Genomic DNA, 57671 nt, shown 5'->3' with positions numbered 1-57671 from the left:
CGGAACAAGCGCAGAGACTTTGGCGAGACAAAGTGTGAGCAAGATTCTTTCGCAACAATTAAATGATTTTGCTGGCGAACTGATCAGTGGTGTCCAACTAGAATTTGATTTGGAATCTACAGAAGATTACACCACTGGAACGATGGAAAACAGAACCGATTTGAATGTCGGGGTTTCTAAAAAACTTCTAGACGATCGTTTGAAAGTTACCGTTGGAAGCAGTTTTGCAGTCGAAGGTCAAGAACGCGCTAACGAGCAAAGTACCAATATTGCGGGCGATGTTGCTTTGGATTATCAGTTAACAAAAGATGGTCGTTATATGCTTCGTGCGTATCGAAAAAATGAATATCAAGTTGCGGTTGAAGGTCAAGTTATCGAAACCGGAGTTGCCTTTATTATCACGATGAGCTATAATAAATTCCGCGAACTTTTTCATCGTACTGAGGCAGAAAAAGAAATGATTAGAGAAGAGAAACTGCGCAAAGAACGACAAAAACAAAAAGAAAAGGAGAACAAGGAAAAGGGAATCAAAGAAGAGGATAATCAAATTAAAGGCACTGAGATAAAAACATAATAATATGAAAAACAGATATATAAAATATTTTATTACGCTGTCCTTATTTTTTGTTTTTGGATGTAGCAACACCAAGTATTTGCCCGAAGGCGATTTGCTTTATACGGGAGCATCTGTAAAAATAAAAGATTCCATTATAAAAAAGAAAGACCGAAAAGCATTAGAAAATGAATTGGAAGGATTACTTCGGCCAAAACCTAACAAACAGTTTTTGGGTCTTCGCCCGAAATTATGGATTTATAATATTGCCGGACAACCGAAAAAAGATAAAGGATTTCGATATTGGCTTCGAACAAAAGTAGGTGAGGAACCTGTGCTTTTTAGCAAAGTTGATTTGGATTATAATGCCTCAGTTTTAAGAAATTTTACCGAAAATAAAGGCTATTTCAAAACAAGAGTTAGTGCCGATTCAACAGTTAGAAATAGACGAGCAACAGCAGAATATATTGTTGTTCCGAAAAAACAATACATTATTAAAAGTGTGACTTTTCCGGATGATTCATTGGCAATGTCAAGAATTATTGGAAGATCAAGCCGAAGAAGTTTGTTGAAAGTTGGAAATCCGTATGATTTGGATGTTATAAAAGCCGAAAGAGAACGAATCGATGCCCGATTAAAAGAAAAAGGTTATTACTATTTCAATCCCGATTATATTTTAGCAAAAGTAGATAGCAGTAAAGGTGATCATGAAGTAAAAATCAGATTGGTAATAAAAGATGATGCGCCACCAAAAGCACTTACAGCTTATAAAATCGACAAAATTTTCGTTTATCCGAATTTCTCGATTTCAAAGGACAGCGTAAAATACAAACCAGAAGATATTGTCCAGTACAAGGATTTTACGATTCTCGATACCGCAGATACTTTTAAACCAAGGGTTTTTGATAGAACCATTTATTTTAAAAAAGGAGATTTATACAATCGAAAAGATCATAATTTGACCTTAAACCGATTTGTAAATCTAGGAACTTTTAGTTTTGTGAAAAATGAATTTCGAACTTCTGATAGCATAAAAAATGCGTTGGATTCGTATTATTATTTGACGCTTTTGCCCAAGAAATTTATACGAGTTGAGGTTTTGGGAAAAACAAATTCGGCTAGTTATACAGGAACAGAACTTAATGTGAATTGGAACAATCGAAATTTATTCCGCGGTGCTGAACTGCTGACAGTTTCTGTTTTTGGTGGTGCCGATTTTCAGCTTGCAGGTGTAAACAAAGGCAAGAATATCTACAAATTAGGAACGGAAACCAGTTTGACTTGGCCGAGATTTATTACGCCATTTCATATTGAAGGTTCAAGCGAATATGTGCCAAGAACCAAAGCAACACTTCGTTATGAATTTCAGAATAGAACACAATTGTATGCTTTGAATTCGTTTAAAACTTCATTTGGTTATTTGTGGAAAGAAAACGTTCGTAAAGAACATCAATTGAACGTATTTGATATTACTTATGTAAGTCCGAATCACGTAACACAGGAATATCGTGATGATATTTTAGAAGATCCTTCTTTAGGAAAAATAATTGAGAAACAATTAATTTTTGGGCCGACATATAACTACACGTACACAAATACGATGCAAAAACGTAAAAAAAATACGTTTTACTTTAATGGAGAATTGGATTTGGCAGGAAACGTAACCGGTTTGATTACAGGTGCAAACGTGAAGAAAAATGATACCATTAAAATTTTCGATGTTCCGTTTAGCCAATATGCGAAAATAAGAGGTGATTTCAGGCATTATTTAAAATTGGGAAAAGAAAGTGAATTGGCGAGCCGAATTATTGTTGGAGCCGGAATTCCGTATGGAAATTCGAGTGTTTTACCCACTTCGAAACAATTTGTTGTTGGAGGAACAAACAGTATTAGAGCTTTTAGGGCAAGATCAATCGGGCCGGGAAGTTATTATAATGCACCAACGACAAATGATTATCTGCCAGATCAATCAGGAGATTTGAAATTGGAATTCAGTACCGAATATCGCGCTAAACTTTTTAGTATTGTGCGAGGCGCTGCGTTTATCGATGCCGGAAATATTTGGCTTATGAATGCCGATCCAAATAAACCTGGAGCAGAATTTTCTAAAGATTTTATGAAAGAAATTGCAGTCGGAGCCGGAGTCGGATTGCGTTTTGATGTTTCGTTTTTTATTCTCAGAACCGATTTGGCTTTTCCTCTAAGAAAACCCTATTTGCCCGAAGGAGAAAGGTGGGTGATTAAAGACATCGATTTTGGAAACGGTCCATGGCGAAAAGAAAACCTAATTCTGAATATTGCTATTGGTTATCCTTTTTAAAAGTTTTTGCCGCGAATTACACGAATTGGCACGAATTTTATTTTGTAGTTATTTTCAATTCACAAATTAAATCGAATTCAGATTTTAGTATTACAATAATTAGTGTAATTAGTGAAATTAGTGAAATTCGTGGCAAAAGAAAATTTTCGTGGCGAAAAAAAGCAAAAAAAGAAGTAAATTCGTCTAAACATTTTATTAGAATGCAAAACTTAGTCAAAAGAATTATCGGTGTTGGAGTTATTGTTTTAGTCATTGTTCTGGCTTTCAAATATTGCGAATTCAAAAAAGACGATGATTCTACTATTGATTATAATACCAATTTGATTCAGCAACAGATTCTTAATGTTGGAAAATTGGTGGTCACCGAAGGACATTTTTCAGAAGTCATTACGTATAAAAATCAGCAGAAATATTTCATGGACATGATTTCTTTCGAAAAGAAAGCGCTTGTGGTCGTAAATGCAAATGTGACAGTGGCGTACGATTTGCACAAAATGAAATATGATATTGACGAAAAAAACAAAACCATCACGATTTTAAATATTCCAAAAGAAGAGATTACGATCAATCCTGATATTCAATTTTACGACGTTGAACAAAGTAAACTGAATCCGTTTACGGGTGATGATTATAATAAAATCAACAAATCAGTAAAAGCAAATCTGGCGAAAAAAATCGAAAAATCTACCTTAAAAACCAATGCTGAAAACCGATTAATTAGTGAATTGTCTAAGATTTTAATCATGACAAATTCAATGGGTTGGAAATTACAGTATGATGGAAAAACGATTGAATCGGATAAAGATTTTAGTGAAGACTTGAAACTTTGATTTTAGTCAAAGCTACAAAGCTACAAAGTAACAAAATTTCAGTGGTTTTTCTCATTTCAATTAATAGCCTCCTGCTTTAGCTGGAGGTATTTATCAATAAAAAGAAAAAGGCTTTAGCCAAACATATTTTTTGGCTAAAGCCTCAACTTAGCTTTATATTTTTCCTCCAGCTAAAGCAGGAGGCAACTAACTTAGTAACTAAAACAAAAAAACTTTGTGTCTTAGTGTCTTTGTGGCAGAGAGCTATCAAAAATCAAATCCAATCCACCAGAAATCAAATGTGCCACTTCTGGGCGTTTTTCTTTCAATTGATCCAAGTAAACTAATACTTCTTGTAAAAGCTGTTTTTCATTTGAATCTTTCAAAAGCTCAGTAATTTCAACGGCTAAAAGCCAATCGTTTGGATGATTGTTTTTTAATGTATTAAATATAGACTGAAGTTCAGATTTTGATTCTTTATTATTTCTTATGTTTCGAACTGTAGCGTACAAAATTTCCAATTCATCACGTTCGTCCGTATGTTTTGCTTTAATTGTTTTTGTTGAAGGAACAATATTGATCAAATCAAAACTATTCACATCGGCTGGGCCAGAAAAAGCAGAAACCACTTTTTTACCAATTGCCATATCGTAATTTCCCCATTCTGGCTGAAACAAAATAGTTTCGCCATGCGTTACCGTGCAATTTTTGAAACTGATTAAAATGATTTCTCCGTGTAAATTTCTAGAACCTGTAATGATTTCGCCTTCAACAATAATATTGCCTTCAAACTCTAATTTTACCGTCTCATTTTCAACAATACTATAAGCCTGCAAGTCCTTCGGACTCATATCTTCAATCGCTAAATTGAAGCCTTTTAATTTTCCAATCGGACTTCCAAATCCATGTGGATGTGTTAAAGTTCCGTGGCCAACTAATTCTTTTTCTCGGTACGATAAAGCCGTTTTTCCAGTGGTTTGAATGTAAACAGGTTTTCCTTCCTCTTCAATTACATTTGTAAAAACGCCAGAGATCTGCAACCCTGTACTCAATTCAATTGTTCCTAAAGCATTTGACTGAATCAATTTTTGAATTCCAGATAAACCGCCCGTACGCAAAGCCATTTTGTTTGCAAATTCTTCCAAAATCAAACTTAGATAGGAGAAAGTTGGTGTTACATACAATTGAGGTTGTAATTGCGTAATATCAAAATTTTGATTCGCTGCCGAAATATCATAAGGGATTTTCTTCACATTATCGGTCATACAATGTGCACTTTCACCAATTGAAGAAAGCAATCCTGCACCGTAAATTTTTGGATTTTCGACTGTTCCAATCAAACCGTATTCTACTGTCCACCAATGTAAATTACGAATTTGAGCCATTTCAGATAATTCGCCCATATTGTTTTGCAAATCTGCAACGGCTTTTTCGGCTTCGTCGATTTTTTCTTGAGGTGTATCTTCGGCTTCTTTCAAAATCGAAAGCAATCGAATCGCTTCATACATTTGATAATCTTTATGCGAAGAAATTGCTTTACAGCCAATTTCACCAAAACGTCTTAAATATTCAGCATATTCTGGATTGGCAATAATAGGAGCGTGGCCGGCACCTTCGTGAATAATATCTGGAGCTGGAGTATATTCAATATGTTCTAATTGTCGGATATCCGAAGCGATAACCAAAACATTGTAAGCTTGGAATTCCATAAAAGCATTTGGCGGAATAAATCCGTCAACGGCAACCGCAGCCCAACCAATTTCAGTCAGAATTCGGTTCATTCCATACATACTCGGAATAGAGTCGATTTCGATTCCTGTTTTGCGTAAACCATCTAAATAAGAGTGATGTGCAACTTTTGAAAGATAATCTACATTTTTACGCATCACATAGCGCCAAACCGCTTGATTAATAGGTGTGTAATCGCTATAATCCTGAGGCTTAATAAATTGCTTTAAATGTTTAGGCAATCGATCCAATAACGGATTTGTTTCTATAGATGCATTCATTTCGAAAACGTTGTAGATTAGAATGTAAAATTACGAATTTCGACCGCTATTTTCTGCTATTCATCACAAAATTTTTATTCGAAAGTGTATTTTATTGCGTTTTTATAGATTTTTTGACTTGATTGAAAAATGAATTTTAGCAGTCATTATTCTCATAATTGACTTTTTCCATTGTTTTTTCAAAGTTATCCAGTTCTTTTTTGGTCATTGTTGCTTCTTTCAAATCCACTTTTAATTGTTTTTTAGCATCGGGGCTGATCCATAATCCTGAAAAAGTATTTCCGGTTTTCTTTAAAATTAGGACACCGCTAAAATCCTGTTCTACCATGATAAATTCATTTTCAGCTTTTCTATTTTGTGTAATGTTGAGCTGAATCCAGTTTTTAGATTTATTGTAGCGGTACATCGACGTGAAAATTAAGTCAGCAGTACATGGATTTTCTTCTGTTTTGATGTAAACAGTTATTGGAGTTTTTCCATCGACAGTTCCTTTGTATAAATTTGATATTGGAGCTGTTTGAGCTTGAACGGTATTGAAAAATGAGAAGCAAATTATAAAAAGCAGTATTATTTTTTTCATAATAAAACATTAAGTAGGTTTTTGATTCAGTTAAGGGGACTTTACTCAATCAAATTTATTTAAAAAATAATAACCTCATCAATTTCTAAAATTTACTTTTAGGATTTTTTGATTAAATTTCTCAATTCATTCTCCGCATTTCTGAAGTATTCAATTTTATGATTGAACATAAAAGCCATATTGGTGGCACGCATTTTTGCTTCTTCAGTTATTGGGCCTGCAAATTGCGCATCAATTGAAGTGTTGAAAAGTTCAATCCAACGGTCAAAATGAGTTTTGTCGACAGGTAATTGTTTGTGTGGAGGAAACGGAGTTCCAGAATAAGCGCGAACATCAAATAAGATGGTTTGCCAGAAACCGTACATTTTTTGTAAATGCGGTTCCCATCGATCTTGAAGTTTCTCGTTGAAAATGGGGCCTATAAGCTCATCTTTACGAACACTTTCGTAAAAGCTGTTAACCATTTGTTTTATATCTTCTAAAGTTGAAATATCTTTAAGAGGTTCCATGTTTTTGTTTCTGAAATATATATGCAAAAATACGATTTAACTTCATCATATTTCTATGATATTTATCATTTAAACCCAATTTCTGATTGAGAATTTTTGATAATTATGGGAATTTTCACCATTTAATTTATAGGTAATTAATGCATTATTTGTAAGATTTTTTGAAAAGTAAGATTTTGCTTCTTCTGTATGTTTTAAAATACTGTAAATCAATTAATTGTAAAAAATATAGATAAGTTTTTGTTAAGGCAAATTTTTAATTTGATGTGTATTTGTAAAGTTAAAATAATATGAAATTCTTTAAAATTAACATAATATTGATTTGATTTAATAAAATTATGCTTAATAAATAAGAAAAATTTAATTAACAAAAAACCAAAAAAAATGCACAAAACTACTCAAAAACCTACAAATCGAGTACTAACAAAAGCATTATGTATTATGATGCTGTTTTTACTTATTACAAAAATTAACGCTCAGACGGTTACGCCTTATATAACATCAGGCGATCAAACGAAATTACTGCAACAACAAGCAACAGTAAGCTTTGGAACAAACTCAGGAACAAATCCTTCTACAGTTACAGTAAATACAGGAACAACCTATCAAACCATGGACGGTTTTGGTTATACGCTTACTGAAGGTAGTGCCGAAGTGATAAGCGGCATGGCAGCAACACAACAAAACCAATTGTTGAATGATTTGTATAATCCAACTACAGGTTTAAACGCCAGTGTAATTCGTATTAGTATTGCAGCTTCAGATTTAAGCAGTTCTTCTTATAGTTACAACGAGACTTCAGGAGATACTAATATGAATAATTTTAGCTTAAACGGACCAGATTTAACGTATTTGATTCCGATTATCAAAAAGATTCAGTTGATTAATCCAAACATTAAGATATTGGCGACACCATGGACTGCACCGCGATGGATGAAAACCAATGGTTCTTGGGTTGGTGGAAGTTTACAGACACAATATTATGCGGCTTACGCCAAATATTTTGTAAAATACCTTCAGGCTATGCAAGCTCAAGGAATTTCGATTTGGGCAATCACGCCACAAAACGAACCTGAAAATCCAAACAACGAGCCAAGTATGCTAATGAATTCTACGGAGCAAAAGAATTTCATTAATCAACAACTTGGCCCTCAACTGGCTGCTGCTGGATATGGAGGCGTTAAAATTATTGCTTTTGATCACAATTGTGACAATACAGCCTATCCAATTGATGTTTTGAACAATAGCAGTTATGTTGATGGCGCTGCATTTCACTTGTATTTAGGAAATATTTCTGCAATGTCAACGGTAAAAACGCAAACCAATAAAAACGTCTATTTTACAGAACAATACACAGGTTCTGGAGGAAGTTTCAGTGGTGATTTTGGCTGGCACATGCAAAATGTAGTAATTGGAAGTACAACGAATTGGTCGAAAACAGTTTTAGAATGGAATGCAGCAAATAATTCAAGCATGGGGCCGCACACTCCAGGCGGTTGCAATAGTTGTTTAGGAGCTATTACTGTAAATAATAGTACAAGTTACACCAAAAATGTTGCATACTATATTATTGGCCAAATCTCTAAATATGTAAAACCAGGTGCAGTACGAATTAGTTCTTCAAGCACAAGCGGAAGTATTGTATCAGCTGGATTTAAAAATCCTGATGGTTCTATCGCCTTAGTTCTTTACAATACTTCGGGATCGTCAAATACGATAAAAGTGGTTTCTGGATCATCAGCATTTAATTACGCAGTTCCTGGATCATCAGCAGTTACTTTTACTTGGGGAACAGGAGGTTCGGTTGCTGTAACAGGAGTAAGCGTTAGCCCGACTTCGGCAACAATTACTGCAGGACAAACACAGCAGTTAACGGCAACAGTTTCGCCAAGTAATGCAACAAATACTGCAGTAAATTGGAGTTCAAGCAACACTTCAGTAGCATCGGTAAACTCAAGCGGATTAGTTACTGGCGTTGCTGCAGGAACAGCTACAATTACCGTTACAACAGTTGATGGAGCTAAAACGGCGACAAGTGCTATTACAGTAAATGCGTCAACTACTGGATTTCCGGGATATTACAATATTATTTCAAGAAATAGCAACAAAGGTTTAGATGTTGCCGATAATTCGACAAGTAGCGGCGGAAGAATTCAGCAATACGATGTTACGAATGGCGGTGGAAGCAACCAAAGATGGAAATTTGTTTCTGACGGAAGCGGCAATTATTACATTATTGTAAAATCAACTGGAATGTATTTGGCTGTTGAAAATAACGGAACAGCAAACGGATTAAAAGTGCAACAAAGAACTTTTGCTAATTCTAATGAATTTAAGTGGACAGTTGCCAGTTTGAGTGGTGGATATTATAAAATTACCAATGTCAATACGGGCAAATCTCTTGATGTTGAAAATGTTTCTACAGCAAATGGAGCTAATATTCAAGTATGGGATTATACAGGCGGATTAAATCAGCAATGGCAATTTGTTCAGGTTGAATCTACAGCTAAAAAAGCTTTGGTGCAAACCGTTCCAGCAGAAGAAGAAAATCCAAATGATATGGTGATTTTTATTAATTCGTCAAATGATTATTTAAAAATTGATACAAATCATACCGGAAGTGCCGATGTCGAAATATTCTCGCTTGAAGGACAAAGTGTTTTAAAGAAAAATATGAATTTCGAAGGAAGACAAGCTGAAATTGAAATTTCAAGATTGCCAAAAGGAATTTATGTGGTGAGAGTAAACGATAGTAAAGGCGCTTATTCTAAAAAAGTATTGAAGCAATAAATTACAAATCTAGAATTCAATTAGTAATTTTATATTTGATTTTAAGAGGCTGTCTACGGTTAATAGACAGCCTTTTTGTTTTATCCAATCAATTGTGTGAACAAATCTTGATTGTCGTTTAAATATTGAAATTCAAATCCGTTTTGAGTCATTTTCAGTTTAATAGGCATGATATCATTTTTGTTTTTTAATTCCAAACCAACTACTACAGAACCTACTTCACGGCTGTTTTTCTTCGCAAATTGAAAATAAGTAATGTCGTCATCTGGACCAAGAATATTATTTACAAATTCTTTTAAAGCTCCGGGACGTTGCGGAAACTGAATCATGAAATAATGCATCAAACCTTCGTAAAGCAAAGAACGTTCCTTGATTTCGGCAGTTCTTTCAATGTCGTTATTGCTTCCGCTGACAATGCAAACTACAGTTTTGTTTTTTATTTTATCGGCATAAAAATCCAAAGCTGCAATTGTCAAAGCTCCTGCAGGTTCCACAACCATTGCTTCTTCATTGTACAAACGCAAAATTGTCGTGCAAACTTTTCCTTCGGGAACTAAGATAATGTCTTCTAAATTATAGCGACAGATATCAAAGGTTTTGTCGCCAACTTGTTTTACTGCGGCACCATCCACAAATTTGTCGATTGTTTTTAATGCTGTATTTTTATTTTCTTCAATAGAAGTTTTCATCGAAGGCGCACCTTTTGGCTCAACGCCAATGATTTTTGTATTCGGACTTAAATGTTTAAAGACTTCTGATAAGCCCGAAGCCAATCCGCCGCCGCCAATTGGAACAAAAACATAATCAATAGGTTCTTTAAAACTTTCTAAAATTTCCAAACCAACAGTTCCTTGTCCGGCAATTACTTTTTCATCGTCAAAAGGATGTATGAAAGTTTTGTGGTTTTTAATAGCATCTGCAGTTGCTGAAGCATAAGCATCATCAAAAGTATCTCCAGTCAGAACAATCTCCACAAATGATTTTCCGAATAATTGAACTTGTTTTACTTTTTGTTTTGGAGTCGTTTTCGGCATATAAATCTTGCCTTGAATCTTTAAAAGATTGCAGGAATAGGCAACACCTTGCGCATGATTTCCAGCACTGGCGCATACAATTCCGTTTGCTTTTTCTTTTTCATTTAATGAAGAAATCTTGTTGTAAGCACCTCTGATTTTGTACGACCGCACAATTTGCAAATCTTCTCTTTTTAATAAAATAGTCGATTTGAATTCATCTGAAAGATTTAAATTTTGCGTTAAAGGTGTTGCCGCAACTACAGTTTCAAGTTGCTTTTTTGCGTTAAGTACTTCGTTAAATAGATCCATTGTTTTAGTTTTTTTGCCATTAATTGTGCGAATTTGCACTAATTTTTTAAAGAAATTAATTCGTGCGAATTTGTGTAATTTGTGGCGATTTTAAAATAAAAAACCTCCCAATTGGGAGGTTTTCATAAATTATATTTTGCAAATTTATATAACACCTCGCCATTACTGCTGAATTGCAATAATGCTAATAATAGCGATACTAATGTTATTAAAGTTTGTCATTTTTTAGCTGATTGAATAGCAAATGTACTTAATTATTTTTTTACAGGCGGATACTGTGCCATAATTTTGGTTACAAATTCAGTAATTCTAGCATCTTTTTTATCAATGCCTTTGTATAAAGTACCAATTCCTTGGCCTTGCCAAATCATTTCTTTTTTCTTAGCATCAATTAAATCGATAAACAATGTTCCTTCAGTGTATCTTGTAACTGAGGTTCCTCCGTACATATAAGGATTCCATCCGTAACCCCATCCGTATCCGTAACCGTAGCCCCATCCAGCGTAATATTGATTAACATCAACTTGTTCTTTGGATTTGGTAAAAATGTTAACTAGCAAATCAGGGTTTTCACTTTTGGTAAACCCTTTGGCCTCCATTTGAACTTCTATTGCTTTTAGAATTCGTTTTTTATCCAAATCAGAAATTTCGACCTTATCAATTCCGGGCTTAAAAAAAGCGTACGTTTTATAAGGCGTAAAGTCGACCGTTTTGTCATAGTCAGAATAAGCGCTTACCGAATCGCATGAGGCAAGTACTAAAAGTAAAAGAATCGGAATTAATTTTAATGCTTTCATATGTTTAATATTTAATGTTCTTATTTTGCTGTATAAGAATGCTTTGGCTTAAAGTAAGCTTTCGTCAACTATGTTTGGCAAAGTTACTTTTAGTAAAGGCTCGACTTGCATTGCTCTTTTTATGGCAAAAATAGCTTCGTCGTTTCGGGCCCAGCTTCTTCTTGAAATTCCGTTGTTGACATCCCAAAAAAGCATTGATGCTAAACGCTTTGAGGCCTCTTTAGAACCATCAAGAACCATACCAAATCCGCCGTTTATAACCTCTCCCCAGCCAACGCCACCGCCATTGTGAATTGATACCCAAGTTGCGCCTCTAAAGCTGTCTCCAATTACGTTATGAATTGCCATATCGGCCGTAAAACGAGATCCGTCATAAATGTTTGACGTTTCTCTATAAGGCGAATCAGTTCCAGAAACGTCGTGATGATCGCGCCCTAAAACCACAGCGCCAATTTCGCCTTTTGCTATCGCTTGGTTAAACGCTTCGGCAATTTTGATTCTTCCTTCTGCGTCAGCATATAAAATACGAGCTTGGGAACCAACTACAAGTTTGTTTTCCTTCGCACCTTTAATCCATTTGATGTTATCCTGCATTTGTTGCTGAATTTCATTTGGAGCTGTTTTTGCCATTTCTTCTAAAATTTGAGAAGCAATCGCATCCGTTTTCTGCAAATCTTCAGGTTTTCCAGAAGTGCAAACCCATCTGAAAGGTCCAAAACCGTAATCAAAACACATTGGTCCCATAATATCCTGAACATAACTTGGATATCTGAAATCAATATTATTTTCAGCCATAACATCTGCACCTGCGCGTGAAGCTTCTAATAAAAAGGCATTTCCGTAATCAAAAAAGTATGTTCCTTTTGCGGTATGTTTGTTGATTGCCAAAGCTTGTCTGCGCAACGATTCCTGAACTTTTTCTTTGAATAATTCCGGATTGTTTGCCATCATTTCGTTTGCCTCTTCAAAAGAAATTCCGACTGGATAATAACCTCCAGCCCAAGGATTGTGAAGCGAAGTTTGGTCTGAACCTAAATCAATTTTGATGTTTTCTTTGTCGAAACATTCCCAAACGTCAACTACATTTCCTAAATAAGCAATCGAAACCGTTTCTTTATTGGCTTTCGCCAAAGCGACTCTTTTAACCAATTCCTCAGTCGAAGTGACTATTTCATTAATCCAACCTTGTTCGTGGCGGATTTTAGTGATTTTCGGATTTACTTCGGCACAAACCGTAATACAACCCGCAATATTTCCGGCTTTTGGCTGTGCGCCCGACATGCCACCCAATCCAGAAGTTACGAATAAACTTCCTTCAGGATTTTGTTTTATTTTTCTGAAACCATTCAAAACGGTAATTGTAGTTCCATGTACAATTCCTTGCGGACCAATATACATATAACTTCCAGCGGTCATTTGGCCGTATTGCGAAACGCCTAAAGCATTCATTTTTTCCCAATCATCCGGTTTTGAATAATTCGGGATTACCATTCCGTTTGTCACGACTACTCTTGGTGCTTCAGAATGCGAAGGGAATAATCCCATCGGGTGTCCAGAATACATCGTTAAAGTTTGCTCATCTGTCATTTCAGACAAATATTGCATTGTCAATAAATATTGTGCCCAGTTTTGGAAAACAGCTCCATTTCCGCCATATGTAATCAATTCATGCGGATGTTGCGCCACAGCATAATCCAAATTATTCTGAATCATGTGCATAATGGCTTTTGCCTGCAAAGATTTTCCTGGATATTCCTCAATTGGACGCGCGTACATTCTGTAATCTGGACGAAAACGGTACATGTAAATACGACCGTACGTTTCTAATTCTTCTGAAAATTCTTGAATTAATTCGGCGTGATGTTTTGACTCGAAATAACGCAAAGCATTTTTTAAAGCCAATTTTTTTTCTTCTGCCGAAAGAATCTCTTTTCGTTTCGGAGCATGATTAATTGCTGGATCGTAAATCGCCTTTGGAGGTAATATTGAAGGAATTCCTTGTTGTATTTGTTCTTTGAAAGTCATTTTTTTAAGTTGCTGAGTTGCTGAGATTCTAAGCTACTAAGTTGCTAAAGTAGCCTTGTTAGATTAACAACAGATTAATTTTTGTTTTTTTAACTATGTCGTCCCGATGGGACGTAAATAGGAAGGGCGTTGAATAATTCTACCAATATTTTGCTCCAAACGGAGCATTTTCAAATCTTTGGAAAAGATGAAATGTTGGTCAAACATTAATCAAATAAGATTGACAATTGTCTAATTTTCAAATTGCCAAATTATCACATTGCCTTATTGCCACATTTTCTAATTAAAAAACTAGGGATAGCGGATATCCGACCTGTGATAGGATTTGTGGATTTTAATCCTAAATTTTCTTGAGTGAATATCCATTTTATAATTTTAGATTGTTGATTTTAGATTTTAGATTGGGATTTGGAATTTTAAATTTGGGATTTAATTTTACCTAAATTTTCTAATTTTCAAATTGACACATTTCCTAATTAGAGCGTTTGCGTATTTCTCCTGTTCTTTTGTCGAAACCATACGGACAATGACGGCAACCACTTTTACAGCAATAACCACGTTTTAGGTGGTGTTTTTCGGTAAAGCATTTATAACCTTCGGGCGTATAGTAAAAATCTTCGCCTTCGATTAATTTATTTTCATTACTTTGCTCGTTCATAAATCTGCTTTGGGTTCTTGCTTTGTTTCTTTAAAAAAATCAAAAATAACTATTTGATTGAGATTTTAATGAAATCAAATAATTTTATAGCTACAAATTTATAAATTTTACAACCAATGTTTTTGATTGTTGCTAAATATTTAATTCCGAAAGGGTATCGTGGAATGGCTTTATTCCCGTTTATCTTGGTTAAATATGATTTTGATAGAACCAATGCAACATTTGTCAATCACGAAAAAATACATTTGAGACAACAATTAGAAATGCTGGTTTTGCCTTTTTTTATTTGGTATTTTTTAGAATTTTTGATTCGCTTGATCCACTACAAAAATAAAGATTTGGCCTATCGAAATATTAGTTTCGAAAGAGAAGCTTATCAAAATGAAACCAATACTAATTATTTAAAAAACCGATCTTTTTTTCAGTTTTTAAATTATTTAAAAGCTTTAAGCTTTAAGCAGTAAGCAATAGGCTTTAGGCTTAAACAATATTTAAAATATGATTGTCACTTTTGACATTCGACTTTTCAACTTATAAAAATGAATACAGTTTTCAATCAGCTCATAAATATTCAATTTCCGAATGACATTTCGTTGACCATTAAGCGCGAAGATCTCATTCATCCTTTTGTTTCGGGGAATAAATTTAGAAAACTGAAATATAATTTGCTTCAGGCGAAAGCCGAAAATAAAACGACTTTATTGACTTTTGGCGGTGCGTTTTCGAATCATATTGCGGCAGTAGCTTTTGCAGGGAAAGAGCAAGGATTTAAAACTATTGGAATTATTCGCGGGGATGAACTTTTTGATAAAATTGAGGAAAATCCGACGCTGAAATTTGCTAAAGAAAACGGAATGGAATTTGAGTTTGTTTCTCGAGAAGAGTATCGTTTGAAAAGCGAAATTCCATTTATTGAAAAACTGAAAGCGAAATTTGGTGACTTTTATTTAGTTCCTGAAGGCGGTACGAATGACCTCGCTGTAAAGGGGTGTGAAGAAATTTTAACAGATGAAGATTCGGTTTTTGATTATGTTTGTTGCGCTGTTGGAACCGGCGGTACGATTTCTGGATTAATAAATAGCGCATTGCCAAATCAGAAAATTTTAGGTTTTCCAGCCTTAAAAGGTGACTTTCTAAAGGATGAAATTCGTATTTTTGCAAAAAAAGATAACTGGAATTTAATTTCTGACTATCATTTTGGAGGATATGGCAAGATAAATTTAGAATTAATTGAATTTATTAATGCTTTTTTTGAAGAAAACAAAGTGCCTTTAGATCCAATTTATACAGGAAAAATGGTTTTTGGCGTTATAGATTTAATAGGCAAAAATTATTTTCCTGCACATTCAAAAATTTTACTCATTCACACCGGCGGATTACAGGGAATTAGCGGAATGAATATAAAGTTGAAGCAGAAAAAATTACCAATACTCAAAATCAATGATTAAAAAAATTGTATTACTTCTCGTAATATTAGCTTTAGCAAGTTGCTCTTCTAGCAAGCCTGTTATCGCGACGACTAAAAAAGCGGCAGCGACTCAAGCCAGAACGGCTTCGGTTAAAAAAAGTCCGTCAGCTAAACCAGTTGGTAAAAATTATCCTTCTACAAATAATACCACTGAAGTTATTCAGTCGACTTCAAAAACAGTTGTAACCAGTGATTTAATCAATAATTATATTTTGCAATTTAAGGATATTGCAATGGGAAATATGAAAACCTATGGAATTCCTGCCAGTATTATTTTGGCGCAAGGAATTTTGGAATCTGGTGCCGGAAAAGGAGATTTGGCGCTTGAAGCGAATAACCATTTCGGAATAAAATGCCATAAAGATTGGTTGGGTGAAAGTGTTCGCCATGACGATGATTCGGCTCAGGAATGTTTTAGGAAATATCCGCAAGCTTCAGAATCGTATAGAGATCACGCATTGTTTTTAGTTGGAAAAAAGAGATATGAAACATTATTTACTTACGAAAAAGACGATTATAAAGCTTGGGCAAAAGGATTAAGAGCCTGCGGTTATGCAACAGATCCTAATTATCCGGATAAATTGATAAGTTATATTGAGCGCTACAATTTGCATCAATATGATTGTCAGGTTACGGGTCGAAATTATGTGCCAATCAGTAAAACGACTCCAGCAAAAAGTCCGTCTGCAGTTGCAAGTTCTGATCCGAAAATCAATTTGAATTCAAACGATCCTAATTTGTATGAAGTTCAAAAAGGAGATACTTTATATTCGATTTCAAAGAAATTCAATTTACTAGTTGATGATTTAAAGCAAAAAAATAACTTGACGGATAATGCCATTTCGATTGGGCAAAAATTGAAAGTGAAATAATTTACAATTTATAATTGATAATTAACAATTATCAAGAAATCTAAAATAAAAATGTTATATAAAAGAAGTAGTCAGCTTTTTGCTGAAGCAGAAAAAGTAATTCCGGGAGGAGTAAATTCACCAGTTAGAGCGTTTAAAGCAGTTGGCGGAACTCCGATTTTTGTAAAAAGTGCTAAAGGCGCTTATTTGTATGATGAAGATGGAAATAAATTAATTGATTACATCAACTCTTGGGGGCCAATGGTTTTAGGTCATGCGTATCAGCCAGTAGTTGAAGCGGTAGTTGAAAAAGCAAAATTGGGAACTTCATTTGGAATGCCGACAGAATTGGAAACAGAAATTGCGGCTTTGGCGGTTTCTATGGTTCCGAATATTGATAAAATTCGTTTTGTAAATTCAGGTACAGAGGCTTGTATGAGTGCGATTCGTCTAGCTCGTGGCTTTACAAAGAGAGACAAAATTGTAAAATTTGCAGGTTGCTACCACGGACATTCTGATTCATTTTTGATTCAAGCAGGAAGTGGGGCAGTAACTTTTGGTTCTCCAAATAGCCCTGGTGTAACAGAAGGAACTGCAAAAGATACTTTGTTGGCAAAATACAATGATTTAGAAAATGTAAAAACACTTGTTGAAGCTAATAAAGGCGAAATCGCAGCCATTATTATTGAAGCTGTTGCAGGAAATATGGGATGTATTGTTCCTAAAGAAGGCTTTTTGCAAGGTTTAAGAGATTTGTGTACAGCAAACGGAATTTTATTGATTTTTGATGAGGTAATGACAGGTTTCCGCTTAGCTCGCGGTGGTGTTCAGGAATTATATGGTATTGATGCTGATATCGTAACTTTCGGAAAAGTCATTGGTGGTGGATTGCCAGTTGGTGCCTTTGCAGCGCGCGAGGAAATCATGAATTATTTGGCACCACTTGGACCAGTTTATCAAGCAGGAACATTATCTGGAAATCCGTTGGCAATGGCGGCTGGATTGGCAATGTTGAAAGCGTTGGATTCAGATCGAGAAATTTTCACTCGTTTAGAAGAAAAAACAGCTTATTTGGAAGCAGGAATTGACAGAGTTTTAAAAGCAAATAATGTTGTTTTTACTATCAATAGAGTAGGTTCGATGATTTCAGTTCACTTTGATGCAAATCCAGTTACGGATTTTCAAACTGCAGCAAAAGGTGATAATGAAACTTTCAAGAAATTCTTCCACGGATTATTGCAGGAAGGTGTTTACATTGCACCATCAGCATATGAAACATGGTTTATTACAGATGCCTTGACTTACGAAGATTTAGATTTTACAATTAACGCAATTGATAAAGTTTCAAAAACATTTTAATTTTGGAAATTAAAATAAAATAAATTGAAAGTCCGCCTTTTACAAAGAGCGGACTTTTTTATGATTATTATCCTTATTTTGTAGTTAATAAAAAGTTAATGAAGGGTTGTTTTCTTGTGTTTTTGTAATCAAAAATTATTTTTGTTTATCAAATAACCATTAAACCTGCAATAATGAAGAAATTTTTGATTTTATCTGCAATGGCTACATTTATGCTATTGCCAGCAAATCAATTTGCCCAGTCAAAAAAGAAAAAGGATGAAACTCCGGTTGCTCCTCCAGAAAAAAAATCAGAATCTACGATTAAGGAATACAGCAAAGTAGTCACAAAAGATGCTGTTTCTGATGAAGGACTTTTCACCGTTCACAAAGTGGACAAAAAATATTATTTCGAAATCCCAAACAAATATTTAAATAAAGATATGCTACTTGTAAGCAGATTGGCAAAACTACCTTCAAACTTAGGTGGAGGTTATGTGAATGCTGGATCTGAAACGAATGAGCAATTGGTTGTTTGGCAACGTTTTCAAGATAAAATCTTAATCAAATCAAAATCGTACAATTCGGTTGCAAATGATACTTTGCCAATCAGCATTTCGGTTAAATCAAACAATTACGAACCAACATTGTTTGCTTTTGATATCGTTGCTTTCAGTAAAGATTCTGCAAATACGGTGATCGACGTAACGAAGTTTTACAGCACGGATGTCAAGGCAATCAGCGGAATTTCTGCGGAAATGCGTGACACATACAAAGTAAAAGGATTGGATGATTCTAGAAGTTTCATCAATAAAATTAAAAGTTTTCCGATGAATATTGAAGTCATTCAAGACATGACTTACAATGCTTCAAAACCATCAATGTTAGAAGAATCGGAATCAATCAGCATTCAGATGAATCAATCGATGATTTTATTGCCAGAAGTGCCAATGAAACCAAGATTAGCCGATCCTCGCGTGGGTTGGTTTACGGTTAGTCAATACGATTATGGCAGCAACGAATTAAAATCAGATTTAAAAACATACATCCGTCGTTGGAGATTGGAGCCAAAAGATCCAGAAGCTTATGCGAGAGGAGAATTGGTTGAGCCAATAAAGCCAATTGTGTATTACTTAGATCCAGCAACTCCTGAAAAACTGAAAAAATACATCAAACAAGGAATCGAAGAATGGCAAAAACCTTTTGAAACTGCCGGATTTAAAAATGCCATTATTGCAAAAGATGCGCCAACGAAAGAAGAAGATCCTGATTTTAGTCCAGAAGATATCCGTTACTCTGTGATCCGTTATGTAGCAAGTACAACTCGAAATGCAGTTGGGCCAAGCGTTTCTGACCCTAGAACGGGCGAAATTATCGAGAGTGATGTTATTTGGTATCACAATCATTTGCGTTCGTACAGAAACAGATATTTGCTTGAAACAGGTGCAGCGAATCCGTCAGCGAGAACATTACAGACAAGCGACGAAGAAATGGGCGAAATGATGCGAATGGTAATTGCGCACGAAGTTGGGCATGCATTAGGTTTTCCGCATAATATGGGAGCAAGTTCTTCATACGATGTTGAAAGTTATAGAAACGGCCCTTTTACACAAGAAAATGGTATTTCTCCAAGTATAATGGATTACGCGCGTTATAATTACATCGCACAACCTGGCGATCAAAATATTCGTTTTATTCGTAAAATGGGAGCTTACGATCATTATGCGTTGAACTGGGGATACAGAGTGATTCCGAATGCAAAATCTCCTGAGGCTGAAAAAGCAACTTTAGATAAATGGATTTTGGACAAAGCTGGAAACCCGATTTATAAATTTGGAAAACAAAGCAGTACGTTTGATCCTTCTTCACAAACAGAAGATGTCGGAAATAATTCAATGAAAGCAAGTACTTACGGAATGAAAAATCTGGAGTATGTGGCTAATCATTTAAGCGAATGGACAAGCAAAGTCACGAATGATTATGACGATTTAAGCGAATTATACAAAGAAATGTTGGATGTTTGGGGAAGATATGTTGGTCACGTTGTAACCAATGTTGGAGGTGTTTATGAAAACACAAAAAATCCAAATCAACCTGGAAATGTTTATGAAGTAGTTCCAAAAGCAAAACAAATCGATGCAATGAATTGGCTTCAAGCAAATGCTTTTGCATCGCCAACATGGATTGTCAACATCAATACTTTGAAAAACACAGATTATGCTGGTTATACGGAAACGTTCAGAAATATTCAGGTGAGACATTTGAATAATTTGTTGAGTATTCCTCGTATTGGAAGATTGATGGATAACGAAATTCTAGGCGCCGATACTTACAAAGCTTTAGACTTCTTTAAAGATTTAAGAAAAGGAATTTGGAAAGAAGCTGCTGCAGCATCAAATGTGACGATTTACCGCAGAAATCTGCAAAGAGCCTACATTGACAGAATGGGGTATTTGATGACCGAAGAAATGAAGCCGACAGAAAGGGGAGGTGTGTATTACAATGTTGGGCAATCTGATCTTAGAGCTTTGGTTCGCGGTGAATTGAGTGCTTTGAAAAAATCGCTTGTAGCGGCAAAAGCAACGGGAGTAAACACAGAAACAAAATACCATTATGAAGATTGTATCAAGCGAATTGATTTGATTTTAAATCCGATTAAATAATTGAGTTATAAAAACAAAAAAGAGGCTTTAAAAAGCCTCTTTTTTTATGAAAACAAATTAGTTGCTGTCATTTCTGTATTCTCTCATTTTTTCTCTTGCTTTGTCTTTGTTTTCTTCCTGAATTTTTTTCCATTTCGTGTATTGGTCAGCATTCAAGATCGATTTCATTTTAGCATCATTTGCATCTCTTTCTGCAATCATTTCTTTTTTGAAAGCTTCTCTTTCAGCTGCAGTTGGTTTTGTGCCACTGTCTTTACTTGCTTGACGGGCTTCTCTCATTTTTTCTGCTTTAGCGCTTCTGTCAGCTAAAAGCTGTTTTACTTGCGCTTGCTGATTGGCATCTAAAGTCAATTCAGAAGTCAGTTTTTGTAGTTGTTTTTCATTACGCTGTTCAGGCGTCATTCTTTCTTTTTGGTCACGAGCTGGTTTTTGAGCCATGTCTTGCGCAAAAGTTGCTACTCCAACAAATAACATAGCGGCGATAAATAGTTTTTTCATGATTAAGTTTTTTTAATTGTTATACCGATTAGACTTTTTGAAATTAATTAGGTTTAATTTCTTCAAAAGAATTATGTTTTATTTAACAAATTGATATATAATCTATTAAAACGTTTCTTATAAGAGTTATAGTATAGAAATAATTGCGTATTTTTAATGAATCAACCCTTAGGATAAAATCTCATGGACACAAATACTAAATCAAATAAAATCGCTTTTTTTTCAACGCAGCCTTACGACAAGTCTTTTTTCAATAAATACAATGCTGATTTTGGTTTTCAATTGGATTTTTTTGAAACACAATTAAATCCACAAACGGCTGTATTGATTGAAGAATGCGAAATTGTTTGTGTGTTTGTCAATGACATTGTAAACGAAACCGTGATTAAGCAATTAGCAGAGAAAAAAGTGAAAATAATTGCGTTGCGATGTGCCGGATTTAATAATGTCGATTTAGAAGCGGCTAAAAATTACAACCTAAAAGTTTGTCGAGTTCCTGCTTATTCGCCACAAGCAGTTGCCGAACATGCGATGGCAATGATTTTGACTTTAAACCGAAAAACTCATAAAGCGTATAACAGAGTTCGTGAGCAAAATTTCTCTTTAAACGGATTATTAGGTTTCGATTTATTTGGAAAAACAATCGGAATTATCGGGACGGGAAATATTGGAAAAGCATTTTCTAAAATTGCTTTAGGATTTGGCTGTAAAGTTTTGGCTTATGATATTGTCGAAAATGAAGAAATGAAAAATGAAGGCGTCTCTTTTGTGAGTTTGGAGGAGATCTTCAAATCAAGCGATATTATTTCGCTTCATTGTCCCTTAAATGAGCAGACAAAGCATGTCATTAATTCGACTTCGATTTCTTTTATGAAAGATAGCGTAATGATTATCAATACCAGTCGAGGCGGATTAATCGAGACAGCTTCGGCAATTGAAGGTTTGAAAGATGGAAAAATTGGTTATTTAGGGATTGATGTTTATGAGCAAGAGGAAAAGCTTTTCTTTAGAGATCTTTCTGCAGATATCATTCAAGACGATGCAATCCAGCGCTTGATGAGTTTTCCGAATGTTTTGGTTACAGCGCATCAAGCCTTTTTTACCAACGAAGCTTTAACGCAGATTGCCTTGGTAACATTCAATAATATTAAATCATTATTGACACAGAATGATATTGAAAATAAGGCAGCTTTACTTGTATAGCTTTTGCTTTTTAAACCCGACAGGTTTTTAAAACCTGTCGGGTTTCGAATTAATTCAATTACGAATTTAAATTATCAGGTTATGAAAAATAAAATTCTAATTCTAGTAACGATTTTGGCATTTTACTCTTGTCAAAATAAAGACAATTCGAAAAATATTGTAAAAACCATTGTTCAGGATACGCTTTCAAAAACTATGGGAGGAACGGCAAATTTGAGTGAAGCGCCGCCAAAACCAGACAAAGCCGTTGAGCTGATTCGGAAACAATTGCAGGTTTTATTAAAGAAAGATTTACCTGTAATGACTAAAGAGCAACGATTCTTTTATTATGAAGCTTTTGACTTAAATAAAGATGGAAAAAATGAATATTTCGTTGGTTTCTCTAATTCCTATTTCTGCGGAAGCGGAGGCTGTTCAGGCTATATTTTAAATAATGATGGAAGCGTAATTAATCCTTTTACTGTAACTGTTTTTCCAATTATAGTAACAACAGTGCCAACAGAAAATTATTATGGTCTTGTAATGAGAAGTGGAGAAAAATTTCATCTCATAGACATGAAAAATGGAAAATACCCGTCAAACCCATCCGTTACAGAAGTATTTAGAGGGACTTTTCCTGTGCCAAACACTAAGGTTTTAGATATTGAAGGAAAGAAATTGGAGCGGTATTCGTTTTAATGTTTAGTTGCTTTTTTATCTCTTTCTGATCTTTTTTCTGTGATATAACTGTCAGTTTCTAGAATTATTTTACGAACGGTTTTTTCTGAATTTTTTGCTAAATTATTTAGAGAATCGAAGAATACTTCGACTGGCATTCTAACCCAGTCCCGATTGTCAATAGTATTGCAATAGAAATGAATTTTGCAGCATTTTTTAATGTCTTCTTCAATCTTTGAGATGTCGTAATAAACGCTAAGATTATTCGAAAAACTGTTTTTGGATCTAACAGTAATAAATTTGAATAAGATATTTTTATTGTTTGTCTGATATTCAAAAAAGCCATTGTTGTCTTCTTTTAATCCGTTAAATCTATTTTTTAATAGACTGAAAATTTTTTGTTTTCTTTTTAAAGGAATTCTTTTCGCAATAACTTTTTCAAAATAAATTTGAAAACAAATGAGCGCTATTGTTATAAGTGCTATTAACAAGTAAGGCATTAAAATCTATTTCTTTTAAATTAATAATTTCATTTACGAATTTAAATAAAAAACCCGACAGGTTTTTAAAAACCTGTCGGGTTTGAAATATCATAAAATCCGATTGGAATTTGGAATTTTAAAACTTTGGAGTTTAACCAACTAGTTCCACAAATTTAAACTCACCATCCACAACAACTTTAGTCAAACCGTGTTTAGATAAATTTTTCATAGAAGCATCCCATTTTTTACCGCTTAAGTTAGCAGTAATTTTAAGTTGCCCTAAGTCCATTCTATTTTCATTTCCTTTCAATAAATCAACAATAAATTTTTCTTCATCAGAAAGTTCAATTGTTTGTTTTTTCTCAGGACGCATTTGAGGGAACAATAAAACCTCTTGAATAGAAGCATTATTTGTCAAATACATAATCAAACGATCCATTCCAATTCCCATTCCAGAAGTAGGAGGCATACCGTACTCAAGCGCTCTTAAGAAATCTTCGTCGATAATTCCGTTTGCTTCGTCATCACCCTTTGCTGCCAAACGCATTTGATCTTCAAAACGCTCTCTTTGGTCAATTGGGTCATTCAATTCAGAATAAGCATTTGCGATTTCTTTTCCGCAAACCATTAATTCAAAACGCTCCGTCAAATCTGGATTATCACGGTGCTCTTTACAAAGGGGCGACATTTCTTTAGGATAATCAGTAATGAAAGTTGGCTGAATATAATTTCCTTCACATTTTGCTCCAAAAATTTCATCAATCAATTTTCCTTTACCCATTGTTTCATCAACCTCGATTCCCATTCCGCGTGCCGCTTCAAACAATTCTTGTTCAGTTTTACCAGAAATATCAAAACCAGTAAAATGTTTGATAGAATCAGTCATTGTAACACGAGCGTAAGGCGCTTTAAAGTTGATTTTGTGCTCGCCAAAAGTAACTTCACTAGTTCCATTAACAGCAATTGCACAATGCTCTAGTAAGCCTTCTGCAAATTCCATCATCCAGTTGTAGTCTTTGTAAGCTACATATATTTCCATTGCAGTAAACTCAGGATTATGCGTTCTGTCCATTCCTTCGTTACGGAAGTTTCTAGAGAACTCATAAACACCTTCAAATCCACCAACAATTAATCTTTTTAAGTATAACTCATTCGCAATACGCATGTAAAGCGGAATGTCAAGCGAATTATGATGCGTAATAAACGGTCTTGCCGAAGCACCACCAGGAATTGACTGCAAAACTGGAGTATCAACCTCAAGATATCCTGCATCGTTAAAATAACCACGCATCGCGCTAAATAACTTTGTACGTTTAATGAAAGTTTCTTTCACTTGTGGATTTACAGTTAAATCTACATAACGCATTCTGTAACGTAATTCAGCATCGTTAAACGCATCGTGTACATTTCCTTCTTCGTCAACTTTTGGTAACGGAAGCGGGCGCAACGTTTTGCTCAAGAAAGTAAAACCACTCACACGAATACATTTTGCGCCAACTTGTGTAGTAAACAATTCACCTTCAATTCCGATAAAATCACCTAAATCGGTTAATTTTTTGAAAACTTGGTTGTACAAAGTTTTATCGTCACCTTCACACAAAACATCACGATTTACGTACAATTGAATACGTCCTTCGCTGTCCTGTAATTCAGCAAAACAAGCTTTACCTTGATCACGAACACTCATCAAACGTCCCGCAACAATCACCTTCTTACCCTCTTCAAATGACTCCTTTATCTGCTTCGAAGTATGATTTACAGGAAAAAGATTAGCCGGATAAGGATTGATTCCTAAGTTGCGTAAGTTCTGAAGTTTTTCTCTTCTAATGATTTCTTGTTCTGATAATGCCATTTGTGCTCTGTTTTTTTAAGTGTGCAAAGATAGTTTTTAAGTCGCAAAGTTGCAAAGTCATAAAGTCTAAAGTTTTAGAAAAGAGTAATGTTTTTTATTTGAAGCAGAAAATATGGTTTCTTGAGGCGTTTTGTCCCGCTATCCGCTTTATCTTTTTCTTGCTAAAGAAGCAAGAAAAAGGATACCGCTTCTATCGGGGCTAATTGAGCAGTTTTAGTTTTCACAAGAAGTTTTAGTAGGAGTCATTGCGAGGAACGAAGCAATCACATTTGGGTTGTCAGTTCAATATTTTGAATGAAATTTTCTTTTGTTAATGCAATTGCTTCGTCCCTCACAATGACTAAAAAACTTAGTATCTTAGTCCCTCAGAACCTTAGCATCTTAAAAAAAAAAAATGAAATACCTATCAGCCGTTTTGTTCTTACTTTCTTTTGCAAGTTGCCAAATTACAGAAACCATTAATCTAAATTCAGACGGAAGCGGTAATATTGAATATTATAATCTTCGCGACGAAAATAGCTTCGCTCAGCTAGGGAGACAAGATCTTAGGTATGAGAAATTTAGAGATACAATTTTTACTTTTCAAGATTATATAACTAAGTATCAAGCCACTTTTGTAAGGTTTAATAAAGGAGATCAAGCGTTGTTTACAGAACATGCAAATGTGAAAATGCATATCAAAACCGATCCAATTCAAATGGAGAATTTTAATCGAGTTTCGCTTGATTTTAAGAAGATAGAAACAATTCCAGATATTTATGAAAGTCTTGGATTAGCAAATTCACTGAAAGAAAATTACCCGATACATAGGAAAAGCTATAGAATAAAATACACTTTTGACGGAACAGTCTTTAAAAGAACTTTTACCATAACCGACCCTGAAAAATTCGAGAAAGACAAAAAGGAAATGGAAGAAAGAAATCAAATGTATTCCAAATATAAAGCCGCACAATCCTACACATTGAAGTATAATTTTCCGAAAAAAATAAAATCAGTTTCAAATGAAAAAGCAATTCTAAGTTCGGATAAAAAATCATTAATCTTAGAAGTACAGCTTTCAGATTGTTTAAAAAATCCAGAAATAACAAATTTAGAAGTAGTTTTAGAATAAAGGAATTTAAGCGTATTTTAATAAACTCAGTAACTTAGAATCTTAGAACCTTACAGCTTAAAAAAGTTCGTATCTTTGATAAAAAATAAAACTATTATGAAATTATATAAACTACTGTTTTTTTCTTTTTTATTAGCATCATTAACAAGTTGCACTTTCACTGAAAATATTTACATCAACGATAACGGATCTGGAAAATTTTCGGTAGACATGGATGGTTCATCTTTAATGCAAATGGCAGGTGACCAAATTGGAAGCCAAATTGGGGGCGATACAAAAAAAGATATTGATACTACTTTTACTTTCAAACAATTGCTTGCAGAGAAAAAAGATAGTATCGCAAAGCTTTCTCCGGAAACACAAAAAGAACTCAAAAAGCTGGAAAACTTTATAGTTACAACCAAAGTAAATGCTGAGAAAAAACAGTTTTTAATGACTTTGGCAACTGATTTTAAGAGCGTAAATGAACTTCAGGATATTTTGCAAACGGCTAGTACTTTACAAAAACTTGAAGGTGGTGCAAATGCAAATCCGTTAGGAAACGGTTTTGGCGATAATAAAAGCAAACTGAGTTATACCTATGACGGAAAGAAATTTACTAGAAAAGCAATAATCGATCAGCAAAAATTGGCGGAAAAGCTTAATGATTCGTCTGCAGATATGTCGAAAATGATATTTGCATCGTCTAGTTATGTGGTTAAATATCATTTTCCAAAAAAAATAAAGAAAGTTTCTAATCCAACCGCTTTATTCAGCGATGATAGAAAATCAATTACAATTCAATACTCTTTTACGGATTATATGGAGAATCCGGACAAACTTAACTTTGATGTTGAGTTTGAAAAATAATCAAAATGAATAAAAAAATTCAACTTCAGGATCTGGGTAACAGAGACTATAAATCGACTTGGGAATATCAAGAAGATCTTTTTAAAGACATAGTCGATTTAAAAATCAAAAACAGAAGAGAAGAACTAGATTTGCCAACTCCAAATTACTTGTTATTTGTTGAGCATCCCCACGTTTATACTTTAGGGAAAAGCGGTGATCTGGAAAATTTATTATTAAACGAAAAACAATTAGAAGCTAAAGGAGCGACTTTTTATAAAATCAATCGTGGAGGTGATATCACCTATCACGGTCCTGGACAAATTGTCGGTTATCCAATTTTGGATTTAGAAAACTTCTTTACCGATATTCATAAATACCTTCGTTTGCTAGAAGAATCAATTATTCTAACATTAGCAGAATACGGATTGGAATCGGGCAGGAGCGAAGGAGAAACGGGCGTTTGGCTTGGTGTAGGAACTCCATTTGCGCGTAAAATTTGTGCAATGGGAGTTCGTGCTTCACGATGGGTTACCATGCACGGATTTGCTTTAAATGTAAACGTCGATTTAGGTTATTTTGATAACATTATTCCGTGTGGTATTCGCGGAAAAGGTGTGACTTCTTTAAATGTGGAACTAGGAGTAGAAAAAGTGGATGAAGAAGAAGTAAAATCTAAAATAATCAAACATTTCACCGAATTGTTTGAAGCGGAATTTGTTTAAGATTTAAAGTAATTCAAGTATGGAAAAGGAAGATAAAAAATCATTTTTAAAGCATTTAGGACTTCCCGAAAAAGAATTACTTGAATTTTTGAATATTTCGAAGCACAATAAAATAGCTAAAACAAATTATTTTATTTGCGAAGGACAAGTGCCACGCAAAATAGCTTTTGTCGTAAAAGGGTTGTTTCGATATGTTTACACGCACGAAAACGGAAACGAATTCACTAAAAATATTATAGCCGAAGGGAATTTTATAAGTTCTTATTCGGCTATGATTTATAATACAACTTCCTATTTTTCTATAGAAGCTTTAGAAGATTCTGAAGTTTTGGAAATTGATTATACTAATTGGATCGAATTAAAAGAAAACAATCCTTTTTGGAATGTATTTTTGGTCCAAATTCTCGAAAAAGCATTTTGCATCAAAGAGAAACGAGAAAGAGAATTACTTCTTTTAGATGCTGAAAAACGATATGAAATTTTTACTTCTGAATTTCCAAATATTGAAAATCGCATTTCGCAACAAATTATAGCTTCTTATTTAGGCATTCAGCCAGAATCCTTAAGCCGACTCAAAAGAAAAATTAAGAGTTAACATAGGTCAATGTGACTCTTAATTTCGTGGGCTATTTTTGATTTCTAATTTAAAAAATGAAATTATGGAAATCTTAAATAGTACCATTGTCGTTACTGGAGGAAGCTCTGGTTTAGGACTTGAAATGTGCCGTCAGCTTATTGCAAAAGGAAATAAAGTGATTGCTTGTTCAAGTACTAAGGAAAAACTTGAAAATGCGCAAAATCAGTTGCCTGAGTTAATTGTATATAAATGCAATATTGCAAATGAGTCTGAATGTGAGGATTTTGCAGGATGGTTGCGAATCAATCACTCCGATGTAAATATCCTGATTAACAATGCAGCAATTGTCAGCAAAACTCATTTTATAGAGGATCATTTTTCATTGGAAAAAATGAATGACGAATTCTCAGTTAATTTATTTGCACCAATACGTTTGATAAAGTTGCTGTATCCGCTTTTGATTCAAAATCAGAATTCAAAAATCATTAATATTACAACTGGATTGGTATACGTTCCTAGAGTTGCTTATCCTTTTTATAATGCAAGCAAAGCAGGATTTCATTCTTTTACTCAGGTTTTAAGAGAACAATTGAAAAATGAACAAATTAAAATTGTTGAGGTGTTGTTTCCCGTGGTCGATACGCCTTGGCACAAAGGCAAGCCACCAAAAATCGCCATAACACCTGAAAAAGCAATCTCTGAAATGTTAGAAGCAATTTCTGAAAATAAAACCGAAATAAGAATTGCAAAAGTAAAACTGCTTTATTTGCTTTTTAGAATAGTACCTCATTTTGCTTTCAAAAAAATAAATAGCCTTTAAAATAGCAAAGTTTTCAGGTCAATGAAGGCAGTGCATTTTTATGTATAAAATGGCTTTTCTTCCAAAAAATATTCGAAAAATGAAAAAAGTGTTTCTCAATAGTTAAGATTTTGAACGTATGACAAATTACGGTGTTATGCTGGTTTTGTTCTGTTTTTATGCTAAATTTGGGTATGTTGATATGAAATCCTAATTATTCTAATGTAAAAGCTTATGAGAAAACTTTACTTCCTTTTTTTCCTTTTTATGCTTAATGGCCTTTTTGCGCAAAAGAAAGATAAATTATATCCAATTGCCGCTTACGAAAAAGTGTGGCAGGAAAAGAATAGTGATGCCAGATTAAAAATGATTAAGTCGATTTGGTTGGAAGACAGTACTTTTGAAGATCCATCTGCTTCAATAAAAGGAACTGCAGCATTTAATAATGTAATAAATGAATTTTATAAAAAATTCCCTGATGCGGTTTTGACTTCTGGTGCAAAAATCGTCAAGGATAATTATGTAACATGGGAATGGAAAATTGTTGATTCAAAAGGTAAATTAATAATGGCAGGGCGAGATTTTGCTCGTTTGAATGGTAAAGGCCAAGTAAGCAAAATTATTGGTTTTTGGGATAAGGACGCAACCTTGCCTGAAGCTGATGTTGTGAAAAATTTGGAAGCCGATAATTTTAAAGTTGTAGCAAAATATTATGAATGTCTTTTTAAAACAAGAGATTTTGATACCATGGCAACTTTGATTGAAGATGGAGCGGTGTATACTCAAGCGACAGGTTTGCCATATGGAGGAACTTACGTGGGTTTTGCAGAATGGAATAAAATGTTTGCAAAAGCAGCTGAATTCTTTGACTTGCAAATTGAAAAAGAACCGACCTATTTTAGTGACGCTTCCAAGAATGAAGTCATTATTTATTTCACTATAAGTTGTAAAGCTAAAAAATCAGGCAAAACAATGTCGATGCCTATTTCAGAACATTTTGATTTGAAAAACGGAAAAATTACTGCAATCAGACCGTTTTATTATGATACCAAACAATTTGCTGAATTTTTGAAAAGCAAAAAATAATAAAAAAGCGACCTTAATATATAGGTCGCTTTTTTTATTCTAAAAAATCGAGAGTAAGCTGTTCAGGCAATAATCGAAAACTCATTCGATGGTATTTTGTCGTTCCGTATTTTTTAATGGCTTCTCGATGTTCCTTGGTTGGATAACCTTTGTTTTGTTTCCAATTGTACATCGGGAATTCTTCGTGAATTTGATCCATATATTCGTCGCGATATGTTTTTGCCAAAACAGATGCTGCCGCAATACTCAGGAATTTTGCGTCACCTTTAATAATGCTTTGATTTGGTATTGATTTCAACAATTCAATTTCTTCAAATGAAAATTGTTTGCCAAAAGTGTTTTTAAGTCCGAGTTTGGCATTCAAGGAACGATTTCCATCGACTATAATATATTCGGGTACATGTTTCAGTTTTAAAATACATTCCTGCATTCCCTTCATGGATGCATTAAGGATATTTATTTCGTCAATTTCTTCGGGAAATAAATGTGTTACTGCAAAACAAACAGCCTGTTGCTCAATGATGGGTTTTAAAAGTGCTCTTGTTTTTTCAGACAACTGTTTACTGTCATTCAAAATAGCGTTTTCAAAATCTTCCGGCAAGATAATAGCTGCTGCGGTAACGGGACCAGCCAGGCAACCACGACCAGCTTCATCTGTTCCAGTTTCTAAAATAAATCCAGAGAAGTTCTTTTTGAGCATTTTTAGGCTTTTTTGGGCAACAAAGATTATAAAAATTTCTGCAAATTGATGAAATGACGATTAAATTTCAGTGACAAGTCTTAAAAATAGGGTCAAATTTTATGGTTTGCCTTCATTTTTGAATACTGATTTTCGATATTTTTTACACTTTATCTTAATAATTTTGGTTGCCAACTGTTTTTTTTTGAGCTTTTTAAAATCAAATATTGAAAAAACTTAAAAAAAATTGATGTTTTAGGTTATTTGAGGCTTGTTTTTATCAAAAGTTCAAAAAACAAAGTAAAATTAACGAAGTTGATAAAAGAAATTGGGGTTTTTTATGAGTTTAACGATTTGATTTTCTTAAATGTTAAAATTATTTAACATTTTAACGGTCATAAAGTTGTGTTTTTGGTTTTTTTGGAAAGAAAAATACTACCTTAAAACTTAAATAGTTATATTTTCAAGGGATGGATTAAGCTTTTGTTAATAATCTTAAGGAAATTTAAGTTCAAATAGTTTGTTATTTTAAGAAATAATTAAGATGTTTGTCGCATACTAATTCAAAATAAATTAAAATGAAATTAAAATTTAAATGGATTTTTACGCTCCTTGTAGCGTTATCTATGCAGTTTTCTTTCGCTCAAGAGAGAACTGTAACTGGAAAGGTATCTGATAAAACAGGTGTTATTCCAGGAGTAAATGTTCTTGTGAAAGGATCTAAAACAAATACTCAGACAGATTTTGATGGAAGTTATTCTATTAAAGCAAAGACTGGTGATGTTTTGGTTTTTTCATATGTTGGTATGAACAACAAACAAGTTACTGTAGGAACTTCAAATACAGTAAACGTTGAAATGGAATCTGAAGCACAATTAATGAATGAGGTTGTCGTAGTTGGTTACGGTGTTCAGAAAAGAAAAGAAGTTACAGGATCTATTTCTAAAATTTCTGGAAAAGACATTGCTAACTTAGTAACTCCATCATTCGAAGGTGTTTTAGCTGGTAGAGCAACTGGGGTTCAAGTTTTAACAAACACAGGACTTATTGGAGCAGCTCCAAAAATTAGAATTAGAGGTATCTCTACAATTTCAGGTGTTACTGAGCCATTAATCGTGGTGGATGGTGTGCCTATTTATTCTGGAGATATTGGAGGTGCTACATCTACAAATGGTCTTGCAGATATCAACCCAGAGGATATCGAGTCTTTTGATGTATTGAAAGATGGTGCTGCTACAGCGATCTACGGATCTAGAGCTGCGAATGGTGTAATCTTGATTACAACTAAAAGTGGAAAAAAAGGTACTTTGAAAGTGACTTACTCAAGTGTTATGGGTGTTGCAAGTGCTGCTAAAAAATACGATGTATTAGAAACTCCAGATTTCTTAACGATTTCTAACGAGAAAAGAACAAATGCAGGACAAACTCCATGGGCTGTAGGTAATACATATAATACTGACTGGCAATCTGCAGTTTTGAGAAATGCTCCACAAATGACGCATAATCTTGGTTTCAGCGGAGGTTCAGATAAAACAAAATATTATTTATCTTTAGGATATTCTGATTTACAAGGTATTAACTTGTCTAACAGTATGAAAAAATATTCTGTAAGAGCTAATATTGATCAAGAAATCAACAAATGGTTAAGTGTAGGTACAAACCTAAACGTGAACAGAACTGAAATTGATGGTTTGAATAGTAATGCAAGTGGATTGTCTGGAAATATCTTTAATACAATCAGACAGTTACCAAATACACCGATTTATGATGCAGCAGATCCAACAGGTTACAACCTTTCTGCTAACAATGCAACTGTTGGTCAATGGGACAACTTAGCTCCAGTAGGAGATAATATTACTAATATTATTTATGTTCTTGATCACAATAAATATCAATCAAATACAACAAGAATTTTATTCAGTACTTTTGCTAATGCAAAAATTACTTCTGACTTAAGTTTTAAATTACAAGTAGGTGCTGATAATGCTGTTACAGATGGTATGTACTACTGGAATCCAGTTCACGGTGATGGACGTGGAGTAAACGGAACTTTGTATCAAGACAATACAAACTTAATGAGATGGAACTGGCAAAATATCTTGAACTACAAGCATACTTTTGCTGAAGATCACAACTTAGGTGTAACAGGTGTTGCTGAATACCAAAAATCTAGAAGCCAACTTTTATGGGGTCAAGGAAGTGATTTATTAAGTGATTATTTTGATAAAAATTTAGTAAGTAATACTTTTAACACTAAAGATACTGGTGGAGGTGTTACTGAAAAAGGAATTATTTCTTACTTAGGTCGTGTGACTTATAACTACAAAGAAAAATACTTCCTTCAAGGGTCTATCAGACGTGACGGAATTTCTCAATATGAGAAAGATGTAAGATGGCATAACTTCCCTGGAGTTTCTGCTGGTTGGACAGTTTCTAAAGAAAACTTCATGCAAGGAATTAGTAAAGTAGTTTCTGATTTCAAATTAAGAGGATCTTACTCTGAAGTTGGTAACGTTGATGTATTAGGTGGAGCAGCATATCCTGCTAAAGGTCTTACTGTTGGTTCTCCTTATGGTGGTACAAACGGTATTGGATACGCTCAATATGGAAACAACTTATTACAATGGGAAACTAGTAACAAGGTTGACTTTGGTGCTGACTTTGGTTTCTTAGATAACCGTTTGACTTTACAATTTGATTACTACAAAAATAATATTGATGGAATCGTTTTAGCGGCTCCAGTAGATCCATCTCTTGGTATTCCAGGTGTTAATGGTGGTGTAATCAATACTAACATTGGTAAAATGTACAATGAAGGTTATGAGTTTGCTGTATCATTTAAAGCAATCAACAATGCAAACTTTACATGGGATGTTTCTTCTAATGTAACATTATCTAAAAACGTTGTTACTGGTTTAGTTGCTGGACAAGATATCGTAGGAGGTTCTTCTACAGATACAAATATTGCTCCAAATATTATTATTAGAGAAGGTGAGTCAATCAACTCTTTATATGGATTTAAATACTGGGGTGTTAACAAAGCTAACGGTAACCCAGTTTATTATAAAGCAGATGGTACTTTAGTACAAGGTAATATCAACAACTCATTATACTACAAATTTGATCCTGCTAACCCAGGTGCTGCTATGAATGCTGCTAGCCAGTCTTCTTTAGTAACTGCTGATAAAACTATCTTAGGTAATACATTACCAACATATTTTGGATCAGTTTCATCTACTATGAAATACAAAAATCTTGATTTTGGTTTCATGTTCAGATTCAGTGGAGGAAATAAAATCTTTAACTCTACAAGAAGAGAGTTAATGAACCAAAACTTTAACAACAACGGAACTGAGATTTTAGGAAGATGGCAAAGTGTTGATAATCCTGGAGACGGATGGACACCGAGATTATACGCAAGCTCAAATACATTTACTAACCTTTCAGGAAGTGCTTCAACTCGTTTCGTTGAAAAAGGTGATTTTATCTCACTTGATAACATCAGTTTAGGTTATACATTACCAAAATCTCTTATGGAAAAAATTGGTGTTGACAACTTTAGACTTTTTGTTCAAGGACAAAACATCTGGTTAATTTCAGATTACAAAGGTATCAATCCTGAAATGGAAACGTCTGGAGTTGATGTTAATGGAACTCCTCGTTCTAAAGTGATCTCAATGGGTATAAATGTAAGTTTATAATAAAAACATATGAAAAATATATTTAAAACAATTCTACTTTCTGTAGTTGTACTCGGGATGAGCTCATGTACAGAAGACAAACTATTGGATTTAGAGCCAGTAAACAATATTTCAGACGCAAAAGCTTTTTCAACACCTTCATTAATTCAATCTTACATGTCAGGTGTTTACAATGCGGCAGCTATTGGTATGTATAACTCAACATCTACAAACGGTGGTAGAGGTTATGTATGGGGTGCGGCGTTTGTTGAACAAGGAGAAGCAAGAGGAGAAGATGTTGTTAACATGGCAACTTTTTACCAATTGACTTATACTGCAACTTATGATGCAACGACTGCTAACAACGTTTACTACTGGATTGATGGTTACAAATTAATCAACAGATGTAACCTTATGATCGAAGGAGCAACTGATGCTGTAGCAAAAGGTATTATTACTCAGGCTGTTGCAGATGATTATGTTGGACAAGCTAAATTTTTAAGAGCTATTACTCACTTTGAGTTGCTTAATTATTTTGCAAGACCTTATAACTTTACAGCTGGTGCTACTCATCCTGGTGTTATCTATAGAGAAGTAGGTGTTAATACAGCTGCTGAATTAACTTCAGAAGATAATAAACCAAGAAATACTGTTGCTGAATGTTATACTAAAGTTTTAGCTGATTTAAATGATGCTGAAAAATTAATTGCTGCTACTGGTACTGGTACTGGTGCAAGTATTTCAACAATTGGTAGAGCTACAAAATCAGCTGCAATTGCTTTCAAAACTAGAGTTTATCTTGCAAAAAGAGACTGGGCAAACGTAGTAGCTGAAGGTGCAAAATTAACTGGACGTTATACATTAACTGCAGATCCATATACTCCTTTCGCAAGTAATATTGCTAATACTGAGTCTATTTTCTCTATTGTTCATACTTCTACATTGAACCCTCAAGTTAATGCTGCTTTAGCAAGTATCTTAAAAAATAGAGCTTTAGTTTGTATTAGTCCAATTCTTTGGAGAGATTCACAATGGTTGTCTGATGACAAACGTAGAGAGAACGGAAAATTCATCTATACTGCTTCTGGAATTAAATATACTAACAAGTATTATGATGTTACTAACATGACGGATCCAGCTCCAGTTATCAGATATGCTGAAGTAGTATTAAACGTAGCTGAAGCACAAGCTCGTTTATCTGCAGCAAACTTGCCAACTGCTTTAACTTTGTTAAACTCTATCAGAAACAGATCATTGGCTAGTCCTGCAACTCAGGCTTATACTGCTGCATCATTCACAACTCAAGCTGATATGGTAAAAGCGATTCTTAAAGAAAGAAGAATTGAGTTTTTACAAGAAGGACGTAGATGGTCTGATATCCACAGATTACAAGGTGATGATTTAGCTCCAATTGATGGAATTCCTGCAAAAGTTGCTAATGCTGTACCTTCTACTGATGCTTTTGATTTAACAAAACCTTATACTGTTACTACTCCTGTAGCAGCAGTTCCTGGTACTGATTATAAATTCTTGTGGCCAATACCACAATTAGAAATGAATACTAACTTAGGTATCCAACAAAACACTGGTTGGTAATCAAGATAAATATTTTAATTTTAAAAACCCTCAATCATTTTTGATTGGGGGTTTTTTGATTTTAGTTTAATTGTGATAAAAATTCTGCAATCATACTGATTTGTTTTTTTATACGTTTTTATCTTTTACCTTTGCTTGACTAATTTTGTCGATTTTAATTTCATATAAAACAATCAAATGAGAATACTCTTTTTTCTATACCTAATAATAATGCCTTCTTTATTGTTTTCTCAAGAAAAAAATGCTCCAAAAAATAATTTGGATATGAATACAAAGTATTCCAGTATCACAGATACGGTAAAAAAGAAAAAATCATTAGTTGCTAAAATTGAACAATACCAGATTATCACTTTAGAACATGACACAACTTATGCCGACACTTCTTTGACATTAAAAAGTGCTTACAGACAAAATTATCTTCGTAAAGATTATTTTGGGCTTTTGGAATTTTCAAATATCGGACAGACTTTTAATACATTGCAGTATAGTTTGAATAGTTATTCTCCATACCCAGAAATTGGTTTTACGGGTAAACATTTTGATTATATGCAACCATCAGATATTAGATATTATTCTGCACCAACTCCATTTACTGAATTGTTTTTTAATACGACTATAAATAAAGGACAAAACGTAGATTCGTTTATTACATTGAATACCTCTAAAAATTTGAATTTTTCAATAGCATATCGAGGATTGCGTTCAGAAGGGAATTATATAAATCAAATGGCCAGCGTTGGAAATTTCAGATTTACCACAAGTTATGCTACTACCAATAAAAGATATGTTTTGAATGCGCATGTAACGTATCAAGATGTAACAAATGAAGAAAATGGTGGAATTACAAGACCAGAGGATTTTGAAAGCGATGATCCCGATTATAAAAATCGCCAGCGCTTACAAGTTTATTTAACAGATGCCAAAACATTATTGAAAGGACATCGTTTCTTTTTTGATCACGCTTTTAGAATTAATCCAAAAGATGCCGATAATAACTTGTATGTAACGCACCAATTTAATTACGAATATAAATTCTTTGAGTACCTACAGCCAACGGTTTTATCTTCGGTAGGTAATGTTACAAACGTGCAACGCTTTGGGGAGTCATATGTTACAAGTAATATAAATGATAGAACTCGTTTTGAAAAATTGTACAACAAAGCAGGACTTGCTTATGAAAATACACTTTTAGGGAAGTTCTATTTCTTTATTGATGATTATAGGTCAAATTATGAATACAATAGAATTATTGTAAAAGAAGATGGACATATTATTCCAAACAATTTGTTTTTGCAGATTAATAATGTTGGAGGACAGTATGAATACCAAAAAAACAAATGGAATGGGCGTTTCTTGTATACAAGATCAATCACAAATCAATCGCTTTCTGATTTAGATGCGAAATTGCGTTATAATTTAAACAAGGATTTCCAGTTTGATTTTAGATATCGAAATATCAATAAGTTGCCAAACAATAATTATAATTTGTATCAAAGCAGTTATATAGAGTATAATTGGTCAAACAATTTTAAAAACGAAAAAATCAATCAACTTGGTGCAAATGTATATACGCCTTGGTTGAATGCAGAAGTTCAATATTCTGTTTTAAAAGACCATTTGTATTTTGCTGATGTTTCAACGCCAGCGCAAGTTTTGGCTCATACTCAGATTATTAATCCGGCGCAATATGGAAACATAATTAATTATTTCTCTATTAAAGCGAACAAAGAGTTTAAATTCGGACGATTTGGTTTTGATAATACGCTTTTGTATCAAAAAGTTGATCAATCAGAATTGATTGTGAATGTACCTGATTTTGTAACTAGAAATACACTTTATTATTCTAGTTACTTTTTCAAAAAAGCTTTGTTTATGCAAACTGGACTTGTTTTTAATTATTTTACGAAATATTACGGAAATGATTACAATCCGGTTGTTGGAGAATTTTTTGTACAAAATACCAAAGAAATTGGAAATTATGCTAGATTCGATTTTTTCGTCAATGCAAGAATTCGTCAAACTAGATTTTATTTAAAGGCAGAACACTTTAATTCTGCGTTTTCTAAAAATGATTATTATTCAGCGCCTAATAATCCATATCGTGATTTTCTTATCCGATTCGGTTTAGTTTGGAACTGGTTCGAATAATAGTAAACTTGATTTATTTTTTAAAACCAAATATTAAATTACAATAAAATGGACTTTTCAAATAATATTTTAGAAACAATAGGTAATACGCCACTTGTAAAACTCAACAAAATTGTTGCTGAAATTGATGCGTTAGTATTGGCAAAAGTCGAAACTTTTAATCCGGGAAATTCTGTAAAAGATAGAATGGCCGTTAAAATGATTGAAGATGCTGAGGCTGATGGCAGATTAAAACCTGGAGGAACAATTATTGAAGGAACCTCTGGAAATACAGGAATGGGACTAGCACTTGTTGCTATTGTCAAAGGTTATAAATTGATTTGTGTTATTTCTGATAAACAATCAAAAGAAAAAATGGATATTCTTCGTGCAGTTGGTGCAAAAGTAGTAGTTTGCCCTACAGATGTTGAGCCAACAGATCCACGTTCTTATTATTCAGTTTCAAAACGTTTGGCTGAAGAAACTCCAAATTCTTGGTATGTGAATCAATATGATAATATGTCAAATTCATTGGCGCATTATGAGCAAACAGGGCCTGAAATTTGGAAACAGACTGATGGGAAAATCACGCATTTTGTGGTTGGTGTTGGAACGGGAGGAACAATTTCAGGAGTTGGGAAATATCTAAAAGAGCAAAATCCAAATATCAAGATCTGGGGAATTGACACGTATGGATCTGTTTTCAAAAAATATCATGAAACGGGTATTTTTGATGAAAATGAGATTTATTCGTATATCACTGAAGGTATTGGAGAAGACATTTTGCCAAAGAATGTTGATTTTTCTTTAATTGATGGTTTTACAAAAGTTACCGATAAAGATGCCGCAGTTTATACCAGAAAAATTGCACTTGAAGAAGGAATTTTTGTTGGAAACTCTGCAGGAGCTTGTATAAAAGGGTTGCTTCAATTAAAAGAACATTTCAAGCCAGAAGATGTTGTGGTGGTTTTATTTCATGATTCTGGAAGCCGTTATGTTGGAAAAATGTTTAATGATGATTGGATGCGCGAGCGCGGATTCTTGGAAGAAAACGTAACAAAAGCTGAAGATGTAATCAAAGATCATATCGATAAAGAATTGATTGTGGTGCGTACAGAAGAATTAGTGTCACATGCAATTGAACGTATGCGTAAATATAAAATTTCGCAAATTCCAGTTGTAGATATCAATGGTTTTGTTGGTTCTGTAGATGAAACCGACTTGTTTAGAAGTTATGTTGAAGATAAAAATGTTGCAGAAAAACCGATCAAAGATGTAATGGGTAAACCTTTTCCAATTGTGCAATTAGGAACTCCAATTGAAGAAGTTTCAAAACTCTTTACAAAAGAAAATGATGCTGTTTTAATTGATTTAGGAAATGGACATCACCATATCATAACCAAGTATGATATTATTGGTTCAATAAAATAAGGCTTTAAAAATAAAACAAATCCATAAATCTGGTTATGAACATAATTGGGTTTATGGATTTGTTTTTTAAAAATTAGAATATGAATTTTACCGTAATAGATTTTGAAACCGCCACAGGATTTCATCCGTGTTCAGTTGGGATTGTTACCGTGCAGAACGGTATAATTGTAGATGAATTTGTTACTTTGATAAAACCGCCAAATAATATCTACAATCCGTTTACGATTCAGGTACACGGAATTTATCCGCGTGATACTGTAAATGCAAAATCGTTTAAACAAGTTTATCCAGAAATTGAAAGAAGATTAAAAAATAGAGTTGTAGTGGCTCATAATGAAAGTTTTGATCGAAATGTGCTGGTAAAGTCGATGTTAGCAAATGGCTTGAATTATGAGGATTTGAATATTGCCTCAAAATGGGAATGCACGGTAAAAATCTACAAAGCAAAAGGCATAAAGCCTACAAAATTGAGTGACTGTTGTCGTGAGATGAATATTAAATTGAACCATCACGAAGCGTTATCAGATGCTAGAGCGTGTGCAAAATTATATATGTTGCGATAAAAATCTATTAAAATTGTAGGTAAAATATTATATTTTTAATTATTTTTAGATTTTGTAATTCCTCATAAAATCTAAAAATGAAAGAAGACTTTCTTCATTATCTCTGGAAATTCAAAAAGTTTGATAGCTTAAATTTGAAAACTTTCCAAAACGATGAACTTGTTATTTTTAAAACAGGTGACTATTTAGGACTCTCTGGCCCTGATTTTTTTAATGCACAAATTAAAATTGGTGATCAAAAATGGGCTGGAAATATTGAAATCCATTTAAAATCCTCTGACTGGTATTTGCATTGTCATGAAAAAGACACTGCCTATGAGAATGTAATTCTACATGTTGTATGGGAACATGACACTGAAGTTTTTAGAAAAAATAATTCTGAAATTCCTGTATTAGTTTTAAAAGATTATGTTTCAAAGGAGATAATTGAAAATTATAATGCCCTTGTTGCTGTTAAATCTTGGATTTTTTGTGAAAGACAGCTAAAAGAAATCGACAAGTTTGTTTTGAAGAATTGGCAGGAAAGGCTTTTTTTTGAAAGATTGGAACGTAAATCGCATTTCATTTTTCAATTATTAGAAGAAACAAATCAAGATTGGGAAGCAGTTTTGTTTTGTATGCTGGCTAAAAATTTCGGGCTGAATACAAATGGAAATTCTTTTCTTCAGATGTCAAAGTCAATTCCTTTTTCCGTTTTCAGGAAAGAAAGTTTCGAAGTAGAAAATCTCGAGGCTTTGCTTTTCGGAATCTGTGGTTTGTTAGATGCAGAAAAGGAAGATGTTTATTTTAAGGATTTGAAGTTTCGTTACTTTTTTCTGCTTCATAAATATAATTTGGAAAGAACATATGTCGATCCGGTTCAATTTTTTAAGCATCGACCAGATAACTTTCCTACTATTAGGCTCTCTCAATTGGCAAGTCTTTATTACAACTGCCATAATTTATTCTCGAAAATAATTGAATTGAAGTCAACAGAAAGTGCGTATAACTTAATGCATGTTTCGGTAAGTGCGTATTGGGAGAATCATTATATGTTTGATAAAGAAAGTCCGCCAAAAATTAAAAAACTTTCAAGATCATTTATCGATTTGTTGATTATAAATACAATAATTCCAATTCAGTTTGCTTATTCAAATATAATAGGAAGTACTATTGCTGAGGACTTAATCGATTTTATGTATGATGTTTCGGCAGAGAAAAATTCGATAACTGAGAAGTTTGAATTTTTTGGAATAAAATCAAAAACTGCATTTGAAAGCCAGACCTTAATTGAACTCAAAAATGAATATTGCAATCATAATGCGTGCTTGAAATGTGCGATGGGAATGGAGTTGCTTAAAAATAATTAGTGAATTAGAAAATTTGATAATTAGATAATTTGTATTTTTACAACGATAAAAATCTAAAAGAAATGTCGGCAATTTTAAAACTTAAATTCTTTTTTGAAAAATATGGATTTCATGTTTCTTCAAGACTAGCAGATAAATTAGGAATGCGTGTAACTAATGTGCGTTTGTTTTTTATTTACATTTCTTTTGTTACGGCCGGTTTAGGATTTGGAGTTTATTTGACTCTTGCTTTTTGGATTAGGCTAAAAGATTTAATTCGCTCAAAAAGGACATCAGTATTTGATTTATAAAAAAAAGCTCCAAATTTAAATTTGGAGCTTTTTTTTATAAAGACAGTTGAAAGTTATTCAACATCTGCCTCTGTATTATTAAGTTTTGATCTTCTTTTGCTATATCCAAAATAAACCAAAATACCAATTACTAACCATCCAAGAGATAATAATTGAGCGTCAATACTCAAATTGATGATCAAATAAGTGTTGATTGCGATTCCTAGTACAGCAATAACCGGTAAAGCAGGAACTTTAAAAGTTCTGTTTAATCCTGGTTGTTTTACTCTTAAAATCCAAACAGCGATACAAACCATTGTAAAGGCGAATAAAGTACCAAAACTTGTCATATCAGCTAATTTATTGATTGGTGTAAAAGCAGCAACAGTTGCAATAATACCTCCTAAGATCATTAAGTTTGTTTTTGGAGTTCCAGAAATTGGGTTAACTCTTGAGAAAACTTGTGGAATTAAACCATCTTTAGACATTCCTAAGAAAATTCTAGATTGACCCATAATCATTACCATTAATACCGATACTAAACCAATAGTAGCTGCAACAGTGATTATAAATCCAGCCCATCCTTGCCCTGCTATATCAAAAGCATAAGCAACAGGAGCTTTAATAGCTTCAGGATATTTTCCTAGCGGATTGAAATCTTTGTAGTTCATCATTCCTGTTAATACTAAAGAAACAAGAATATATAAAGTTGTACAAATTAATAAAGAAGCAATAATCGCAAAAGGAACATCTTTTTTAGGATTGATAGCTTCTCCGGCTTGAGTAGAAACGGCATCAAAACCAACATAAGCAAAGAAAATTGCAGCAGCTCCAGAAACAATTCCCCCAATTCCGTAAGCATTGTGAGTAGCTTCTTTTTCAATGATTTGAGTTGCTTCTGGAATAAATGGGCTCCAGTTTGCAGTATTTATGAAGAAAAGACCAGCTACAATTACGAAAATTACAGCAGATACTTTAAGGATAACGATAGCATTATTTGCTTTGGCAGCACTTTTTGTTCCTTTAATTAATAATGAAATAACTAAAACAACAATACAGAAGGCAGGAAGATTCATTGAGAAACCTTCTCCTGTATAACTCGCAGGATCTGTTGTAAGCCATTCAGGAAGTTTAATGTGAAACATCTTAAGCAATTTATTAAAATATCCTGACCAGGAAACGGCGACCGTCATGGATCCCATTGCATATTCGAGAATTAATCCCCATCCAATTATCCAGGCAAAAATTTCTCCAATCGTTCCGTATGCATATGCATAAGCAGAACCTTCAACTGGTAAAATTGATGCAAACTCAGAATAACAAAGAGCTGCAAATACACAGGCAATACCTGCAATAATGAAAGAAATAGCTAATGCTGGACCTGCATGATAGTAAGCTCCTGTACCAGTAAGAACAAAAATTCCACCACCGATGATAGCACCAACTCCAATGGCAGTAAGGCTCCATTTTCCAAGAACTCTTTTTAAATCACTCTTTTTCATATCGGCTTCAAAAGCAGATATAGGTTTAACTCTCCAAATTGACATATAATTATATTGGTTTATTGTTATTAAGCTCCAAATGTATTGTTTTTTGTAAAAAATAAAAACAATTATGGAGTTTTAAGTTATAAAATGTTTAAAATATTCATAAAAGTCACAAGAAACAAGGTTCACAGCTTTGGATTTGTCAATCTATTTCGGTTAAAATTTTATATTATGTAATTCTGAGTCGAAATTTAAATTAGTATAATTCTTGTTAAATTTATATTTTTGCTTTTTTTGAAATTTACGAATCAAGCCAAATGAAAAATTACAAGCCACTATTGTCGTATTTTAAATTTTCAAATCAACAGCGCAAAGGGATAGTTGGGCTTTTCGCGATTATAATTGTGTTAGAGATTTTGTATTTCTCTTTGGATTTTAATTTAGCAGAAAAATCTTTTCCTGAAAAAGAGGCTTGGATATCGTTTCAATCAGAAGTTGATTCTCTCAAATTGATTCAAAATAAAAGAAAGCCGATGCAATACGCTTTTAACCCAAACTTTATTTCTGATTATAAAGGTTATAAACTTGGAATGTCTGTGCAAGAAATAGATCGATTGTTAGCATTTCGAAAAGAAAATAAATATGTCAATTCAGCAGAAGAATTTCAAGCAGTAACAAAAATATCTGATTCCTTGCTGAAAGTGATTTCTCCTTTATTTAAATTCCCTGACTGGTCTCGAAATAAAACAAATTTTAAAACAGAAAAAAGAGAATATACGCAGAAAGCAGATTTTAAAAACGATTTCAAGAAAGAAAAAATAGTTGTCCTAGATATTAATCAAGCTACTCAAGAAGATTTAATTAAAATTTATGGTATCGGCGAAGCCTTATCTTTAAGGATTTTAAAACAAAAAGAAATCTTGGGCAGCTTCGTGTCGATGGAGCAGATGAATGATATTTGGGGATTGTCTCCTGAGGTGATTGTCGAATTGAATTCGCACTTTAAAGCCGTAATTCCGAAAGATTTGAAAAAAATCGCGATAAATGATGCGTCGTTAAAAGAATTGTCTCAATTTCCGTACTTTAAATATGCTTTGGCAAAACAAATTATAACTTACAGAAGCATGAGCGGAAATTTTGAAAATATTGAGGATTTGGCAAAAATTAAAGGTTTTCCTGTTGAAAAAGCAAAAATAATTAGTTTATATTTGGAGTTCTAAAAAAACAGCCAACAATGAACTTTGATTACAACGAAACACAGTCAATGATTGCGCAATCTATAAAAGAGTTTGCAGAGAAAAACATTAGGCCTAATATTATGGAGTGGGATGAAGCACAAATTTTTCCTATTTCCCTTTTCAAAAAATTAGGTGAAATGGGATTTATGGGCGTTTTAGTGCCAGAAGAATATGGAGGTTCCGGATTAGGATATCATGAATATATTACAGTTATCGAAGAAATTTCAAAAGTTGATCCTTCAATTGGTCTTTCTGTTGCCGCACATAACTCATTATGTACAAACCATATTTTGACTTTTGGGAATGAAGAACAAAAGAAAAAATGGCTTCCTAAATTAGCCACCGCCGAATATATTGGAGCTTGGGGATTAACGGAACACAATACCGGTTCTGATGCAGGAGGCATGAATACAACAGCAGTAAGAGATGGTGATTCTTGGATTGTAAACGGAGCTAAGAATTTTATAACACATGCAATTTCTGGTGATGTTGCCGTAGTGGTAGTTCGTACTGGTGAAAAAGGCGATTCAAAAGGAATGACAGCATTCGTTTTTGAAAAAGGAATGCCGGGGTTTTCATCAGGGAAAAAAGAAAATAAACTAGGAATGCGCGCCAGCGAAACCGCTGAATTGGTTTTTGATAATTGTCGTGTTCCTGATGCTAATAGGCTTGGCGAAGTTGGGCAAGGATTTGTTCAAGCAATGAAAATACTAGACGGTGGCCGAATCTCAATTGGGGCTTTATCATTAGGTATTGCAAAAGGTGCTTACAATGCGGCTTTGAAATATTCAAAAGAACGCTATCAATTTGGTCAGCCAATTAGTAATTTTCAAGGTATATCTTTCAAATTAGCCGATATGGCAACTGAAATAGAAGCGTCAGAGTTGCTATTGCATAAAGCAGCATATTTAAAACAGCAACATAAGCCAGTAACAACATCTGGTGCAATGGCTAAAATGTATGCTTCTGAAGCTTGCGTGAAGATTGCTAATGATGCCGTTCAAATTCATGGAGGTTATGGTTATACTAAAGATTTCCCGGTTGAGAAATTTTATAGAGATTCAAAACTTTGTACTATAGGAGAAGGAACAACAGAAATTCAGAAGCTTGTTATTTCCAGAAATTTATTAAAAGAGTAATATCATTTTGGGCGTGTCCCTAAAAACAAAAGCCATTCAGCAAATGTAGAATGGCTTTTGTTTTTAGGGTCGGGCTTTTCACTGCAATCTTTTTGTTTTTAAAGAAAAAACAAAAAGGATTTCCGTTGCAATCCCTCACGCATAAGGGGAAAATGGAGTTTTTGGAAAATAATTTAAAAATTATGAGACATAATTCATAATTAATTTTTACATTTGCAGCCTTAACGAGAGGAGGTGTCTATATTATGTTAATTATACCAATTAAAGACGGAGAAAATATCGATAGAGCATTAAAGCGCTATAAAAGAAAATTTGATAAAACAGGAACTGTTCGTCAATTAAGAGCACGTACTGCTTTTATTAAGCCTTCTGTTATCAAAAGAGCACAAATTCAAAAAGCTGCTTACATCCAAGGCTTGAAAGATAGTTTAGAGAGTTAGTATTTAGCTTTTGTAAAATAATTACCGTTAGTTGTCAAAAATTTTGACACTAACGGTTTTTTTATGCTTAATTTTGAAAGAGGTATATAAAATGATTGTGAAGAAATAACTTGTTCTAATGAAGTCAAATAAAGAAGCTTTTCGTGATTATCTTCAATTGGAGAAAAAATATTCGCCACATACTGTTAATGCGTATCTGAATGATATTGCATTTTTTGAGAAGTTTAATAAAATTCATTTTGAGCAGGACGATGTTGAAAATGTCAATTATAGCCAAATTAGAAGCTGGATTGTTTCTTTGGTTGATGAAGGGGTTTCGAATGTTTCTGTAAATAGAAAAATGGCGTCATTGAAATCATTTTATAAATTTCTTTTAAAGGCAAGGCAGATTGAAGTGAATCCGATGCTGAAGCATAAGGCTTTGAAAACTCCAAAAAATGTCCAAATTCCTTTTTCGGAAAAAGAGCTGGGGGATTTGATGCAGGGAATTGATTCTCCTGTAGGTTTTGAAGAAGTTAGGGATAAATTGATTGTCGATTTGTTTTATACGACAGGAATGCGAAGAGCGGAGTTGATAAATTTAATGTTGTATGATGTAGATTTGTCTTCAAAAGTAATTAAGGTTTTGGGGAAAAGAAACAAAGAGCGTCTTATTCCGATTTTGCCTATTGTTGCAGATGAATTAAAGTTGTATTTAAATGAGCGTTCTTCGGTGGAAAATATTCAAGATGATGATTATTTTTTTATTTCAAAAAAAGGATTAAAATTGAGTGAATCTTTTGTGTATCGATTAATAAATTCTTACTTTAGTAGGGTCTCTGAAAAGGTGAAAAAAAGTCCGCATGTGCTTCGGCATACTTTTGCAACTCACTTGTTGAATAACGGGGCAGATTTAAATTCAGTTAAGGAATTATTAGGGCATTCGAGTTTGGCGTCGACACAAGTATATACTCATAATAGTTTGGCGGAACTCAAAAAGACATATAATGATGCGCATCCTCGAAATAAATAATGATTTCTGAAATGTTTAACCCTAAAATTAGTATTATGAAGGTAGATGTTCATGCAGTTAACTTTACTGTTGACAGAAAATTGGTGGATTTTATTCAAGAAAGAATGGATAAGTTAGAAAAATACTACGATCGAATAGTGTCGTCAGACGTTTTTTTAAAAGTGGAAAGAACAAGTGATAAGGAGAATAAAGCGGTGGAGATAAAGATCAATGTTCCGGGAGACGATTTTTTGGTAAAAAAGCAATGTAAAACATTTGAAGAAGCGGTAGAACTTTCAGCAGAATCATTAGAACGTTTGCTAGTAAAAAGGAAAGAAAAAATTAGAGCACACATATAATTGAAATTTTTTTTCAAAAAATGTTTTGATTAAAAGATAAAATAGCTACATTTGCAGTCCGTTAGAAATAGCGGACTTTTTTAATGCATTCGCCGATGTAGCTCAGCTGGCTAGAGCAGCTGATTTGTAATCAGCAGGTCGTGGGTTCGAGTCCCTCTATCGGCTCAGGAAATTTCAAATACGATTTGAAATTGGTTCTTTAAAATAATGGAATTTTAAAAATTAGGGGAGATACTCAAGCGGCCAACGAGGGCAGACTGTAAATCTGCTGTGTGAACTTCGCAGGTTCGAATCCTGCTCTCCCCACAAAACTAAACTCTGCCGGTGTAGCTCAGGGGTAGAGTGCTTCCTTGGTAAGGAAGAGGTCTCGGGTTCAAATCCCGACATTGGCTCAAGTAAGTAGGAAATTGAAAATTAATATATAACTAAGATTAAAAATTAAGTAAAATGGCAAAGGAGAATTTTAATCGTTCCAAACCGCACTTAAACATAGGTACAATTGGACACGTAGATCACGGAAAAACTACATTAACTGCTGCAATTACAAAAGTATTGTCAGATGCTGGTTACTGTCAAGCAAAATCGTTTGATCAAATCGATAACGCTCCAGAGGAGAAAGAAAGAGGTATTACTATTAATACATCACACGTAGAGTATGAAACTGCTAACCGTCACTACGCGCACGTTGACTGTCCAGGTCACGCGGATTACGTAAAGAACATGGTTACTGGTGCTGCTCAAATGGACGGAGCTATCTTAGTAGTTGCTGCTACAGATGGTCCAATGCCACAAACTCGTGAGCACATCCTTTTAGGACGTCAGGTAGGTATTCCAAGAATCGTTGTTTTCATGAACAAAGTGGATATGGTTGATGATGCTGAGTTATTAGAGCTTGTTGAAATGGAAATTAGAGATTTATTATCTTTCTACGAATATGATGGAGATAATGGTCCTGTAGTTCAAGGTTCTGCTTTAGGAGGATTAAACAATGATCCAAACTGGGTACCTAAAATTATCGAATTAATGGAAGCTGTTGACAACTGGATCGAAGAGCCAGTACGTGACGTTGCTAAACCATTCTTGATGCCAGTTGAGGACGTATTTACAATTACAGGTCGTGGAACTGTTGCTACAGGTCGTATCGAAACTGGAGTTGCTAACACTGGAGATCCTGTTGAAATCATTGGTATGGGAGCTGAAAAATTAACTTCTACTATTACAGGAGTTGAGATGTTCCGTAAAATCCTTGACAGAGGTGAAGCTGGAGATAACGTAGGTTTATTGTTAAGAGGTATTGATAAAGCTGATATCAAAAGAGGTATGGTTATTATTAAGCCAGGTTCAGTAAAACCACACGCTAAATTCAAAGCTGAGGTTTATATCTTGAAAAAAGAAGAAGGTGGACGTCACACTCCATTCCACAATAACTACCGTCCACAGTTCTACGTACGTACAACTGACGTAACTGGAGTTATTACTTTACCAGCAGGTGTAGAGATGGTAATGCCAGGAGATAACTTAACTATTGAGGTTGCTTTATTAAGCCCAATCGCTATGAACGTAGGTTTACGTTTCGCTATCCGTGAGGGTGGTAGAACAGTTGGTGCTGGTCAGGTTACTGAAATCGTAGAGTAATTCTATTAAAATAAATAAAAAGCCAGTGATTATTTTTTAATCACTGGCTTTAATTACGGGCGTAGTTCAAGGGTAGAATAGCGGTCTCCAAAACCGTTGATGGGGGTTCGAATCCCTCCGCCCGTGCAATAAAAAATATATCAAATGACAAAAGTTACTAATTATTTATCAGAGGCTTTCGAGGAGTTAAAGTCAAATGTTACTTGGCCAGCTTGGGCTGAGGTTCAAAAATTGACAATTGTTGTGGCTGTATTTTCGATTCTATTTGCTTTGGCAACATGGGGAGTAGACGAATTTTTTGCAAAAGCTTTAGCTGGATTTTTTAACTGGTTAAAAGGATAATTTTTTTGTGATGGCAGATAATAATGTGAAAAAATGGTACGTAGTTAGAGCGGTTAGCGGTCAAGAGAATAAAGTGAAAGCTTATATCGAGACTGAGATTGCGAGATTAGGTATGGAGGATTATGTTTCTCAGGTTTTAGTTCCTACAGAAAAAGTAGTTACTGTAAAAGATGGGAAAAAGTCATCTAAGGATAAAGTGTATTTTCCTGGATATGTTATGATCGAAGCTAACTTGGTTGGTGAGATTCCTCATATTATTAAGTCAATTACTAGTGTTATTGGATTTTTAGGAGAGATTAAAGGAGGAGAACCTGTTCCTTTGAGATTGTCTGAGGTAAATCGTATGTTAGGAAAAGTAGATGAGTTAGCTGTAAATACAGATACTCGTTCAATTCCATTCAGCTTAGGTGAAACTGTAAAAGTGATCGATGGTCCTTTTAACGGATTTAACGGAACGGTTGAAAAAATAAATGAAGAAAAGCGTAAACTTGAAGTTATGGTTAAGATTTTCGGAAGAAAAACTCCATTAGAATTGAGTTTTATGCAAGTTGAAAAAGTATAATTTTTTGTTACACTATAATAAACCATTGTAATCGCTTCCAATTGATTACAGTGTTAAATTTTTTAAAAATGGCTAAAGAAATTAGTAAGGTAGTTAAACTACAAGTTAAGGGAGGTGCTGCGAATCCGTCGCCACCGGTTGGACCTGCTTTAGGAGCTGCTGGGGTAAACATCATGGAGTTTTGTAAGCAATTTAATGCTAGAACTCAAGATAAACCTGGCAAAATTTGTCCAGTGCAAATCACTGTGTACAAAGACAAATCATTTGATTTTGTTGTTAAGACTCCTCCAGCAGCAGTTCAGTTAATGGAAGCTGCAAAGCTAAAATCTGGTTCTGGTGAGCCTAATCGTAAAAAAGTAGCTAGCGTTACTTGGGAACAAATTAGAACTATTGCTGAAGACAAAATGCCAGACTTAAATGCTTTTACAATTGAAAAAGCAATGAGTATGGTTGCAGGAACAGCTAGATCTATGGGTATAACTGTATCAGGAGATGCTCCTTTTTAATTAAGAAAAAGACATGGCAAAATTAACAAAAAAGCAAAAAGAGGCTGCTTCAAAAATTGAAAAGAACAAATTATACTCTCTTAAGGATGCTGCTGCATTATTAAAAGTTGTTGCTTCTGCAAAATTTGATGAGTCTGTTGATATCGCAGTTCGTTTAGGTGTAGATCCTAGAAAAGCGAATCAAATGGTGAGAGGTGTAGTTACTTTACCTCATGGAACAGGAAAAGACGTTAAAGTATTAGCATTGGTTACTCCAGATAAAGAAGCGGAAGCTAGAGAAGCTGGAGCAGATCACGTTGGTCTTGATGATTACTTGCAAAAAATTAAAGATGGTTGGACTGATGTTGATGTTATCATCACTATGCCAGCTGTTATGGGTAAATTAGGTCCATTAGGTCGTATTTTAGGACCTAGAGGTTTAATGCCAAACCCTAAAACAGGTACAGTAACTATGGATGTTGCTAAAGCTGTTCAAGAAGTTAAAGCTGGTAAAATCGACTTTAAAGTTGATAAAACTGGTATCGTTCACGCTGGAATTGGTAAAGTTTCTTTCGGAGCTGAGCAAATCGTTGAGAACGCACACGAAATTATTCAAACATTAATAAAACTTAAGCCAACTGCTGCTAAAGGTACATACATCAAAGGTATTCACCTTACAAGCACAATGAGTCCTGCTATCGCATTAGACCCAAAAGCAGTATAATTGGTAGTTAAAAATTTTTAGTATGACTAGAGAAGAAAAATCAATCGCGATTGAAAATTTAACTGCGCAGTTAGCTGGTACAAATATCATTTACATTTCTGATATTTCTGGTTTAAACGCAGAGACAACTTCAAACTTGCGTAGAGCTTGTTTTAAAGCAGGTATCAAATTAGAGGTTGTAAAGAACACTTTGCTTGCAAAAGCAATGGAAGCTTCTTCTAATGATTATGGTGATTTACCTACTGTTTTATCAGGTAACAGTGCTATATTTATTTCTGATGTTGCTAACGCACCTGGAAAAATTATCAAAGATTTCCGTAAGAAATCTGATAAACCAGTTTTAAAAGGAGCTTACATCAATTCTGAAGTATATATTGGTGACAACCAATTAGATGCATTAGCTACAATTAAATCTAAAGAAGAGCTTATTGGAGAAATCATTGGATTATTACAATCTCCAGCTCAAAGAATTATTTCTGCTTTACAAAACAAATTCGCTGGAAGCGAAGAAGGAGCAGAGTAATTATCGCGAGGGGGCTTGCTTCCTTGCTGCTTAATTAGCGCACAATAATTAAATTATATTTTTACAAATCATTTTAAACGATAGAAAAAATGGCAGATTTGAAACAATTCGCAGAACAATTAGTTAACTTAACAGTTAAAGAAGTTAACGAATTAGCAACAATATTAAAAGACGAGTATGGTATCGAGCCTGCTGCTGCAGCTGTAGTAGTTGCTGCTGGTGGTGGAGAAGGTGCTGCTGAAGAAGCACAAACTGAATTTACAGTTGTATTGAAAGACGCTGGAGCTTCTAAATTAGCTGTAGTAAAATTAGTTAAAGAATTAACTGGTTTAGGTCTTAAAGAAGCTAAAGATGTAGTTGACGGTGCTCCAAGCAACGTTAAAGAAGGTGTTTCTAAAGAAGAGGCTGAAGGTCTTAAAAAATCATTAGAAGAAGCTGGAGCTGTAGTTGAATTAAAATAATTCAACTCGGTTTTAAGAACTAGGTTTAGGCCCAGAGTTAACACTCAAAGGCCTAAACCATTTTTCGTATAATAAAATACATTAAATTTTATTATCAAATAGTTTAATATACGAAAGAGTTTTTGATCAATACGAAGAAAAAAAATTGAACAGAATTTTATCGTTTTATTTTTAAAGATGTATTGATTTTAAAAAGAAAGTATAAACTACGCAGTGTGTTTTTACACAAAAATAATTACTTTTTTTTAATCAAAATTTTGTCCATTGATGATAACAAATCAGACTGAAAGATTGAATTTTGCCTCTACAAAAAACATCCCTGACTATCCAGATTTCTTGGATGTTCAGGTTAAATCTTTTAAAGATTTCTTCCAATTAGAAACGAAATCTGACGAAAGAGGCAACGAAGGGTTATACAATACCTTCATGGAAAACTTCCCAATTACAGATACGAGAAATAACTTCGTATTGGAGTTCCTAGATTATTTTGTTGATCCACCACGTTATACAATTCAAGAATGTATAGAGAGAGGTCTTACTTATAGTGTGCCTTTAAAAGCTAGGTTGAAACTATACTGTACAGATCCAGAACACGAAGATTTTGAAACAATTGTGCAAGATGTTTATCTTGGAACAATTCCTTACATGACTCCAAGTGGTACTTTTGTAATCAATGGTGCCGAGCGTGTTGTAGTATCTCAATTACACCGTTCTCCAGGGGTTTTCTTTGGACAATCATTCCACGCAAATGGAACTAAACTTTATTCTGCCAGAGTAATTCCTTTTAAAGGTTCTTGGATAGAATTTTCTACAGATATCAACAGCGTAATGTACGCGTATATCGATAGAAAGAAAAAATTACCTGTAACAACTTTATTCCGTGCTATCGGATTCGAAAGAGATAAAGATATCTTAGAAATTTTCGATTTAGCGGAAGAAATTAAAGTTTCTAAAACAGGAATTAAAAAATATATTGGAAGAAGACTTGCTGCGCGTGTTTTGAACACTTGGCACGAGGATTTCGTAGATGAGGATACTGGAGAGGTAGTTTCTATCGAGCGTAACGAAATCATCCTTGATCGTGATACAATTATCGACAAAGATAATGTTGAAGAGATCATCGATTCTAACGTTAAATCTATTTTGTTACACAAAGAGGATAATAACCAAGCAGATTATGCTATTATCCACAACACGTTACAAAAAGATCCAACTAACTCTGAAAAAGAAGCTGTAGAGCACATTTACCGTCAGTTGCGTAACGCTGAACCGCCTGATGAGGAAACTGCTCGTGGTATTATAGATAAATTGTTCTTCTCTGACCAACGTTATAACTTAGGTGAAGTAGGTCGTTACAGAATGAACAAAAAATTAGATTTGGATATCCCTATGGATAAGCAAGTGCTTACTAAAGAGGATATCATTACAATCGTTAAATATTTGATCGAATTGATCAACTCTAAAGCAGAGATTGATGATATCGACCACTTATCAAACCGTCGTGTTAGAACAGTTGGTGAACAATTGTCTCAACAATTCGGTGTTGGTTTAGCACGTATGGCTAGAACTATTCGTGAGAGAATGAACGTTAGAGATAACGAGGTGTTTACACCAATTGATTTGATCAATGCTAAAACATTATCGTCAGTTATCAACTCTTTCTTTGGTACTAACCAGTTATCTCAATTTATGGATCAAACGAACCCATTAGCTGAGATTACACACAAAAGAAGACTTTCTGCACTTGGGCCAGGTGGACTTTCGAGAGAGAGAGCTGGTTTCGAGGTTCGTGACGTTCACTATACTCACTATGGTCGTTTATGTCCGATTGAAACTCCTGAGGGACCAAACATTGGTTTGATTTCATCTCTTGGTGTTTATGCAAAAGTTAACGGAATGGGATTCATCGAAACTCCATACCGTAAAGTAACAGATGGTGTTGTTGATTTAGAAAGTGCACCAATCTATTTAAGTGCTGAAGAAGAAGAAGGAAAAATGATTGCTCAGGCAAACATTGACATGGATGCTTCAGGTAAAATTACAGCTAGTAATGTTATTGCTCGTGAAGAGGGTGACTTCCCAGTTGTTGAACCAAGTTCAGTACATTATACAGACGTTGCTCCTAACCAGATCGCTTCGATTTCTGCATCTTTGATTCCTTTCTTGGAGCATGATGATGCGAACCGTGCGTTGATGGGATCAAACATGATGCGTCAGGCAGTTCCTTTGATCCGTCCTGAAGCACCAATTGTTGGTACAGGTTTAGAGCGTCAGGTAGCTTCAGATTCTAGAGTATTAATCAATGCTGAAGGGCATGGAACTGTAGAATACGTAGATGCTAACATTATTACTATTAAATACGATCGTACAGAAGACGAGAGAATGGTAAGTTTTGATGCTGATGAGAAAACGTACAATTTAATTAAATTTAGAAAAACCAATCAAGGTACAAGTATCAACTTGAAACCAATCGTAAGAAGAGGTGATAGAGTTGTTCCTGGTCAAGTATTGTCTGAAGGATATGCTACTCAAAATGGAGAATTAGCTTTAGGTAGAAACTTAAAAGTTGCGTTCATGCCATGGAAAGGGTATAACTTCGAGGATGCGATTGTAATTTCTGAGAAAGTAGTTCGTGATGATATCTTTACATCTATCCACGTTGATGATTATTCATTAGAGGTTAGAGATACGAAGTTAGGAAACGAAGAGTTAACAAACGATATTCCTAACGTTTCTGAAGAAGCTACTAAAGATTTAGATGAAAACGGTATGATCAGAATTGGAGCAGAGGTTAAACCTGGCGACATTTTGATCGGAAAAATTACACCAAAAGGAGAATCAGATCCAACTCCAGAGGAGAAATTGCTTCGTGCAATCTTCGGGGATAAAGCTGGTGATGTAAAAGATGCTTCATTAAAAGCTTCTCCATCTTTACATGGTGTAGTTCTTGACAAAAAATTATTTGCAAGAGCCGTAAAAGATAAACGTAAACGTACTCAAGATAAAGACGCTTTAGGCGCTTTAGAAATGGAATTTGAAACTAAATTTGTTGAATTAAAAGACAGATTGGTTGAAAAATTATTCTTGATCGTTAACGGAAAAACATCTCAAGGTGTAATGAATGATTTGGGTGAAGAAGTTTTACCAAAAGGTAAAAAATATACTCAAAAAATGCTTTACGCAGTAGAAGATTTCGCTCACTTAAGCAAAGGTCAATGGGTTGCTGATGATGCTACAAATAAAATGGTTAATGATTTGATTCATAACTATAAAATTAAGCTAAACGACTTGCAAGGATCTTTAAGAAGAGAGAAATTCACTATTACAGTTGGAGATGAATTACCATCTGGAATCTTGAAATTAGCTAAGATTTATATTGCTAAGAAACGTAAGTTGAAAGTAGGGGATAAAATGGCGGGACGTCACGGTAACAAAGGTATTGTTGCTAGAATCGTTCGTCATGAAGATATGCCTTTCCTTGAAGACGGAACGCCAGTTGATATCGTGTTGAACCCACTTGGGGTACCTTCACGTATGAACATCGGTCAGATTTATGAGACTGTATTAGGTTGGGCTGGTATGAACTTGGGTAGAAAATTTGCTACTCCAATTTTCGACGGTGCTTCTCTAGACGAGATCAATGCTTTGACTGATGAGGCTAACGTACCACGTTTTGGACATACTTACCTATTTGATGGGGGAACTGGTGAGCGTTTTGCACAAAAAGCGACTGTGGGTGTAATTTACATGCTTAAATTAGGACACATGGTTGATGATAAGATGCACGCACGTTCTATCGGACCATACTCATTGATTACGCAACAGCCACTTGGAGGTAAAGCTCAATTCGGAGGTCAGCGTTTTGGAGAGATGGAGGTTTGGGCACTTGAGGCTTATGGAGCTTCTAGTACACTACGTGAAATCTTAACTGTTAAGTCTGATGACGTTATTGGTAGAGCTAAAACTTACGAAGCTATCGTTAAGGGTGAGACTATGCCAGAACCAGGTTTACCAGAATCATTCAATGTATTAATGCACGAATTGAAAGGTCTAGGATTAGATCTTCGTTTGGAAGAATAAATAAAAGTTTTGTAATCGGTCCCGTTTTTTAATGGGACTGATTACTCATTTATAATAAGTTTTTAAAGATTTATACCCGTAACCCGTTCCGATTTTTTATAACAATGCGAGGCATTTTATAACTAGCGCTTCAAATAAGAATTTGAAGTTTAGAGAAGTAACCCGAGGTAGTAGCTGAATGATTAACTCTTTATTTTTAAAGAGTAGATTATAAATCTAAATTCAATTTTTTAATTGCAAATAAATCAATAGTAAAAACTATGATGAATAACAGAAACAATAAAGATAAAAATCCAGTAAAAAGATTTAACAAAATCTCTATTGGATTGGCTTCACCAGAATCTATCTTGAAAGAATCAAGAGGAGAGGTTTTAAAGCCAGAAACAATTAACTATAGAACTCACAAACCAGAGCGTGACGGACTTTTCTGCGAAAGAATCTTTGGACCAGTAAAAGATTTCGAATGTGCTTGTGGTAAGTATAAAAGAATTCGTTACAAAGGTATCATCTGTGACCGTTGTGGTGTTGAAGTTACTGAGAAAAAAGTACGTCGTGATAGAGTAGGACACATCAACCTTGTTGTGCCAATCGCTCACATCTGGTACTTCCGTTCTCTTCCAAACAAAATTGGTTATATCCTTGGTCTTCCATCTAAGAAATTAGATATGATCATTTACTACGAAAGATACGTAGTAATCCAAGCTGGTATTGCTAAAAATGCAGATGGAGAATCATTACAAAGATTAGATTTCTTAACTGAAGAAGAATACCTAAACATTTTAGATACTCTTCCACAAGAAAACCAATATTTAGACGATTTAGATCCAAATAAATTTGTTGCCAAAATGGGAGCAGAGTGTATTATGGATTTATTAGCTCGTATTGATTTAGATGCTTTATCTTATGAATTAAGACACAGCGCTAATAACGAGACATCTAAACAAAGAAAAACTGAGGCTTTAAAAAGATTACAAGTTGTTGAGTCTTTCCGTGAGTCT

Annotated in this window: 49 protein-coding genes and 4 tRNA genes (2 of these 53 cut by a window edge); 42 read left to right on the top strand and 11 right to left on the bottom strand. The window is 34.1% G+C overall.

What is annotated here, in order from left to right:
• From AAYQ19_RS16095 to AAYQ19_RS16085, 3 genes are all read left to right on the top strand, one after another.
• Positions 1 to 574: the 3' portion of a translocation/assembly module TamB domain-containing protein gene (locus AAYQ19_RS16095; protein ID WP_343537618.1), read on the top strand. The gene continues 4529 nt to the left of window position 1, outside the view; only the last 574 of its 5103 coding nucleotides appear in the window; its start codon lies beyond the left edge, outside the window; the stop codon is at positions 572 to 574.
• Positions 575 to 578: 4 nt separating this feature from the next.
• Positions 579 to 2873 carry a translocation and assembly module lipoprotein TamL gene (tamL, locus tag AAYQ19_RS16090; protein WP_343537617.1) on the top strand — a complete coding sequence of 765 codons (2295 nt, stop codon included), beginning with the start codon at positions 579 to 581 and terminating at the stop codon, positions 2871 to 2873.
• A 200-nt stretch (positions 2874 to 3073) separates the two neighbouring features.
• Positions 3074 to 3703, top strand: coding sequence for a DUF4230 domain-containing protein (locus tag AAYQ19_RS16085; protein WP_343537616.1), 630 nt, complete (start codon positions 3074 to 3076; stop codon positions 3701 to 3703).
• A 221-nt stretch (positions 3704 to 3924) separates the two neighbouring features.
• On the opposite strand, the gene AAYQ19_RS16080 is transcribed toward AAYQ19_RS16085, so the two are convergent.
• The 3 genes from AAYQ19_RS16080 to AAYQ19_RS16070 all read right to left on the bottom strand — a co-directional run bounded on the left by AAYQ19_RS16080 (position 3925) and on the right by AAYQ19_RS16070 (position 6780).
• Positions 3925 to 5691 carry an aromatic amino acid hydroxylase gene (locus AAYQ19_RS16080; protein ID WP_343537615.1) on the bottom strand — a complete coding sequence of 589 codons (1767 nt, stop codon included), beginning with the start codon at positions 5689 to 5691 and terminating at the stop codon, positions 3925 to 3927.
• A gap of 136 nt (positions 5692 to 5827) precedes the next feature.
• Complete coding sequence (locus AAYQ19_RS16075) at positions 5828 to 6271, bottom strand: hypothetical protein (protein WP_343537613.1); 444 nt, start codon at positions 6269 to 6271, stop codon at positions 5828 to 5830.
• A gap of 98 nt (positions 6272 to 6369) precedes the next feature.
• Complete coding sequence (locus AAYQ19_RS16070; RefSeq protein ID WP_343537612.1) at positions 6370 to 6780, bottom strand: group III truncated hemoglobin; 411 nt, start codon at positions 6778 to 6780, stop codon at positions 6370 to 6372.
• A gap of 384 nt (positions 6781 to 7164) precedes the next feature.
• On the opposite strand from AAYQ19_RS16070, the gene AAYQ19_RS16065 reads away from it, so the two are divergent.
• Positions 7165 to 9570 carry an RICIN domain-containing protein gene (locus AAYQ19_RS16065; RefSeq protein WP_343537611.1) on the top strand — a complete coding sequence of 802 codons (2406 nt, stop codon included), beginning with the start codon at positions 7165 to 7167 and terminating at the stop codon, positions 9568 to 9570.
• Positions 9571 to 9650: 80 nt separating this feature from the next.
• Here the strand turns inward: AAYQ19_RS16065 and ilvA are convergent, their stop codons facing one another.
• From ilvA to AAYQ19_RS16045, 4 genes are all read right to left on the bottom strand, one after another.
• Complete coding sequence (gene ilvA / locus AAYQ19_RS16060; protein WP_343537610.1) at positions 9651 to 10895, bottom strand: threonine ammonia-lyase IlvA; 1245 nt, start codon at positions 10893 to 10895, stop codon at positions 9651 to 9653.
• Positions 10896 to 11149: 254 nt separating this feature from the next.
• The gene (locus AAYQ19_RS16055; RefSeq protein ID WP_343537608.1) at positions 11150 to 11692 is read right to left on the bottom strand and encodes a DUF4136 domain-containing protein; all 543 of its coding nucleotides are present in this window, start codon (positions 11690 to 11692) and stop codon (positions 11150 to 11152) included.
• Positions 11693 to 11740: 48 nt separating this feature from the next.
• Positions 11741 to 13717 carry a urocanate hydratase gene (hutU, locus tag AAYQ19_RS16050; RefSeq protein ID WP_343537607.1) on the bottom strand — a complete coding sequence of 659 codons (1977 nt, stop codon included), beginning with the start codon at positions 13715 to 13717 and terminating at the stop codon, positions 11741 to 11743.
• Between the two features lie 472 nt (positions 13718 to 14189).
• On the bottom strand, positions 14190 to 14375 hold the full coding sequence (locus tag AAYQ19_RS16045; RefSeq protein ID WP_343537606.1) for a C1orf53 family protein: 186 nt from the start codon (positions 14373 to 14375) through the stop codon (positions 14190 to 14192).
• A 116-nt stretch (positions 14376 to 14491) separates the two neighbouring features.
• Between AAYQ19_RS16045 and AAYQ19_RS16040 the strand changes: the two genes are divergently transcribed.
• The 5 genes from AAYQ19_RS16040 to AAYQ19_RS16020 all read left to right on the top strand — a co-directional run bounded on the left by AAYQ19_RS16040 (position 14492) and on the right by AAYQ19_RS16020 (position 20695).
• Positions 14492 to 14839, top strand: a complete 348-nt coding sequence (locus AAYQ19_RS16040) for a hypothetical protein (protein ID WP_343537605.1) — start codon at positions 14492 to 14494, stop codon at positions 14837 to 14839.
• 75 nt (positions 14840 to 14914) lie between these two features.
• The gene (locus tag AAYQ19_RS16035; protein WP_343537604.1) at positions 14915 to 15823 is read left to right on the top strand and encodes a 1-aminocyclopropane-1-carboxylate deaminase/D-cysteine desulfhydrase; all 909 of its coding nucleotides are present in this window, start codon (positions 14915 to 14917) and stop codon (positions 15821 to 15823) included.
• Positions 15816 to 16715, top strand: a complete 900-nt coding sequence (locus AAYQ19_RS16030) for a glucosaminidase domain-containing protein (protein ID WP_343537602.1) — start codon at positions 15816 to 15818, stop codon at positions 16713 to 16715. The genes AAYQ19_RS16035 and AAYQ19_RS16030 overlap by 8 nt, the downstream gene beginning before the upstream one ends.
• 51 nt (positions 16716 to 16766) lie before the next feature.
• Complete coding sequence (gene hemL, locus AAYQ19_RS16025; protein ID WP_343537601.1) at positions 16767 to 18053, top strand: glutamate-1-semialdehyde 2,1-aminomutase; 1287 nt, start codon at positions 16767 to 16769, stop codon at positions 18051 to 18053.
• A gap of 173 nt (positions 18054 to 18226) precedes the next feature.
• The gene (locus tag AAYQ19_RS16020; protein ID WP_343537600.1) at positions 18227 to 20695 is read left to right on the top strand and encodes a zinc-dependent metalloprotease; all 2469 of its coding nucleotides are present in this window, start codon (positions 18227 to 18229) and stop codon (positions 20693 to 20695) included.
• A 57-nt stretch (positions 20696 to 20752) separates the two neighbouring features.
• Here the strand turns inward: AAYQ19_RS16020 and AAYQ19_RS16015 are convergent, their stop codons facing one another.
• The gene (locus tag AAYQ19_RS16015; protein ID WP_343537598.1) at positions 20753 to 21193 is read right to left on the bottom strand and encodes a DUF4890 domain-containing protein; all 441 of its coding nucleotides are present in this window, start codon (positions 21191 to 21193) and stop codon (positions 20753 to 20755) included.
• A 183-nt stretch (positions 21194 to 21376) separates the two neighbouring features.
• Here AAYQ19_RS16015 and AAYQ19_RS16010 point away from each other — a divergent pair, with 183 nt between their 5' ends.
• Both AAYQ19_RS16010 and AAYQ19_RS16005 read left to right on the top strand, forming a co-directional pair.
• On the top strand, positions 21377 to 22396 hold the full coding sequence (locus tag AAYQ19_RS16010; RefSeq protein ID WP_343537597.1) for a 2-hydroxyacid dehydrogenase: 1020 nt from the start codon (positions 21377 to 21379) through the stop codon (positions 22394 to 22396).
• An 81-nt stretch (positions 22397 to 22477) separates the two neighbouring features.
• A complete protein-coding gene (locus tag AAYQ19_RS16005) occupies positions 22478 to 23074 on the top strand; it encodes a hypothetical protein (RefSeq protein WP_343537596.1) in 597 nt (198 codons plus the stop codon).
• A 612-nt stretch (positions 23075 to 23686) separates the two neighbouring features.
• On the opposite strand, the gene lysS is transcribed toward AAYQ19_RS16005, so the two are convergent.
• Complete coding sequence (gene lysS / locus AAYQ19_RS16000; protein ID WP_343537595.1) at positions 23687 to 25387, bottom strand: lysine--tRNA ligase; 1701 nt, start codon at positions 25385 to 25387, stop codon at positions 23687 to 23689.
• Between the two features lie 394 nt (positions 25388 to 25781).
• Between lysS and AAYQ19_RS15995 the strand changes: the two genes are divergently transcribed.
• From AAYQ19_RS15995 to AAYQ19_RS15970, 6 genes are all read left to right on the top strand, one after another.
• Positions 25782 to 26498 carry a hypothetical protein gene (locus AAYQ19_RS15995; protein ID WP_343537594.1) on the top strand — a complete coding sequence of 239 codons (717 nt, stop codon included), beginning with the start codon at positions 25782 to 25784 and terminating at the stop codon, positions 26496 to 26498.
• Positions 26499 to 26594: 96 nt separating this feature from the next.
• A complete protein-coding gene (locus AAYQ19_RS15990; protein WP_343537593.1) occupies positions 26595 to 27347 on the top strand; it encodes a hypothetical protein in 753 nt (250 codons plus the stop codon).
• 5 nt (positions 27348 to 27352) lie between these two features.
• Positions 27353 to 28051, top strand: a complete 699-nt coding sequence (lipB, locus tag AAYQ19_RS15985) for a lipoyl(octanoyl) transferase LipB (protein ID WP_343537592.1) — start codon at positions 27353 to 27355, stop codon at positions 28049 to 28051.
• 19 nt (positions 28052 to 28070) lie between these two features.
• Positions 28071 to 28646 carry a Crp/Fnr family transcriptional regulator gene (locus AAYQ19_RS15980; protein ID WP_343537591.1) on the top strand — a complete coding sequence of 192 codons (576 nt, stop codon included), beginning with the start codon at positions 28071 to 28073 and terminating at the stop codon, positions 28644 to 28646.
• Positions 28647 to 28710: 64 nt separating this feature from the next.
• Positions 28711 to 29448, top strand: a complete 738-nt coding sequence (locus tag AAYQ19_RS15975; RefSeq protein ID WP_343537590.1) for an SDR family oxidoreductase — start codon at positions 28711 to 28713, stop codon at positions 29446 to 29448.
• A gap of 213 nt (positions 29449 to 29661) precedes the next feature.
• On the top strand, positions 29662 to 30513 hold the full coding sequence (locus AAYQ19_RS15970) for a nuclear transport factor 2 family protein (RefSeq protein WP_343537589.1): 852 nt from the start codon (positions 29662 to 29664) through the stop codon (positions 30511 to 30513).
• A 34-nt stretch (positions 30514 to 30547) separates the two neighbouring features.
• Here AAYQ19_RS15970 and rnhB read toward each other — a convergent pair whose 3' ends face one another.
• Positions 30548 to 31213, bottom strand: a complete 666-nt coding sequence (rnhB, locus tag AAYQ19_RS15965; protein ID WP_343537587.1) for a ribonuclease HII — start codon at positions 31211 to 31213, stop codon at positions 30548 to 30550.
• Positions 31214 to 31770: 557 nt separating this feature from the next.
• On the opposite strand from rnhB, the gene AAYQ19_RS15960 reads away from it, so the two are divergent.
• The 7 genes from AAYQ19_RS15960 to AAYQ19_RS15930 all read left to right on the top strand — a co-directional run bounded on the left by AAYQ19_RS15960 (position 31771) and on the right by AAYQ19_RS15930 (position 42228).
• Positions 31771 to 34893, top strand: a complete 3123-nt coding sequence (locus AAYQ19_RS15960) for a SusC/RagA family TonB-linked outer membrane protein (RefSeq protein ID WP_343537586.1) — start codon at positions 31771 to 31773, stop codon at positions 34891 to 34893.
• A 9-nt stretch (positions 34894 to 34902) separates the two neighbouring features.
• Positions 34903 to 36468 carry a RagB/SusD family nutrient uptake outer membrane protein gene (locus tag AAYQ19_RS15955; protein ID WP_343537585.1) on the top strand — a complete coding sequence of 522 codons (1566 nt, stop codon included), beginning with the start codon at positions 34903 to 34905 and terminating at the stop codon, positions 36466 to 36468.
• A 177-nt stretch (positions 36469 to 36645) separates the two neighbouring features.
• Positions 36646 to 38616 carry a putative porin gene (locus AAYQ19_RS15950; protein WP_445709700.1) on the top strand — a complete coding sequence of 657 codons (1971 nt, stop codon included), beginning with the start codon at positions 36646 to 36648 and terminating at the stop codon, positions 38614 to 38616.
• A gap of 48 nt (positions 38617 to 38664) precedes the next feature.
• A complete protein-coding gene (locus AAYQ19_RS15945) occupies positions 38665 to 40026 on the top strand; it encodes a pyridoxal-phosphate dependent enzyme (RefSeq protein WP_343537582.1) in 1362 nt (453 codons plus the stop codon).
• An 80-nt stretch (positions 40027 to 40106) separates the two neighbouring features.
• The gene (locus AAYQ19_RS15940) at positions 40107 to 40589 is read left to right on the top strand and encodes a 3'-5' exonuclease (protein ID WP_343537581.1); all 483 of its coding nucleotides are present in this window, start codon (positions 40107 to 40109) and stop codon (positions 40587 to 40589) included.
• Positions 40590 to 40666: 77 nt separating this feature from the next.
• Positions 40667 to 41938, top strand: coding sequence for a DUF2851 family protein (locus AAYQ19_RS15935; protein WP_343537580.1), 1272 nt, complete (start codon positions 40667 to 40669; stop codon positions 41936 to 41938).
• A gap of 62 nt (positions 41939 to 42000) precedes the next feature.
• Positions 42001 to 42228, top strand: a complete 228-nt coding sequence (locus AAYQ19_RS15930; protein WP_026730439.1) for a PspC family transcriptional regulator — start codon at positions 42001 to 42003, stop codon at positions 42226 to 42228.
• A 53-nt stretch (positions 42229 to 42281) separates the two neighbouring features.
• On the opposite strand, the gene AAYQ19_RS15925 is transcribed toward AAYQ19_RS15930, so the two are convergent.
• A complete protein-coding gene (locus tag AAYQ19_RS15925) occupies positions 42282 to 43754 on the bottom strand; it encodes an APC family permease (protein WP_343537578.1) in 1473 nt (490 codons plus the stop codon).
• Between the two features lie 257 nt (positions 43755 to 44011).
• Here AAYQ19_RS15925 and AAYQ19_RS15920 point away from each other — a divergent pair, with 257 nt between their 5' ends.
• The 18 genes from AAYQ19_RS15920 to rpoC all read left to right on the top strand — a co-directional run.
• Entirely contained in the window at positions 44012 to 44914 is a 903-nt protein-coding gene (locus AAYQ19_RS15920) for a ComEA family DNA-binding protein (protein ID WP_343537577.1), read from the top strand.
• A 14-nt stretch (positions 44915 to 44928) separates the two neighbouring features.
• Positions 44929 to 46071, top strand: a complete 1143-nt coding sequence (locus tag AAYQ19_RS15915) for an acyl-CoA dehydrogenase family protein (RefSeq protein ID WP_343537576.1) — start codon at positions 44929 to 44931, stop codon at positions 46069 to 46071.
• 245 nt (positions 46072 to 46316) lie between these two features.
• Entirely contained in the window at positions 46317 to 46511 is a 195-nt protein-coding gene (gene rpsU, locus AAYQ19_RS15910) for a 30S ribosomal protein S21 (RefSeq protein WP_026730435.1), read from the top strand.
• A 118-nt stretch (positions 46512 to 46629) separates the two neighbouring features.
• On the top strand, positions 46630 to 47523 hold the full coding sequence (locus AAYQ19_RS15905) for a tyrosine-type recombinase/integrase (RefSeq protein ID WP_343537575.1): 894 nt from the start codon (positions 46630 to 46632) through the stop codon (positions 47521 to 47523).
• Positions 47524 to 47558: 35 nt separating this feature from the next.
• Positions 47559 to 47861, top strand: a complete 303-nt coding sequence (gene hpf / locus AAYQ19_RS15900) for a ribosome hibernation-promoting factor, HPF/YfiA family (protein WP_132989543.1) — start codon at positions 47559 to 47561, stop codon at positions 47859 to 47861.
• Positions 47862 to 47952: 91 nt separating this feature from the next.
• A tRNA-Thr gene (locus tag AAYQ19_RS15895) sits at positions 47953 to 48026 on the top strand.
• Positions 48027 to 48086: 60 nt separating this feature from the next.
• Positions 48087 to 48167: transfer RNA gene (locus AAYQ19_RS15890), tRNA-Tyr, on the top strand.
• A 14-nt stretch (positions 48168 to 48181) separates the two neighbouring features.
• Positions 48182 to 48253 (top strand) — tRNA-Thr (locus tag AAYQ19_RS15885).
• 55 nt (positions 48254 to 48308) lie between these two features.
• The gene (gene tuf / locus AAYQ19_RS15880; protein ID WP_109192121.1) at positions 48309 to 49496 is read left to right on the top strand and encodes an elongation factor Tu; all 1188 of its coding nucleotides are present in this window, start codon (positions 48309 to 48311) and stop codon (positions 49494 to 49496) included.
• Between the two features lie 55 nt (positions 49497 to 49551).
• Positions 49552 to 49622, top strand: a tRNA-Trp gene (locus tag AAYQ19_RS15875).
• A gap of 18 nt (positions 49623 to 49640) precedes the next feature.
• Positions 49641 to 49838: a preprotein translocase subunit SecE gene (secE, locus tag AAYQ19_RS15870; protein ID WP_008466927.1), complete on the top strand. Its 198-nt coding sequence runs from the start codon at positions 49641 to 49643 to the stop codon at positions 49836 to 49838.
• Between the two features lie 10 nt (positions 49839 to 49848).
• Positions 49849 to 50400 carry a transcription termination/antitermination protein NusG gene (gene nusG / locus AAYQ19_RS15865; RefSeq protein ID WP_132989544.1) on the top strand — a complete coding sequence of 184 codons (552 nt, stop codon included), beginning with the start codon at positions 49849 to 49851 and terminating at the stop codon, positions 50398 to 50400.
• A gap of 68 nt (positions 50401 to 50468) precedes the next feature.
• Complete coding sequence (gene rplK, locus AAYQ19_RS15860) at positions 50469 to 50906, top strand: 50S ribosomal protein L11 (RefSeq protein WP_008466923.1); 438 nt, start codon at positions 50469 to 50471, stop codon at positions 50904 to 50906.
• 13 nt (positions 50907 to 50919) lie between these two features.
• On the top strand, positions 50920 to 51609 hold the full coding sequence (gene rplA, locus AAYQ19_RS15855; RefSeq protein WP_132989545.1) for a 50S ribosomal protein L1: 690 nt from the start codon (positions 50920 to 50922) through the stop codon (positions 51607 to 51609).
• Between the two features lie 22 nt (positions 51610 to 51631).
• A complete protein-coding gene (gene rplJ / locus AAYQ19_RS15850; protein ID WP_073410851.1) occupies positions 51632 to 52132 on the top strand; it encodes a 50S ribosomal protein L10 in 501 nt (166 codons plus the stop codon).
• Positions 52133 to 52221: 89 nt separating this feature from the next.
• Positions 52222 to 52593 carry a 50S ribosomal protein L7/L12 gene (rplL, locus tag AAYQ19_RS15845; protein WP_057123938.1) on the top strand — a complete coding sequence of 124 codons (372 nt, stop codon included), beginning with the start codon at positions 52222 to 52224 and terminating at the stop codon, positions 52591 to 52593.
• Between the two features lie 267 nt (positions 52594 to 52860).
• Positions 52861 to 56673: a DNA-directed RNA polymerase subunit beta gene (gene rpoB, locus AAYQ19_RS15840; protein ID WP_343537563.1), complete on the top strand. Its 3813-nt coding sequence runs from the start codon at positions 52861 to 52863 to the stop codon at positions 56671 to 56673.
• 260 nt (positions 56674 to 56933) lie between these two features.
• Positions 56934 to 57671, top strand: partial view of a DNA-directed RNA polymerase subunit beta' gene (gene rpoC / locus AAYQ19_RS15835; RefSeq protein WP_223710060.1) — the beginning only. Its footprint extends 3570 nt past the window's final position; the window shows 738 of its 4308 coding nt (coding positions 1–738); the start codon lies at positions 56934 to 56936; its stop codon lies beyond the right edge, outside the window.

Source organism: Flavobacterium mesophilum (assembly GCF_039581405.1).
Taxonomy (GTDB): domain Bacteria; phylum Bacteroidota; class Bacteroidia; order Flavobacteriales; family Flavobacteriaceae; genus Flavobacterium.
The sequence above is the reverse complement of the archived record's forward strand: the minus strand, read 5'-3'. Positions and strand labels throughout refer to the sequence as shown.

Coding starts and splice junctions, on each gene's coding strand:
- tamL (WP_343537617.1), top strand. CDS start 579: ATGAAAAACAGATATATAAAATATTTTATTACGCTGTCCTTATTTTTT.
- AAYQ19_RS16085 (WP_343537616.1), top strand. CDS start 3,074: ATGCAAAACTTAGTCAAAAGAATTATCGGTGTTGGAGTTATTGTTTTA.
- AAYQ19_RS16080 (WP_343537615.1), bottom strand. CDS start 5,691: ATGAATGCATCTATAGAAACAAATCCGTTATTGGATCGATTGCCTAAA.
- AAYQ19_RS16075 (WP_343537613.1), bottom strand. CDS start 6,271: ATGAAAAAAATAATACTGCTTTTTATAATTTGCTTCTCATTTTTCAAT.
- AAYQ19_RS16070 (WP_343537612.1), bottom strand. CDS start 6,780: ATGGAACCTCTTAAAGATATTTCAACTTTAGAAGATATAAAACAAATG.
- AAYQ19_RS16065 (WP_343537611.1), top strand. CDS start 7,165: ATGCACAAAACTACTCAAAAACCTACAAATCGAGTACTAACAAAAGCA.
- ilvA (WP_343537610.1), bottom strand. CDS start 10,895: ATGGATCTATTTAACGAAGTACTTAACGCAAAAAAGCAACTTGAAACT.
- AAYQ19_RS16055 (WP_343537608.1), bottom strand. CDS start 11,692: ATGAAAGCATTAAAATTAATTCCGATTCTTTTACTTTTAGTACTTGCC.
- hutU (WP_343537607.1), bottom strand. CDS start 13,717: ATGACTTTCAAAGAACAAATACAACAAGGAATTCCTTCAATATTACCT.
- AAYQ19_RS16045 (WP_343537606.1), bottom strand. CDS start 14,375: ATGAACGAGCAAAGTAATGAAAATAAATTAATCGAAGGCGAAGATTTT.
- AAYQ19_RS16040 (WP_343537605.1), top strand. CDS start 14,492: ATGTTTTTGATTGTTGCTAAATATTTAATTCCGAAAGGGTATCGTGGA.
- AAYQ19_RS16035 (WP_343537604.1), top strand. CDS start 14,915: ATGAATACAGTTTTCAATCAGCTCATAAATATTCAATTTCCGAATGAC.
- AAYQ19_RS16030 (WP_343537602.1), top strand. CDS start 15,816: ATGATTAAAAAAATTGTATTACTTCTCGTAATATTAGCTTTAGCAAGT.
- hemL (WP_343537601.1), top strand. CDS start 16,767: ATGTTATATAAAAGAAGTAGTCAGCTTTTTGCTGAAGCAGAAAAAGTA.
- AAYQ19_RS16020 (WP_343537600.1), top strand. CDS start 18,227: ATGAAGAAATTTTTGATTTTATCTGCAATGGCTACATTTATGCTATTG.
- AAYQ19_RS16015 (WP_343537598.1), bottom strand. CDS start 21,193: ATGAAAAAACTATTTATCGCCGCTATGTTATTTGTTGGAGTAGCAACT.
- AAYQ19_RS16010 (WP_343537597.1), top strand. CDS start 21,377: ATGGACACAAATACTAAATCAAATAAAATCGCTTTTTTTTCAACGCAG.
- AAYQ19_RS16005 (WP_343537596.1), top strand. CDS start 22,478: ATGAAAAATAAAATTCTAATTCTAGTAACGATTTTGGCATTTTACTCT.
- lysS (WP_343537595.1), bottom strand. CDS start 25,387: ATGGCATTATCAGAACAAGAAATCATTAGAAGAGAAAAACTTCAGAAC.
- AAYQ19_RS15995 (WP_343537594.1), top strand. CDS start 25,782: ATGAAATACCTATCAGCCGTTTTGTTCTTACTTTCTTTTGCAAGTTGC.
- AAYQ19_RS15990 (WP_343537593.1), top strand. CDS start 26,595: ATGAAATTATATAAACTACTGTTTTTTTCTTTTTTATTAGCATCATTA.
- lipB (WP_343537592.1), top strand. CDS start 27,353: ATGAATAAAAAAATTCAACTTCAGGATCTGGGTAACAGAGACTATAAA.
- AAYQ19_RS15980 (WP_343537591.1), top strand. CDS start 28,071: ATGGAAAAGGAAGATAAAAAATCATTTTTAAAGCATTTAGGACTTCCC.
- AAYQ19_RS15975 (WP_343537590.1), top strand. CDS start 28,711: ATGGAAATCTTAAATAGTACCATTGTCGTTACTGGAGGAAGCTCTGGT.
- AAYQ19_RS15970 (WP_343537589.1), top strand. CDS start 29,662: ATGAGAAAACTTTACTTCCTTTTTTTCCTTTTTATGCTTAATGGCCTT.
- rnhB (WP_343537587.1), bottom strand. CDS start 31,213: ATGCTCAAAAAGAACTTCTCTGGATTTATTTTAGAAACTGGAACAGAT.
- AAYQ19_RS15960 (WP_343537586.1), top strand. CDS start 31,771: ATGAAATTAAAATTTAAATGGATTTTTACGCTCCTTGTAGCGTTATCT.
- AAYQ19_RS15955 (WP_343537585.1), top strand. CDS start 34,903: ATGAAAAATATATTTAAAACAATTCTACTTTCTGTAGTTGTACTCGGG.
- AAYQ19_RS15950 (WP_445709700.1), top strand. CDS start 36,646: ATGAGAATACTCTTTTTTCTATACCTAATAATAATGCCTTCTTTATTG.
- AAYQ19_RS15945 (WP_343537582.1), top strand. CDS start 38,665: ATGGACTTTTCAAATAATATTTTAGAAACAATAGGTAATACGCCACTT.
- AAYQ19_RS15940 (WP_343537581.1), top strand. CDS start 40,107: ATGAATTTTACCGTAATAGATTTTGAAACCGCCACAGGATTTCATCCG.
- AAYQ19_RS15935 (WP_343537580.1), top strand. CDS start 40,667: ATGAAAGAAGACTTTCTTCATTATCTCTGGAAATTCAAAAAGTTTGAT.
- AAYQ19_RS15930 (WP_026730439.1), top strand. CDS start 42,001: ATGTCGGCAATTTTAAAACTTAAATTCTTTTTTGAAAAATATGGATTT.
- AAYQ19_RS15925 (WP_343537578.1), bottom strand. CDS start 43,754: ATGTCAATTTGGAGAGTTAAACCTATATCTGCTTTTGAAGCCGATATG.
- AAYQ19_RS15920 (WP_343537577.1), top strand. CDS start 44,012: ATGAAAAATTACAAGCCACTATTGTCGTATTTTAAATTTTCAAATCAA.
- AAYQ19_RS15915 (WP_343537576.1), top strand. CDS start 44,929: ATGAACTTTGATTACAACGAAACACAGTCAATGATTGCGCAATCTATA.
- rpsU (WP_026730435.1), top strand. CDS start 46,317: ATGTTAATTATACCAATTAAAGACGGAGAAAATATCGATAGAGCATTA.
- AAYQ19_RS15905 (WP_343537575.1), top strand. CDS start 46,630: ATGAAGTCAAATAAAGAAGCTTTTCGTGATTATCTTCAATTGGAGAAA.
- hpf (WP_132989543.1), top strand. CDS start 47,559: ATGAAGGTAGATGTTCATGCAGTTAACTTTACTGTTGACAGAAAATTG.
- tuf (WP_109192121.1), top strand. CDS start 48,309: ATGGCAAAGGAGAATTTTAATCGTTCCAAACCGCACTTAAACATAGGT.
- secE (WP_008466927.1), top strand. CDS start 49,641: ATGACAAAAGTTACTAATTATTTATCAGAGGCTTTCGAGGAGTTAAAG.
- nusG (WP_132989544.1), top strand. CDS start 49,849: ATGGCAGATAATAATGTGAAAAAATGGTACGTAGTTAGAGCGGTTAGC.
- rplK (WP_008466923.1), top strand. CDS start 50,469: ATGGCTAAAGAAATTAGTAAGGTAGTTAAACTACAAGTTAAGGGAGGT.
- rplA (WP_132989545.1), top strand. CDS start 50,920: ATGGCAAAATTAACAAAAAAGCAAAAAGAGGCTGCTTCAAAAATTGAA.
- rplJ (WP_073410851.1), top strand. CDS start 51,632: ATGACTAGAGAAGAAAAATCAATCGCGATTGAAAATTTAACTGCGCAG.
- rplL (WP_057123938.1), top strand. CDS start 52,222: ATGGCAGATTTGAAACAATTCGCAGAACAATTAGTTAACTTAACAGTT.
- rpoB (WP_343537563.1), top strand. CDS start 52,861: ATGATAACAAATCAGACTGAAAGATTGAATTTTGCCTCTACAAAAAAC.